Below are 57671 nucleotides of genomic sequence, written 5' to 3'. Positions count from 1 at the left end.
GTGGGCCTCGGTGGTGCCGGTCTTACCCGACATCGGCAGGTCCCAGCCGACCGAACCGGCCGCTCCCGCGGCGGTGCCCGCCCCCTCGTCGTCCTTGCTCATGGCGTTGGCCAGCGTGTTCGCCAGGCCCTCGGGCACCGCCTGCTCGCAGGTCTCTGTGGTGACCGAGACTTCCTCGCCGTGCCGGTCGATGACCTGGGCGATCGGATTCGGCGGGCACCACACGCCGCCGGAGGCCAACGTCGCTCCGACGTTGGAGAACTCGAGCGCGTTGATCTCGATCGGTCCCAGCACGAACGAGCCGAGGTTCTGCCGCTTGATGAAGTCGGCCAGGCTCTCGTTGCTGTCGGGGTCGTAGTCGCGCGCGGTGCCCGGCAGCGCGTAGGAGCGCAGTCCCAGCCGGACCGCCATGTCGACGCTGCGCTGCACGCCGACCTGCGAGATCAATTTCGCGAAAGCCGTGTTGGGTGAGGTGGCCAACGCGTCGGTGATGTTCATGGTGCCGCGGTAACCGCCCGCGTTCTTCACACACCACGTCGCGGCCGGGCAACCCGGGGTGTCGCTGCTGCCCAGGCCCTTGGCCTGGAACTGCGCGGGCACGTCGAGCTGGGCGTTGATGCCCATCCCCATCTCCAAGGCCGCCGCGGTGGTGAACAGCTTGAACGTCGACCCGGCACCGTCACCTACCAAGGAGAATGGTTGCGGCTGCATGGTCTCACCGGCATCGAGGTTGAGCCCGTAGGTGCGGCTGCTGGCCATCGCCAGCACCGGATGCGATTCCTTGCCGGGCTTGATCACGCTCATCACGCTGGCCACACCGTCGAGGTCAGGGGCGGCGAACTGGTTCACCGCCGCCTTCACCGGACCCTGGACGTCGGGGTCGAGGGTGGTCCTGATCAGGTATCCGCCCCTGGCGACCTGTTCTTTGCTGACACCCGCGCGCGCCAGATATTCGAGCACGTAGTCACAGAAGAACGCGCGGTCGCCGGCGGCGATGCAGCCGCGCGGCAGTTCCTTGGGCTGCGGGAGGACGCCCAGCGGCTCCTCCTTGGCGGCCCGCAGCGCGGCGGCTTCCTCGGGGATGTTCTGAATCATGGTGTCCAGCACCAGGTTTCGCCGCGCCAGCGCACCCTCGGGGTTTGTGTAGGGGTTCAGCGCGCTGGTCGACTGCACCATGCCCGCCAGCAGCGCGGCCTGCTGCCAGTTCAACTCGGAGGCGTTGATCCCGAAGTACGTCTGTGCGGCGTCCTGCACACCGAAGGCGCCGTTGCCGAACGACACCAGGTTCAGATAGCGGGTCAGAATCTCGGACTTGGTGAACGTCTTGTCCAACGTCAGGGCCATCCGGATCTCACGCAGCTTGCGGGCCGGGGTGGTCTCGATGGCGGCGCGCTTTTCGGCGTCGGTCTGGGCGATCACCAGCAGTTGGTAGTTCTTGACGTACTGCTGCTCGATCGTCGAACCGCCGCGGGTGTCCAGGTTGCCGGACAGGTACCCCGACAGGCCGGTCAGCGTGCCCTGCCAGTCGACGCCGTTGTGTTCGGCGAACCGCTTGTCCTCGATCGAGACGATCGCCAGTTTCATCGTGTTGGCGATCTGATCGCTGGGCACCTCGAAGCGGCGCTGGTTGTAGAGCCAGGCGATGACGTTGCCCTTGGCGTCGACCATCGTCGAGACCTGCGGGACCTCACCTTCGACGAGTTGCGCCGAGCCGTTGGCCACCACGTCGGAGGCGCGGTTGGAGACCAGGCCGAACCCACCGACCACCGGAAACAGCAACGCCGCGGTGATCACGCTGGCCAACAGAACGCACCAGGCGAGCTTGATCACCGTCACCGCCCGCGGAGGCGGGGTCGGCGGTGGACTGTCCGGCATGACCTACAGACTAACGACGTCGCAAAACGCGGGCTCGCCACGGGCGATCCCAGAACTGTGAAAACGCGACGACCGGCGCGGACGTCAATTCTGCCGACTGACGGCACGGTCGTCCCAAAAAAGTGGAGGCGTACGTATTGCGCAAGACGGCTTTGACCATCTAATTTGGTCGGACAGTGCGATACAGGTCACACTGACCCCTCGCAATGTGACGTAGATCGCATGAGCGCTCTACTACCAGGGATCGCGCCGTACCGGTGTTGACCGGGGGGCGGTTGGAACGGAGGGAACTCTGGTGTCAGCTACGAGGCCCGCGGCGCGCAGGACCGCGATGACATCGTCGGCTCACAGTGTCGTCCACGGTGCCGAGGCCGAAGCCCGCATCGCCTGGGTGTCGCAAGCCCGATGCCGCCAGACCGATCCTGATGAGCTGTTCGTCCGGGGGGCCGCACAGCGCAAAGCCGCAGTGATCTGCCGGCACTGTCCGGTGATCCTCGAGTGCGGCGCCGACGCGCTCGACAATCGGGTGGAGTTCGGGGTCTGGGGCGGAATGACCGAGCGGCAGCGCCGCGCTCTGCTCAAGCAGCACCCCGAGGTCGTCTCCTGGGCGGAGTTCTTCAACGCGCAGCGCAAGCATCGCAACGCGGTCTAGGCCGCGCCGGCGGCTTTCTCGCTACGCGGCGGTCTCGCCGGTGATCTGATCGGCGATCGCCCGCAGCGCTTCCAGGTCCGAGACGTCGAACGGCAGCGAGGGCACGCCCACGATCGACACGTGCGGGTTGGCCCCGGTGAAGCGCGACAGCAGCCGGATCTCACGCTTGGCGGTCATGGCCCGGTCGGCGTGGATTCTAAGCACCGCTGCCGTCACCGACTCCGGATCGCTCTTCTCGATCGTCTCGGCGGCTTCCTCGGCCTTCTCGGCGTGCAGATCGCACAGCATCGGGTGGGTGCGGTTGAGGATCAGACCGGCCAGCGGCATGTGCTCCTCGGAGAGTCGGTCGACGAAGAACGACGCCTCGCGAAGGGCGTCCGGTTCGGCCGCCGAGACCACCACGAACTGCGTCCCGCGCCGCTTGAGCAGCTCATAGGTGCGGTCGGCCTTCTCACGGAAGCCGCCGAACGTCGAGTCCAGCGACTGCACGAAAGCCGCTGCGTCCGAGAGCATTTGCGATCCCAGAACCGTGGACAGCGCCTTCATCGCCAGACCCATCGCCCCCGTGACCAACCGGCCGATACCCCGCCCGGGCCCCAGCAGCAGCTTCCACAGCCTGCTGTCCATGAAGCCGCCCAACCGCTTTGGCGCGTCGAGAAAGTCCAACGCGTTGCGTGACGGTGGGGTGTCGACGACGACCAGGTCCCACCGGTCCTCGGCCAGGAGTTGACCGAGCTTCTCCATGGCCATGTACTCCTGAGTGCCCGCCAGCGAGGTGGCCACCGTCTGATAGAACTGGTTGTCCAGAATCTCTTGTGCACGTTGGGTTCCCGAGTACTGGATGACCATCTCGTCGAACGTTCGGCGCATGTCGAGCATCATCGCGTGCAGTTCGCCCGACACCTCGGGGGCCAGCGGAACCCGCTGCGGAGTGTTGCCGAGCGTCTTGATGCCCAGCGCCTGGGCGAGCCGCTTGGCCGGGTCGATGGTCAGCACGACGACGGTCCTGCCGTACTCCGCCGCGCGCAGCGCCATCGCCGCAGCCGTGGTGGTCTTGCCGACGCCTCCTGCGCCGCAGCACACCACGACGCGGTTCGACGTGTCCCTGAGAATCGAGCCCAAGTCGAGGGCCGGTGGAGTCGTACTCATCAATTCCGACCCTTCTTCGCGCGAGCGCCCATCAGCGCACCCCTTGGCGTTCGAGTTCTTCGGCGAGTTCGTACAGGCTGCCCAGATCGACACCGTCGACGATCTGCGGCAGCTGCAGGCGCGCCACGTCCAGCGCGTCGAGTTGCTCCGCGCTTTCGGCGCGCGCCTGGATACGGGTCGCATGCTGGATCGCCTCGGTCAGCAGCCCGGCGAAATCGGAGTCCGACAACGAGATTCCGGCCTCGGCGAGGTCGGCGCGCACGGTGTCGGCGTCGATGTCGCCTTCGGCCGCCTTGGTCAACGCATCGGCGGGCAGGTACGCGGGGATGTCACGGTTGACGATCACGCTGCCGATGGGCAGCCCGAGTTCCTTGAGCTCGTCGATCGCCTCCAGCGTCTCCTGGATGGGCAGCGCCTCCAGCAGCGTGACCAGATGGACCGCGGTCATGTCGGAGTGCAGCACCTTGACCACACTTTCGGCCTGCCCGTGCACCGGGCCGCCCTTGGCCAGATCCGACACCGCCTTGGTGACGTCGAGGAACCGCGCGATGCGACCCGTCGGCGGGGAGTCGACCACGACCGCGTCGTAGACGGGCTGTTTGCCCTTCTCGGCGCGGGTCACGATCTCACGGATCTTGCCGGTCAGCAGCACGTCGCGCAGACCCGGCGCGATCGTGGTCGCGAATTCGACGGCCCCGATCCGGCGCATCGCACGCCCGGCCAGACCCAGGTTGTAGAACATGTCGAGGTACTCCAGGAACGCGGCCTCGGTGTCGATGGCCAGCGCGTTGACCTGACCGCCGCCCTCGGCGGTCGCGATCTTGACCTCCTGGTAGGGCAGCGGCGGCACGTCGAACAACTGCGCAATACCTTGGCGCCCTTCGACTTCCACCAACAGCACCTTGCGGCCGCCGGCCGCCAGCGCCAACGCCAGCGATGCGGCGATCGTGGATTTGCCGGTGCCACCCTTGCCGGTGACGAAGTGCAGTCGAGCCTTGCTCAGCCGAGAGGGCCAGCCGACGGATCTACCGCCATTGGTAGTGGAAGCCACCCGTGCATGCTAGCCAACGCGGTTGCGTGCTCCGCAGGTCCGCGGCCACATAGCGGTCACCGATAAGCTCGGGCGCATGACCGAATCGACCCGTTGGGAATACGCCACCGTCCCGCTGCTGACCCACGCCACCAAGCAGATCCTCGATCAGTGGGGCGAGGACGGTTGGGAGTTGGTGTCTGTGCTGCCGGGCCCCACGGGCGAACAGCACGTCGCCTACCTCAAGCGTCCCAAGTGACACCGTCCGCGCGGCTGGCGGAGCTGGGCATCGAGCTGCCTCCTTTGGTCGCGCCGTTGGCGGCCTACGTGCCCGCAGTGCGCACCGGCAACCTCGTCTACACCGCGGGCCAGCTGCCGATTCGCGACGGTGAATTGGTGCTCACGGGCAAGGTCGGCGCAGGGGTCACCCCCGAGCAGGCCCACGAGCTGGCCTGGGTGAGCGCGCTCAACGCGCTGGCCGCGGTGCACTCGCTGGTCGGCATCGACGCGGTGACCCGCGTGGTCAAGGTGGTCGGGTTCGTCGCCTCCGCGCCGGGATTCCACGGTCAGCCGGGTGTGATCAACGGCGCGTCGGAGCTCTTCGGGGAGGTGTTCGGGGAGGCAGGCGCGCATGCCCGCTCCGCGGTCGGGGTGTCCGAGCTGCCGAGGGACGCTCCTGTCGAGGTCGAAGTGATCGTGGAGGTCGGGTGACGCCGGAGCATCCGGCGTACGGACGGCTGCGTCGGGTCACCGACACCGCCTCGGTGCTGCTGTGCGACAACCCCGGCTTGTTGACGCTGGACGGCACCAACACCTGGGTGTTGCGCGGCCCCGGCAGCGACGAGATGGTCGTCGTCGACCCCGGACCTGACGACGACGAGCACATCGGGCGGATCGCGGAGCTGGGAACGATTCCGTTGGTGCTGATCAGCCACAAACACGAGGATCACACCGGGGCCATCGACAAGATCGTCGACCGCACGGGCGCGGTGGTGCGTTCCGTGGGCAGCGGATTCCTGCGAGGCCTCGGCGGCCCGCTCACCGATGGCGAGGTCATCGAAGCCGCGGGGCTGCGCATCACCGTGATGGCCACCCCGGGCCACACCGCCGACTCGGTGTCGTTCCTGCTCGACGATGCGGTCCTGACGGCCGACACCGTGCTGGGCCGCGGGACGACCGTCATCGACAAGGAGGACGGCAGCCTCGCCGACTACCTGGAGTCACTGCAGCGGCTGCGGGGCCTCGGACCGCGCACCGTGTTGCCCGGGCACGGGCCCGATCTGGAGAGCCTCGAAGCCGTGACCGACATGTACCTGGCGCACCGCGAGGAGCGGCTCGACCAGGTGCGCGCGGCGTTGCGGGTGCTCGGCGACGACGCCACCGTGCGTCAGGTCGTCGAGCACGTCTACACCGACGTCGACGAGAAGCTATGGGACGTAGCGGAATGGAGCGTCCAAGCGCAGCTCGACTATCTGCGCACCTGAGTGATTTGTGCACATTCTGGAGCGCTCACCGCTCCTCGATGTGCACAAATCGCTACCGGGCTCGGCGCGCGAGCCGTTCCGAGTCGGAGATCAGAACGCTCTTGCCTTCCAAGCGAATCCAGCCGCGATGGGCGAAATCGGCGAGCGCCTTGTTGACGGTCTCCCGCGATGCGCCGACGAGCTGGGCGATCTCCTCCTGAGTGAGGTCATGGGTCACCCGCAGCGCGCCGCCCTCCTGGGTGCCGAACCGCTGCGCCAGCTGAAGCAGCTGCTTGGCCACCCGGCCGGGAACGTCGGTGAAGATCAAATCGGCGAGGTTGTTGTTGGTGCGGCGCAACCGGCGGGCGAGCACCCGCAGCAACTGCTCGGCGATCTCGGGGCGGTCGGCGATCCACGCGCGCAGCGCGTCGCGGTCCATCGACACCGCGCGAACCTCGGTGATGGTGGTCGCGCTCGACGTCCGCGGGCCCGGGTCGAAGATCGAGAGTTCACCGAACATGTCCGAAGGGCCCATGATCGTGAGCAGGTTCTCGCGGCCGTCCGGCGAGCGGCGTCCGATCTTGACCTTGCCGGAAATGATGATGTAGAGCCGATCGCCGGGCTCACCCTCGGCGAACACGGTGTGTCCACGGGGGAAGTCGACTGGCTGCAATTGCTTGGTCAGCGCGGTGACGGCGCTGGGTTCGACCCCCTGGAAGATTCCGGCCCGCGCCAGGATCTCGTCCACGTTGCCCCTCTTAAGCTGTTAGGTGAAGCCGACCTCTATCGGTAAGCGAGATAAGTCTAGAGGTACCCGATTTCGTGACCAGCCCACGCTACACACGATCGGCATGTCGGGTCTGCTGAAATTCCGGATTCATCGCGTGCTGGGGATTTGGCCGTACCGGCAGATCCGCGTCCCGGAAATGCGCCGCTGACCCGCTGGTGAACGCGTGCGCGACGTGCTGGCGATGGCGCAGACCGTCCAGTGCGCGGCTCATTCCGTCCCGCGCCAGCGTGTCGACGTCCAACGGCTCGGCCTGCTCGAAGAAGTGCGCCACATCGGTGGCTGAGACCGTGTCTCGGTGCAGGCCGGCCTCCAGGCGTTGCAGCCCGAGCGTCGCAGCCATCAGCAACCCCGGAATCAGGCCAACGAGCAACCACGACACAAGGCAGAAGTAAACACGGCGAAAGTCTCAGCGGGATCACGAAACGTCACCGGTCCGCAGCAGTTCGGCAGCGCGGTTCGCGGTGGCTTTGCGGTGGCTTTGTCCGGGCGTCTCAGTACCCTGGCATGCGTGACCGTAAGTGAGGCGTCGGCAAAGAACGCGGGTAGGCCCAAGCGCGCCCGGAAACGGGACGGCGAGACGCGGATTGGGCTCGTCCGTCGTGCACGGCGAATGAATCGCACGCTGGCGCAGGCATTTCCGCACGTGTACTGCGAGCTGGACTTCACCGACCCGCTCGAGCTCACCGTCGCGACGATCCTGTCGGCCCAAAGCACCGACAAGCGGGTCAACCTCACGACGCCGGCGCTGTTCAAGAAATATCGCACCGCCCTGGACTACGCGCAGGCCGACCGCACCGAACTTGAAGAGCTCATCCGGCCCACCGGGTTCTATCGCAACAAGGCCAACTCGCTCATCCGGCTCGGCCAGGAACTCGTCGAGCGGTTCGACGGGGAGGTACCGGCCACCATGGAGGAGCTGGTCAGCCTGCCGGGGGTCGGCCGCAAGACCGCCAACGTCATCCTCGGCAACGCGTTCGGCGTCCCCGGCATCACGGTCGACACCCATTTCGGCAGGCTCGTGCGCCGCTGGGGGTGGACCACCGAAGAGGATCCGGTCAAGGTCGAGCATGCGGTCGGTGCGCTCATCGAGCGCAGCGAGTGGACCGACCTGAGCCATCGGGTGATCTTTCACGGCCGCCGCGTCTGCCACGCGCGCAAGCCGGCGTGTGGGGTCTGCGTGCTGGCCAACGACTGCCCCTCCTTCGGCATCGGGCCGACCGATCCCCTGATTGCCGCGCCGCTGGTCAAGGGACCCGAAACCGAGCATCTGCTGGCTATGGCCGGTCTGTAACCGACGCACCCCCGAACCACTGTGAGTACCTCGACCCGTTGGACCGTCGTGGTGCTCGTGGTCCTCATGGCTCTCGGGTGGGCGCTGTGGTCGCAGTTGGACCGCGACACCGACTCCACGGGGGCGCCGTCGCAGCACAGCGCGCGCGACCGCCGTGCCGCCGACACCGCCGAGGCGCTGGCCGGCCCGCGGGCCGAGGCCGACCTGCCGCCGTGCCCCGCGCCGGGAGCCGGAGCCGGATCCGAGGCACTGCGCGGAATCACGCTGGAGTGCGCGGGCGACGGGGCGATGGTCGACGTAGCCAAGGCGCTGGCCGGACGCGTCGTCGTGCTCAACCTGTGGGCGTACTGGTGCGCGCCGTGCGCGGCCGAACTCCCCGCGATGGCCGAATATCAGCAGCGCATGGGGTCGGCCGTGACCGTGCTGACCGTGCACCAGGACGAGAACGAGACGGCGGCGCTGCTGCGGCTGGCCGAACTCGGCGTGCGTCTGCCCACCTTGCAGGACGGCAGGCGGCTGATCGCCGCCGCGCTACGGGTGCCCAACGTCATGCCCGCAACCGTGGTGTTGCGCGCGGACGGTAGCGTTGGCGAGGTCCTGCCGCGCTCTTTCACCAGCGCCGATGAGATCGCCGCAGCGGTGGGGCCGCAGGTCGGCGCGAGGACGGGAGAGCCGGGGTGAGCTGGGTCAGCGAGGGCAGCGGTCTGATGCCCGATGCCGCCCCGGCCTGGCTCAAACCGTTGCTGGACAACGCAGGCGACATCAAGCGGGCCTACCGCAGGCGGGTGCCGCCCGAGCTGCTCGCGATGGTCACCAGCGAAGGAAAACCGGCGCAGGCCGACGCGCGGGAGGCGGCGGTGCTGGTGTTGTTCTCCGGGCCCGCCGACTCCCCGACCGGCGCCGCGCCCGACGAGGCCGACCTTCTGGTCACGGTGCGCGCGGGCACCCTGCGCCACCACGCAGGTCAGGCCGCGTTTCCCGGAGGCGCCGTCGAATCCGGCGACCACAGCCCGGTGCAGACGGCGCTGCGCGAGGCCAACGAGGAGACCGGGATCGACGGGCAGCGGTTACATCCGCTCACCACGATGGAGCGATTGTTCATCCCCCCGTCGGGGTTCCACGTCGTACCGGTGCTGGCCTACTCGCCGGACCCGGGCCCCGTGGGTGTCGTCGACGAGGCCGAGACCGCGCATGTCGCCCGGGTTCCGGTGCGCGCGTTCATCAACCCTGAGAACCGAATCATGGTGTACCGCAAGGCCAACACGCGACGCTACGCGGGTCCGGCGTTCCTGCTCAACGAGATGCTGGTGTGGGGTTTCACCGGTCAGGTGATCTCGGCGATGCTCGACGTCGCCGGATGGGCAAAGCCGTGGAATACCGACGACGTGCGCGAACTGGAGGACGCAATGGCGCTCGTCGGCCGCGGTGCCGGTTACGGTGATGCACAACCATGACATCGTCGCAGTGGGTGGACCTCATTGTCCTCGGCATCGCCTTCGTGGCGGGCATTTCGGGCTGGCGCTCAGGCGCACTGGGCTCGATGCTGTCGTTCCTCGGGGTGGTCCTCGGCGCTGTGGCCGGGGTGCTGCTGGCGCCCCATCTGGTCGCCAACATCGACGGGCCGCGCACGAAGCTGTTCGTGACGCTGTTCTTGATCCTGGCGTTGGTCGTCGTGGGCGAGATCGCCGGCGTGGTGCTCGGCCGGGCGGTGCGCAGCGCCATCCGCAACCGCTCGCTGCGGACGGTCGACTCGCTGATCGGGGTGGCAATACAAACCTTGGCGGTCCTGGTGGCCGCGTGGATGCTGACGTACCCGCTGCAGTCGTCGGATCAGCCGAACCTCGCCGCGGCCGTGCGTGGCTCGCAGGTGCTCAAGGAAGTCAACGACCTGGCGCCTGCGTGGCTGCGCGAGGTGCCCAAGCGGCTCTCGGCGTTGCTGGACACCTCCGGCCTGCCCGACGTGCTGCAACCGTTCGGGCGCACCCCGATCGTCGCCGTCGACGCGCCCGACGCCGCTCTGGCCGCCGACCCGGTCGTGGCGTCGGCGCGGCCCAGCGTCGTCAAGATCCGCGGGGTCGCCCCTGGCTGCCAGAAGGTCCTCGAAGGAACCGGTTTCGTCGCCGCCAGCAACCGCGTGATCTCCAACGCGCACGTCGTCGCCGGATCGGAGAGCGTCACCGTCGAGGCCGACGGGCAGACCTACGACGCGTTCGTCGTGTCCTACGACCCGCAGGCCGACATCTCGATCCTCGACGTGCCGGACCTGCCTTCGGCGCCTCTGTCGTTCGCCGACACCCCCGCCACCACCGGTACCGACGCCGTGGTGATGGGCTATCCCGGCGGCGGAAACTTCGTCGCCACGCCGGCGCGCGTCCGCGAGATCATCGAGCTGAGTGGCCCCGACATCTATCGCACCACCACTGTCGAGCGCGAGGTCTACACCATTAGAGGCACTGTGCGCCAGGGTAATTCGGGTGGGCCGATGATCGATCGAGAGGGCCGGGTGCTGGGCGTGGTGTTCGGTGCCGCGGTCGACGACGCCGACACCGGTTTCGTGCTCACCGCCAACGAGGTGTCGCAGCAACTGGCCAAGCTCGGCAACACCGATCGGGTGCCCACCGGCGCCTGCGTCGCCTAGCCGTAGACCTGGCCCACGAAGCGGGACAACTGGTCGTTCACCGTGTCCGGTGCCTCCTCGTGGCCGAAATGTGCTGCGCCATCGATGGATACGTACCTACCGTGCGGTGCGTAACGCTGCGTCCGGTACACGGGATCGGCGAGTACATACGGGTCGGCAACACCGCGCATATGCAGCACCGGAACGTTGATCGGTCGCTTCATCTCGCGTATGAAGCGCCTGCCCTCCCCGCGTAGCTGGCTGCGCACCGCCCACCGCTGATACTCGAGGGCCGAGTGCGCGGCGCCGGGGATCTGAATGGCGCGGCGCATGTGCGCGATGGTCTCGGAGAAGTCTTCGGTGGTAAGCCATTTGTCGCCGGCGCGGCTGCGCACCAGGCGTTCGAGTTCGGCACCGTCGTTGCGGGTCAATGCCCGCTCGGGCCACATCGGCACCTGGTAGCGCAGCATCCACGGCAGCAGCGCGCGGCCCTGGTCGCGACGGCGCAGCGCAGAAGCGCGCAACGCCGCCGGATGCGGTGAGCTGACCACGGCGATAGCGCGGACGGCGCGCGGATGCAGCACGGCGGTTGCCCAGCACACCAGGCCGCCGTCGGCATGCCCGACCAGCGTCGCGCTCTTGTGGCCCAGAGCCCGCACCAGGCCCGCGGTGTCACCGGCCAGCGTCCAGCCGTCGTAGCCTCGCGGGGGTTTGTCGCTGGCACCGTAACCGCGCAGGTCGACGGCGACCACGCGGGCACCGGACAAGCCGCGTAGTTGGTGGCGCCAGGACCACCAGAACGAGCCGAATCCGTGCAGCAGGATCACCAGCGGCCGCTCGGCGCCCCCAGCCGCGTCACCCTCCGCTTCGACCACGTGGAAGCGAATTCCGTTGGCGTGCACCTTCAGATGCCGCCACGGTCCGTCGATGCGGACGACCGACGGGGCGGGTGGGGGCACTTACCAGCCCGACGGGTCGGCCGTCGACGCCGGCTTTCCGTCGCCCGAGGCGATCTCCTTGGTCCTGTCGTGGCCCGGCGTCAGCGCCTCGGGGATCTCCTTGACCGATTCGATCGTCTTCTGCGGGCCGCGGATGCGTCGCACCTTGAGATAACCGAGGAAGGCGAAGATGGCGGTGACGACGACCATCAGGCCGAACACGATGAGGTAGGCCGCCCACTTGACCAGCCACAGGTCGAGCAGCTCACCGAGGAAGAAGAAGAAAAAGAACGTCGAGTAGAACAGCACGACCAGCGCGAGGACGAAGAAGACGCTGCCGGTCAGCCCCTTCTTGACGTCGCGCGTGATCTCGGCCTTGGCCAGCTCGACCTCGGCGCGCACCAGCGTGGAAACCTGCGCGGTCGCGTCCTTGACGAGGTCACCGATCGACGGGTCGGCCTTGGGTGCGTGCGGGTCGACCAGCGGTATCGACGTGACGGTGGTCGGCGCGCCATTCCTGCGATCGCTCACGACGGTTCCTCCCGCATAGGCCGGCGATGGTGTCGGTCGCGACTCATGTTGCCATGTGGCGTGCGCTCAAACGATCCCGGCCGACGATAGACTGGCCAGATCAGTGGCAGGGCAGGTCGGGGCGCGTCGATAGGGGAAACGTTCACGTGAAGACCAGCGGCCTCCGGCTGTGCCGTCTCGCCACGACCATCGTCGTCGCAGCAGCGGCATTCCTCTCGATGTCCGCGACAGTGCACGCTCAGGGACTGGTTTCGTTGGGTGGCGGCTCGGGCCTCGTCGTCAACGGCGAGACGCTGTGCACGCTCACCGCGATCGGAAACGACAACAGGGGACGGCTGGTGGGCTTCACGTCCGCGCACTGCGGCGGGCCCGGGGCCAAGGTCAGCGCCGAAGGCGTCGACGCCGCAGGCGTGGTGGGCACGATGGTCGCGGGCAACGACGCCCTGGACTACGCGGTCATTGAGTTCGATCCGCAGAAGGTGCGCCCGGTCAACAACGTCGACGGGTTCCAGATCGACGGCCTGGGCCCCGATCCGGTAGCCGGTGACATCGCCTGCAAGCTCGGCCGCACGACCGGCTACTCGTGCGGCGTGACGTGGGGCCCGGGCGAGGAGCCGGGCACCATCGTCAACCAGGTGTGCGGTCAGCCCGGCGATTCGGGCGCGCCGGTCACCGTCAACAATCGGCTGGTCGGCATGATCCACGGCGCCTTCTCCGAAGCCCTGCCGACGTGCGTCATCAAGTACATCCCGCTGCACACCCCCGCGGTGACGATGTCGTTCAACACGCAGTTGGCCGACATCACGGCCAAGAACCGGCCGGGGACGGGTTTCGTCCCCGTCGGCGCCGCCGCCTGATCCCCGCGGGTGCTTGTTCAGCTTTCGGTCTTGCTGGCGCGGATCGCTTCGAACACGTCCGGATCGACCAGTGTCGACGTGTCGCCGAGTTCACGGCCTTCGGCCACGTCCCGCAGAAGCCGGCGCATGATCTTGCCGCTGCGCGTCTTGGGCAGTTCGGGTACGACGTGAATCTCCCTGGGTCGCGCGATCTTTCCGATCTCCTTGGCGACCTGTGCGGAAAGCTCCTGCACCATGTCGTCGCTGTCGTTCGCGTTCGACTCGAGGATGACGAATGCGCAGATTCCCTGGCCGGTGGTCTCGTCGCTGGCGCCGACGACCGCAGCCTCGGCGACATGGGAGTGCCCGACCAACGCCGACTCGACCTCCGCGGTCGAAATGCGGTGTCCCGATACGTTCATCACGTCATCGATGCGGCCGAGCACCCAGATGTCGCCCTCGGCGTCGACCCTGGCGCCGTCGCCGGCGAAGTACCAACCCTGCTTCTCGAACCGCTTCCAGTAGGTTTCCTTGTATCGTTCCGGGTCCTTCCAGATACCGCGCAGCATGGCCGGCCACGGTTGATCGAGCACGAGGTAACCGGTGACATGCTCGGCGCCTTCGGCTTCGGGCTCCAGTTCCTTGCCCTCGTCATCGACGATCTTGGCGGTGATACCCGGAAGTGGCGCCATCGCCGCACCCGGCTTGGCTGCCGTCACACCGGGCAGCGGGGAGATCATGATCGCCCCGGTCTCGGTCTGCCACCAGGTATCAACCACCGGAGTTCGGTCGCCCCCGACCACCTTGCGGTACCACCGCCAGGCCTCCGGGTTGATCGGCTCGCCCACCGACCCCAGCAGGCGCAAGCTGGACAGGTCGTGGGCATCGGGAATCTCACGGCCCCACTTCATGAAGGTGCGGATCAGGGTCGGGGCCGTGTAATAAATTGTCACACCGTACTTTTCGATGATCTCGAAGTGGCGGTGCTCGCTGGGCGAATTCGGAGTGCCCTCGTAGACCACTTGTGTGCACCCGTTGGAAAGTGGGCCGAAGACGATGTAGCTGTGGCCGGTGACCCAGCCGATGTCAGCGGTGCACCAGTACACGTCGGTTTCGGGCTTGGCGTCGAACACGTAGTAGTGGGTGTAGGACGACTGGGTGAGAAAACCGCCGGAGGTGTGCACGATGCCCTTGGGCTTGCCGGTAGTGCCCGACGTGTACAGCAGGAACAGCGGATGTTCGGAGTCGAATGCCTCGGGAGTGTGTTCGGTGGAGGCGGCGTCGACGATGTCGTGCCACCAGATGTCGCGGCCCTCGGTCCACGGCACGTCGATGCCGGTGCGTTCCACCACCAGCACGTGTTCGACGGATGCCTGGCCCTGCACCGCTTCGTCGGCGCCGGGTTTCAACGGCACCGCCTGACCGCGGCGGTACTGCCCGTCGGTGGTGATGACCACCTTGGCCTCGGCGTCCTCGATGCGGGCCGCCAGCGCCGAAGACGAGAATCCGGCGAACACCACACTGTGCAGCACCCCCAGACGCGCGCACGCCAGCATCGCAACGATCGCCTCGGGGATCATCGGCATGTAGATGGCGGCCCGGTCCCCCGCACGGAGTCCGAGTTCGGTCAGCGCGTTGGCGGCCTTGCAGACCTCGTCTTTGAGTTGGGCGTAGGTCAGCGCGTGCGAGTCACCGACCGGTTCGCCCTCCCAGTACAGGGCCACCCTGTCGCCGTGGCCGGCTTCGACGTGCCGGTCCACGCAGTTGTAGGCGACGTTCAGCTTTCCGCCGACGAACCACTTCGCGAACGGCGCATCCGACCAGTCGAGCACCTCGTCGAACGGTGTCTCCCAATCGAGCCGGTTGGCCTGCTCCGCCCAGAACGCCAGCCGGTCCTTCTCGGCCTGACGGTAAAGCTCCTCGGTCGCGTTCGCCTGCTGGGCGAACTCCGGAGACGGGGGATAGACGGACGGACCGTGGGCGTGCTGCGCCGATGACTCTGCCATACCTGTGAGGGTAGTCACCCTGTCGGCGAAACACATTGGGATGTCACGGTCGGCTTGCCGCCGCAGACGGCGTGGTCGGCTCGTCCGCCGGTCGGCTAGCGTGTGCTGCCGTGACCGGTGGCTTCGCGAAGGACCCGTTGGCGCCGCTGGCTGACCTGCCCGGCGTCGCGGAGGCCGCCGAGGAGGCCCGTGAAGCGCTGGGCCGCGCACACCGCCACCGAACCAACCTGCGGGGCTGGCCGAAAAGCGCCGCCGAGGCCGCGCTGCGAGCCGCCCGAGCGTCGTCGGTGCTCGACGGCGGTGCGCTCGCGCTGTCCGACGACGGCACCCCGGACCCGGTTTTGGCCGGGGCGCTGCGGGTGTCCGAAGCCGTGGAAGGCGGGGCGACAACCTTGGTCGGCGTCTGGCAGCGCGCCCCGCTGCAGGCCATCGCCCGGCTGCACGCGCTGGCGGCGGCGGACATCGCCGACGACGAGCGGTTGGGCCGCCCGCGCCAGGAGGCGCACGTGGGCACGCGGCTGACCCTGCTGGCCGACATCCTCACGGGAGGGACCCGGGTGCCCGCGCCCGTGCTCGCCGCCGTCGTGCACGGCGAACTGCTCACGCTCGCCCCGTTCGGCGCCGCCGACGGTGTGGTGGCGCGGGCGGCGTCGCGGTTGGTGACGATCACCACCGGGCTCGATCCACACGGGCTCGGGGTGCCGGAGGTTCACTGGATGCGCCGGTCCGGCGACTACGACGCCGCGGCGCGAGGCTTCTCGTCCGGCACCCCCGACGGCCTGACCGCGTGGATCCTGTTGAGCTGCCGCGCATTGCGCGAGGGCGCCCGCGAAGCGCTGTCGATCGCCCAGGCGGCCTCGTCGTCCTGAGGCGTTGCTGAAAGGGGCGGCCATCACAGGTCGTCGCCTCGTCGCCAACGCGAAGCGGGCGACGCTCCGAACGTGGTTCGGCTCGTCGCCCGCTAACACGGAGACCGGTTACCAAGCGTGCTCTGATGGGTCGCGTGGGTGGCCTCGGCGTCTTGTCGATGCGCTTCGACTGCAACCCCACCCAAAGGGTCGCTCTAGCCGTCCGCTATTCGCAAATACGCAGGCCCGCAACACTTTTGCCTATTCCGCGGCATGTGCTCCGCGTGGGTGCCGGGTTCCGTGCTGGGGAGCCTGAAGCGGGAGATTCGAGCCTTCTCTTCCGACTCGATCTTGGCCTCTCCAAGCTTCCGTGACTCCTTTGTACCCCGTGACCGCGATCACATCAAGGGCCAAATCAGCCCTAGTCCGGATCGTTACGCGGAACCCGGGTTGGCGGGTGAGGAGTTGGCTAGAAGGCGAAGCGCCGCAACAGCGAATAGGTCAGCGCGCCGGCGGCCAAAGCGCTGATGCCGACCGCCGCGGTGGTGGCCATGGCCGCACCCGACGGGGCCGGAATCCGATCCCGCAGCGACACCGGTTTGGAGAAGTCGAGCACGGGCCAACCTCGGGCCGCGGCTTCCTTGCGCAACGTGCGGTCGGGATTGACCACGTTCGGATGGCCGACGGCCTCGAGCATCGGGAGATCGGTGATCGAGTCGGAGTAGGCATACGAATGCTCGAGCGCGTAACCCTCGCGTTCGGCCAGTTCCCGGATCGCGGCCACCTTGCCCTCGCCGTAGCAGTAGAAGGCGATCTCTCCGGTGTATTTGCCGTCTTCGACGACCATACGGGTGGCCATCGCGTGTGTGGCGCCGAGCGCACGAGCGATCGGCGCGACGATTTCCTCCCCGGAGGCCGACACCATGACCACGTCGCGGCCGCACAGTTTGTGGTCGGCGATCAGCTCGGCCGCCTCCGCGAAAACCAACGGCGTGACGACGTCATGCAGGGTTTCGCCCACGATCGACTTCACCTGCTCCACGTCCCAGCCGGCACACATGTTGGTGACGTACGCGCGCATGCGGTCCATCTGGTCGTGGTCCGCGCCGGACATGAGAAAGAGGAATTGGGCGTATGTGGACTTCAGCACGGCCCGCCGATTCATTAGTCCTTGCGCAAAAAAAGGTTTGCTGAAAGCCAGAGTGCTGCTTTTTGCGATGACCGTTTTATCGAGATCGAAGAAGGCGGCGGTTCGGACCGGACCGTCCGTCGGAGCGCCCGTCGCGGACGCGTCCGGCGCCTCGGCCGCCGAACCAGATGCGCTCACGACGCCAGCATAGGGGCCCGCGCGTGACAATCGCCGGGAGAGTGTACAAAGTGGCAGGTTATGACAGGTGTCGGAGACAGGACACTTCCGCAGATCGGGCTACTTTTCTCAGCGCGCAGCACTTGCGCCGAAGCCGACTGGCGTGTGTATAGTGAGCCTTACCCGGCTTATGTCGGGTGTGCATCAGCCCGACCCCCCGGGGCTGATACACGACGACCTCCGCCTCCTCCCCCCCTGGCGGGGGTCGTCCCTTTTTCAGGACTTTTCGCAATCCGGATATGTGCTGCCATTCACAGTGGTTGCGGAACGCCGTTTTCGTTTGCCGACTCTTACCTGGGTCATTCACAAGATCGCGTTGATCCACAGATGAGGCGTCAGCGGTAGCGTCGTCGCAAGCCCAGGCCACAGGGTTGGAGGGTGGCTTCATCGAGTGGATACCTCGCGTTGATCGCCGACCCGGCACTTCGCGAGGACGTGGACCGGGTGTGTGCGGCGGCGGGTGTACCGGTCGTCCACGCGTCGGAGCCCTCCAGCCGCAAGGTCTGGACCGAGGCGGCCGCCGTCGTGCTCGACATCACAGGCGCCCGCCGGTGCGTGGCCCGCGCGTTGCCGCGACGTACGCGCGTCGTCCTGGTGGGCCGCGTCGAACCCCGCGGAGCCGACTGGCAGGCGGCGATCGAGGTCGGTGCCCAGCGGGTCCTCACCCTGCCCGAGCAGGACGACGAGTTGATGGCGGAGTTGGCCGAGGCCGCTGAAGGGCTGCACGAGGCGGGCCGTCGCGGTGCGGTGGCGGCCGTCATCGCCGGCCGCGGTGGAGCAGGCGCATCGGTCTTCGCGACCGCGCTGGCGCTGGCCGCACCCGAGGCGTTGTTGATCGACGTCGACCCGTGGAGCGGCGGCATCGATCTCGTCGTGGGCGGTGAAGCCGAATCCGGGCTGCGCTGGCCGGATCTGCGGCTGCAGGGCGGGCGGTTGAGCTACGCGGCGCTGCGGGATGCGTTGCCGCGCGTACGGGGCGTGACCGTGCTGTCTGGCAGCCGGGTCGGCTGCGACGTCGACCCCGTACCGCTCGGTGCCGTGATCGACGCGGGCAGTCGCGGGGGTGCGACCGTCGTTTGCGACGTCCCGAGGCGGTCGACCGCGGCGGCCGAGACAGCTGTGGCCTCCGCCGATCTCGCCGTAGTCGTGACACCCGCCGACGTACGTTCGTGCGCGGCGGCCGACGCGGTCGCCCGGTGGGTGTCGACGCTCAATCCGAACTCGGGTGTGGTCGTGCGCGGTCCGGCACCGGGCGGGCTGCGGTCGGCGGAGGTCGCCGAAATCGTCGGGTTGCCGCTGCTGGCGGGGATGCGTCCGCAACCCGGTATGGCGGTCACCCTCGAGCGGGGCGGACTGCGGATCGGTCGTCGGTCGCCGCTGGGCCGCGCGGCGCGCAAGGTGTTGACGATTCTGCAACAACATCCTGCGATCGCCGCATGAGCGACTCGTTGATCGACCGAGTCCGCGAGCGGCTCGCGGCCGAATCGACACCGCTGCGGCCGACGGTGGTGGCCGCGGCAATCCGCGCGGAGTCCGGTGGTGTGCTCGGCGACAGCGAAGTGCTCAGCGGGCTACGCCTGTTGGAGACCGAGCTGACCGGGGCGGGCGTGCTCGAACCGTTGCTGTCGGCCGACGACACCACCGATGTTCTGGTCACGGCGCCGGACGCGGTGTGGGTGGATGACGGCAACGGGTTGCGCCGCACCGGAATTCGCTTTCCCGACGACAGTTCCGTGCGCAGGCTCGCGCAGCGGTTGGCGCTCGCCGCCGGACGTCGCCTCGACGAGGCGCAGCCATGGGTCGACGGCCAGTTGACCGGGCTCGGCACCGGCGCGTTCACGGTGCGTCTACACGCGGTCCTGCCGCCGATCGCTTCCGCGGGAACGTGTCTGTCGCTGCGGGTGCTGCGCCCCGCGACGCAGGACCTGGCGTCGCTGACCGCCGCCGGCGCGATCGAACCGGCCGCGGCCGTCCTCCTCCACGGCGTCGTGTGCGCACGGCTGGCCTTCCTGGTCTCGGGAGGCACCGGGGCGGGCAAGACCACCCTGTTGGCCGCCCTGCTCGGCGCGGTTCCCCCGATCGAACGCATCGTCTGCGTCGAGGACGCCTCGGAACTCGCGCCACCTCATCCGCATCTGGTGAAGCTGGTGGCGCGCTGCGCCAACGTCGAAGGCGCGGGCGAGGTGACGGTGCGGGACCTGGTGAGGCAGGCGTTACGGATGAGGCCCGACCGCATCGTCGTCGGTGAGGTACGCGGCGCTGAGGTCGTCGATCTGCTCGGCGCGCTCAATACCGGTCACGATGGTGGCGCCGGAACCGTGCACGCCAACAGCCCGACAGAGGTGCCCGCGCGCCTCGAGGCGCTGGCGGCGCTCGGTGGGCTCGACCGGGCGGCGTTGCACAGCCAACTCGGCGCCGCGGTCCAAGCGGTGATCCACGTCGGCCGCGACCGGACGGGCCTGCGCCGACTCGACGAGATCGCGGTGTTGACCGCCGGAGCCGACGGCCCGGTCCGTGCCTCCACGGCGTGGCGTCTCGGGCACGGTTTCGGCCCTGGCGCACAGCGGCTCGACGATCTGATCCGTGAGCGGGGTGGCTCGTGAGCGTCGCTGCGCTGGCCCTCGCGCTGGCGATTCTCACCGCACCAGGTCCGCGGCGGCGCACACCGCTGGCACGCTCACGCCGCCGGGCGATACGGCTCCCGTCGCCTCTATGGCTGGTGGCCGTCCTCGTCACCCTGATGATCGTTGCGCCGCTCGGTGTCGTAGTGGCGGCGGTGATCGCGGCCGCCACCGTCGAAGCCCGCCGCCGGCGCCGGCGCAGAGAGCGGCAGCGGACGAATGAGGCCGCCGCACTGGAGGGTGCGCTCGACGTCCTGGTCGGGGAGCTGCGGATCGGCGCCCATCCGGTGACCGCGTTCGACACGGCAGCCAACGAGGCCGACGGTGCCGTCGCGGCAGCACTGCGCACGGTGGCGGCCAGGGCGCGGATGGGAGGCGATGTCGCCGCCGGGATGCTCAGTGTGGCACGACGGTCGGCGCTGCCGACGTATTGGCAGCGGCTCGCGGTCTGCTGGAATCTGGCTCAGTCGCATGGCCTCGCCATCGCGACGCTCATGCATACCGCGCACCGCGATATCGTTGCGCGGGAACGGTTCTCGACTCAAGTGAGCGCGGGTATGGCCGGTGCGCGGACCACCGCCACCGTGCTCGCCGTCCTGCCGTTGCTGGGCATCGGACTCGGCGAGTTGATCGGCGCCCATCCGCTGCGCTTCCTGTTGTCGACGGGACAATGGCTCCTGGCCATCGGTGCGGCACTGACATGTCTGGGATTGGTGTGGTCGGACCGGATCACCGGCGGGGTGGTCCGATGACGCTTGCCGCGCTGCTTCTCGCGATCGCTGCGCTTCTCGCAGGCACCGATGGCCGAGCCCGTGTGCGGACCGCCCACAGACCAAATCCGAAGTCACACCACAAAATCCAGGCGAACGATCCTCTGGCGTTCGCCTCGGCGCTCGACGTGCTGGCGACCTGCCTTCATTCGGGTATGGCGGTGGCCGGCGCTGCGTCAGCCGCGGCGCCCTCGGCACCGCCGACGGTGGCCCGAGTATTGGTCCGTGCCGCGGATCTGCTTGCCCTGGGCGCTGATCCTGCGACCGCGTGGGCCCCTGCACCCGAGGGCGATCGCAGCGTCGACGCATTGTTGCGGCTGGCACGGCGGTCGGCATCCTCGGGAAGCGCCCTCGCCCAAGGGGTCAGCGCGCTGGCCAGCCGGTCGCGCGACCAAGCGGCGGACACTGCGCGCGCCGCGGCCGAACGCGCCTCGGTCTTGATCGCAGGCCCGTTGGGGGTGTGCTACCTGCCGGCGTTCTTCTGCCTGGGCATCATTCCGGTCGTCGCGGGGCTGGCCGCAGACGTGCTGCAGTCGGGGATTCTATGAAGGACAACGAGTGGGGAGAAAAGTTGAAGGGCAACAGGATTCGAGCGCTCCAGACGCGGCTGACGCTGCTGGTCGTCGCCGACGAGGGAATGTCGACCGTCGAGTATGCGATCGGCACCATCGCGGCCGCCGCGTTCGGCGCGATCCTCTACACGGTCGTCACCGGCGACTCGATCGTCAGTGCGTTGACCAACATCATCAGCCGCGCTCTCAACACGAACGTCTGACCGGTGAACGTGGCGGCGCCACGGTCGAAGCGGCGTTCGCGGTGGCAGCGCTGGTCGCCGTCCTCGTCGTGTGTCTGGGCGGACTCACGGCGGTGTCGATGCATATCCGGTGTGTCGACGCCGCGCGCGAGGCCGCACGCCTCGCCGCCCGCGGCCACGACAGCGCTACGACGGCCCGCGATTTGGCGCCAGAGGGAGCCTCCATCGCTACCCGCAGCGACGGACAGTTCGTCACCGCCACCGTCCGCGCGCGGTCACCGATACTGCCCGGGTTCGCCGTCGAGGCGCGAGCCACGGCCGCGGTGGAACCGGGTTCGGGCTGAGCAGGGTTCGGCCACCCTCATCGCCGCTGCGATGATCGCGATCGTGGTGGCGATCGCCATCGGTGCCGCTTACCTCGGTGTGGCGGTATCGGCGCGACACCGCGCACAGGCGGCCGCAGACCTGGGCGCGTTGGCCGCCGCCCACCGGATTGCGGCCGGTGGCGATCAAGCGTGCTCATGGGCGGCCGCGGTCACCGATGCCATGGATGCCGAGATGGCGCGGTGCGACGTCGAAGAAGTCGATATCGTTGTTGCCGTCGACGTTCCGGTCGCGTTGGGCCGCTTCGGTGTGGGCACTGCGCGTGCGGTGGCCCGCGCGGGCCCGGCCGATGTCAGCACCTAGGAAGTGCGTCGGCCTGCTTCGGCAAACTCGGTGTCATTGGGGCGGCGCAGCGTCGCGAGCGCGGCATACACGTCGTCGTCGAGTTCGACCCGGTTCACTGTCACGTGCACCGGTGCCCACTCCTGGCCACCAACGCCGGTCATCCGCAGTACACCGGACGCGATACCGGTCCTGAAATCCACGGCCATGCGCTCCATCTCGGCGCGGTCGTCGGGATGCACCGCGTGTTCGCCCGCCAGGCTGACCCGCCAGTCGAAGAACGGGGCCGGGTCGTCGAGCCACTTCAACAAGGTCCAGTTCGTCGGGTCGACCAAGGCGCGGTGCACACCAGGCTGGGCCAGTCCGTTGAGGATCCGCTGGGCGAGGTGATCCTGTTCCGGGCGCTCCTGCTCGCGTTCGCTGCGCCAGTTCATCGCTCGGCACAGCAGCCGATCCGGTCCGTCGCCGTCGGATTCCAGCACCGCCCGCGTCACGAACCCGACGCTGATCGCTTCGCCGCGGTGGTCGGTGACGTCCCAGGTGCTGCAGAACGCGGTGCCGGGCTCGCGCTTGATCGCCATGGTCAACACCTTGGCCTCGCTGGGGTTGAGTTCACGCATCGGCAGGTCGTCGGCGAAAGTTCGGTTATGCGTCGGTTCCTGAGGCGATTCCCACCCGCTGTTGGCCAGCGATTCGGGGGTGCCGGTGGCGATGCCGGTGTCGAGGTTCCATACCAGCGGCCCGGGCACCGGGCGCTCCGGGGGTTCCATGTCGGGCGGCCCGATCCACACGTGTACGCCATGTATCCGGCCGTCGGTCATCTGCACGACCTCCGTGCGGATGACACGGTCGTTCTTCGGGGTGATGCTGCTCAAGCCCTGATGCGCGCGCACCGTTTCGCCAATCGCCGTCTGGACCGCCATCAGATGCGGATTGCGCCGCAGGAAGGCACCGATCGGGATCAGATTCTGGGTTCGACGGCCCTGCGCGACCACCGTGGGCTCGCTGCCCAGCGTCTCCACGAGCAGCCAGTCGTGGGTCATAGGGCCACCCTACCGGCGCGCGTGCCCACGATTCGGTGTGCTGCACCAGCGGTTGCCACACCCTCAGCCGGACCGTTGGGATATCTCGCGCAACACCAACCGCAGCACCCGCACCGCGCCCTCCTTGTCCAGCGGATCGTTCCCGTTGCCGCACTTGGGCGACTGCACGCACGACGGGCAGCCCGCCGGACACTCACACGCCTCGATCGCATCGGCCGTCGCGGCCCACCAGGTGGTGAGCCGGTGATAACCGCGGTCGGCGAAACCCGCACCGCCGGGGTAGCCGTCGTACACGAAGATCGTCGGCAGCCCCTGCACGGGCCCGACCGCCGTCGACACACCGCCGATGTCGCCACGATCGCAACTGGCGACCAACGGCAGCAGCCCGATCGCGGCGTGCTCTGCGGCATGCAGCGCACCGGGCGCACGCAGCAATTCGATGCCGTTGTGCTGTAAGGCCTCTGGTGTGATCGTGCACATCACGGCCATGGTGTCCAGTGTGCGGGTGGGCATCTCGAGTTCGACGAAGTCGATCACCTCACCCGTCAGGTGTCGGCGCAGGTAACCGGTCACCGTGTTGCTCACCGAAACAGGGACAAGCCCAACAGTGACCGCGCCGAACGTCTTTCGCTCACCATGCCCGGTGACCGCGATGTCGGTGACCTCCCGCGCGGTGGTGGTGTAACCGGGGTCATCGGCGTGCACGAAGGCCACGCCGTCCTCGAAGTCGAGGGAGTCGACGACATAGGTCTCGCCCTGGTGCAGATACACCGCTCCGGGATGGACAGAAGCGGGCGCCTGGCCCGCCCCGGTACTGCCGAGCATGCGTCCCGTGCCGGCCTCCAGGATCGCGATCTGACCGCCGGACGACCCGCGGATGTCGACAGCCGGATGCGGGTCCATTCCGGGTGTGGGGAAGTAACCGTTGGCCCGTCGCCGCAGCAGGCCGTCGTCGACGAGCGCCGCAGCCACGTTCTCGGCCTTCCACATCCGCACCTCGGCATCGGTGAGCGGAAGTTCGGCAGCAGCGCAGAGCAGTTGTGGCCCAAGCACATACGGGTTGGTCGGATCGATGACGACGCGCTCGATCGGCTTGTCCAGCAGTGCCGACGGGTGGTGTACCAGGTAGGTGTCGAGCGGATCGTCGCGGGCGATCAGCACGATCAGCGCGCCCTGACCGCGCCGCCCCGAGCGGCCCGCCTGTTGCCAGAACGATGTCACGGTTCCCGGAAACCCGGCGAGGACAACGGCGTCCAGACCGGCGATGTCGACACCCAACTCCAACGCGTTCGTCGTCGCCAGTCCCCGCAGTTCGCCGTCGGTCAGCGCGCGCTCGAGCGCGCGGCGGTCTTCGGACAGATAACCGGCGCGATACGAAGCCACCCGGTCGGCGAGATCGGGCGCTCTTTCCTGTAATCGCGCCCGTGCCCCCAACGCGGTCAGTTCGGCACCGCGCCGCGACCGCACGAACGTCAGCATCCTGGCGCCCTCGGCGACCAGGTCGGCCATCACGCTGGCGGCTTCGGCTCCCGCCGAACGCCTTACCGGGGCCCCGTTTTCCCCCACCACGTCGTCGAGCAGCGGAGGCTCCCACAGCGCGACGGTGCGGGCACCCTGCGGTGACCCGTCCTCGGTGACCTCGGCGACCGTTTGACCGATCAGTTCGGAGGCGGTCTGGGCCGGCGAGGCCGTCGTGGCGCTGGCGAAGACCACGGTGGGCACCCCGCCGCTGGGCGAGTAGCGGGCGCACAGCCGCAGCAGCCGCCGCAGCACCATCGCCACGTTCGAACCAAAAATGCCGCGATAGTAATGGCATTCGTCGACGACGATGTAGCTCAGGTTGCGCAGGAACACCGCCCACCGGGCGTGGTTGCGCAGCAGTGACAGATGAATCATGTCGGGGTTGGAGAAGATCCAGCGCGACCGTTCCCGCGCGAACCGTCGCACGTCGCTGTGGCTGTCGCCGTCATAGGCGCACGGTGCGACGTCGGACAACCCCACCGCCTCGGTGAGCGCCACCGCCGACCGGAGTTGGTCGTGGCCGAGCGCTTTCGTCGGCGACAGATACAGCGCCCGCGACCGCGGATTCGCCTTCAGGTCTGTCAATATCGGCAACTGGTAGGCAAGCGACTTGCCCGACGCCGTGCCGGTGCACAGTACGACATGGCGCCCACCGTGAGCGAGCTCGGCGGCGGCCAGTTGATGTGACCACGGGGCCTCGATGCCCCGATCAACGAACGCCCGCACCACATCTGGGTCGGCCCAACATGGCCACCCCATCGGGCGACCCCGGCGCGGTGGGATATCTGCGACGTGGCGCAGCGGATTCGGGCCGCCTGCAACCGTGCCTTCGACCGCGCACGCGAGCAGCTCGCGGCCGAAATCAGCCATCGATCATCCTTCCCGATAGACCTCTTTAGGCGAATTGTTCCCCATTTGAAACGCCGAGACTGTCGCCGCAGCCACGAACGTGATTGACTTATCGCGGTCGCAGCTTCTGTGTTCGTGTATTAGCACTCGCAGGATCGACGTTGCGATCGCGGTTCCTGCGAGGGTTGTAGGTCGGGTTGAGTTCCGAGCTTCCACGAAGGAGAGCGGTCGGAACGGGCCCGGTGTACCGAAACACGGTGGACCGCACCCGGTGAATAAGAGAAGGAAACAACAGGAAATGCCACAGGGAACTGTGAAGTGGTTCAACGCGGAGAAGGGCTTCGGCTTCATCGCCCCGGAGGACGGCTCCGCTGACGTTTTTGTCCACTACACGGAGATTCAGGGCAGCGGCTTCCGCACCCTGGAGGAGAACCAGAAGGTCGAGTTCGAGGTTGGCCAGAGCCCCAAGGGGCCCCAGGCCACCGGTGTTCGGGCCGTCTAGCGCGACCAGCACGATCGAAAGGCAACACCCCGCGAGCGTCGAGAACCGACCGCCGCGGGGTGTTCGCTATTCCGGCGCGCTTCGGCACGGCCGCCACGGCTGAGGCCGGTACCTGGCTTACTGTCGATTTGTGAGCCAGCTGTCGTTCTTCTCGGCGGAGTCGGTGCCCCCCGCGGTAGCCGACCTCACCGGGCTGCTCGCCGGACCCGGCCAGGTTGTCCTGGTGGGTTCCGGCACCGAGCAGGGTGCGCGGCTGTCGGTCGTCGTCGACCGTCACTGGCGGGCCGAGGCGCTGGCCGAAATGATCGTCGAGGCCGGTCTGGAACCCGAGATCGCCCGCACCGACGAGAACACCCCGCTGGTGCGCACCGCGGTCGACAGCAGACTGGTGGAGATCGCGGCGGGCTGGACCCGGGGTGCGGTCAAGACCGTCCCGCCGAACTGGTTGCCTGGGCCGCGCGAGCTTCGGGCCTGGACCCTGGCCGCGGGCACACCCGAAGCCGACCGTTATCTGCTCGGGCTGGACCCGCACGCACCGGACACGCATTCGCCGCTCGCGTCGGCGATGATGCGGGTGGGAATCGCGCCGACGCTGATCGGTACCCGCGGGTCGCGCCCGGCCCTGCGGATCAGCGGTCGACGCCGGCTATCGCGCCTGGTAGAGAACGTGGGGGAACCTCCTGGCAGTGTGGAGGCGTTCGGAGAATGGCCGCGGGTCTGACCGCTGTTCGGAGGGGGGTCAGTTTGCGTCGGTTGGCGCGGGGTGCGAAATTGTCAGTTGCCGACAGGGTTGATTCTCCGCCGGACGCGGAATTCTGCGCTGTGGGTGACCAAAGAAGTGGAGCGTAAGTAAAAGGTGGCTGATGGGGACCGCGGCAGCGGCCGTAACGGAAGCGTCCGGCGGCTCGTCATAGTCGAGTCGCCTACCAAGGCGCGCAAGATAGCGGGCTACCTGGGCTCCAATTACATCGTCGAGTCGTCCCGTGGGCACATCCGAGACCTGCCCCGCAACGCCGCCGACGTGCCTGCGAAGTACAAATCCGAGCCGTGGGCCCGCCTCGGGGTGGACGTCGACCACAACTTCGAGCCGCTCTACATCATCAGCCCCGAGAAAAAGAGCACTGTCGCCGAGCTGAAAGACCTGCTCAAAAACGTCGACGAGCTGTATCTGGCCACGGACGGCGACCGCGAGGGCGAGGCGATCGCCTGGCATCTGCTCGAGACGCTCAAGCCCCGCATCCCCGTCAAGCGGATGGTGTTTCACGAGATCACCGAACCGGCCATCCGCGCAGCCGCCGAGGACCCCCGCGACCTGGACAACGACCTGGTCGACGCGCAGGAGACACGCCGCATTCTGGACCGGCTGTACGGCTACGAGGTCAGCCCGGTCCTGTGGAAGAAGGTCGCGCCGAAATTGTCGGCCGGCCGGGTGCAGTCGGTGGCAACGCGCATCATCGTGCAGCGCGAACGCGAACGGATGGCGTTCCGCAGCGCAGGGTACTGGGACGTCACCGCCGAACTCGACGCCAGTGTCTCCGACCCGCAGGCCTCGCCGCCGACGTTCACCGCCAAGCTGAACACGGTCGACGGGCGCCGCGTGGCCACCGGCCGCGACTTCGACTCGCTGGGCCAGGTGAAAAAGCCCGACGAGGTGCTGGTGCTGGACCAGGCCGCGGCGACGGCGTTGGCGGGCGGTTTGCGCGGGGCGCAGCTGGCGGTCAGCTCGGTCGAGCAGAAGCCCTACACCCGCAGGCCGTACGCGCCGTTCATGACCTCGACGCTGCAGCAGGAGGCGGGCCGCAAGCTGCGGTTCTCCTCGGAGCGCACGATGAGCATCGCGCAGCGGCTCTATGAGAACGGCTACATCACCTATATGCGCACCGACTCGACGACGTTGTCGGCGAGTGCGGTGGAAGCAGCCCGCAATCAGGCCCGTCAGCTCTACGGCGAGGAGTATCTGCATCCGTCGCCGCGGCAGTACACCCGCAAGGTGAAGAACGCCCAGGAGGCGCACGAGGCCATCCGGCCCGCCGGTGATGTGTTCTCCACGCCGGGCCAGCTGCACGGTGCGCTCGACACCGACGAGTTCCGGCTCTACGAGCTGATCTGGCAGCGCACCGTGGCCTCCCAGATGGCCGACGCGCGGGGCACGACGCTGAGCCTGCGGATCTCCGGAACCGCGAGCTCCCGCTCGATTGACGGCTCCGCCGTCGGTGGAGAGCAGGTCGTCTTCAACGCCAGCGGCCGCACCATCACCTTCGCGGGCTTCTTGAAGGCCTACGTGGAGAGCATCGACGAGCAGGCAGGCGGCGAGGCCGACGACGCCGAGAGCCGGCTGCCGAATCTCGAGCAGGGCCAGCGCGTCGACGCCAAGGAGCTCACCGCCGACGGGCACAACACCGCGCCGCCCGCCCGCTATACCGAGGCTTCGCTGATCAAGGCTCTCGAGGACCTCGGCATCGGCAGGCCGTCGACGTACTCGTCGATCATCAAGACGATTCAGGACCGCGGGTACGTCGTGAAGCGGGGCAGCGCGCTGGTGCCGTCGTGGGTGGCGTTCGCCGTCATCGGGCTGCTCGAACAGCACTTCGGCCGCCTCGTCGACTACGGGTTCACCGCGGCGATGGAAGACGAGCTCGACGAGATCGCCGCCGGCAACGAGCGACGGACCAATTGGCTCAACAACTTCTACTTCGGCGGCGATCACGGGGTCGAGGACTCGATCGCCCGCTCGGGCGGGCTCAAGAAGCTCGTCGGGGTGAACCTCGAGGAGATCGACGCCCGACAGATCAACTCCATCAAGCTGTTCGACGACGATCAGGGCCGACCCATCTACGTGCGGGTGGGCAAGAACGGTGCGTACCTGGAGCGGATGGTCCCCGACGAGGACGGTGAGTCCGGCGAGCTCAAACCGCAGCGGGCCAACCTCAAGGACGACCTCACCCCCGACGAGCTGACCCTCGAGCTTGCCGAAAAGCTTTTCGCCACACCGCAAGAAGGCCGATCGCTGGGCGTCGACCCCGAAACCGGGCACGAGATCGTCGCCAAGGACGGTCGTTACGGTCCGTACGTCACCGAGGTTCTGCCCGAACCGCCCGACGACGGCGAGGCCGGGTCGACGGCGAAGAAGGGCAAGAAGCCGACGGGTCCGAAGCCTCGCACCGGTTCGCTGTTGCGGTCGATGGATCTGGAGACGGTGACGCTGGAGGATGCGCTGCGGCTGTTGTCGCTGCCGCGCGTCGTCGGCGTCGACCCGAACACCGGCGAGGAGATCACCGCGCAGAACGGCCGCTACGGCCCATACCTCAAGCGCGGCACGGACTCTCGCTCGCTGGCCACCGAAGAGCAGATGTTCGACATCACGCTCGATGAGGCCTTGAAGATCTATGCCGAACCCAAGCGCCGTGGCGGTCAGCGGGCCGCGGCCCCGCCGTTGCGTGAACTCGGTGAGGATCCGGCGACCGGCAAGCCGATGGTGATCAAGGACGGCCGGTTCGGCCCGTATGTCACCGACGGGGAGACCAACGCCAGCCTGCGCAAGGGCGACGACGTCTTGTCGATCACCGACGAACGCGCCGCCGAACTGCTCGCCGACCGTCGCGCGCGCGGTCCGGTGAAGCGGACGAAGAAGGCGGGGGCGAAGAAGACGGCGAAGAAGGCAGGAGCCAAGAAAGCCGCCAAGAAGAGCTAGCCCGCGAATGTGAGCTTGTGCTCGAGATCAGCGTGATTCTTCGGAAACAACTTCACGTTCGGCGTTTTGCTCAGCGTCGCCGTCGGCCTGATCTGTTTCGGTCTGCTCGGGGCGGGCGCCGTCGGAGCCGAGCAGGTTCAGCGGCCGTGCCAACTGTGTCGGGGCCACACGGCCACGGAGTTCGACGATCTCGCCGACATCCCAACACAGCGCTTCGGCGTCCAGGGCGCCGCTGACCGCGATCGCCGAGGCCAGGACGTGGCCCTCCTCCAGCTTGGCCAACTCGGTCAGCCGCGCCGCTTCGTTGACCGGATCACCGATCACGGTGTACTCGAAGCGGGCCTGGGCACCGATGTGCCCGGCGATCGCGCGGCCTGCCGACACCCCGATGCCGAACTCCGTCTGGGCCAGCACCTCGATCAGCTCGTCGTGCAGTTCCCGTGAGGCCGCCAGCGCGCCGCCGCACGCGTCGGGATGCTCGATCGGCGCGCCGAAGATGGCCAGCGCCGCATCGCCCTGGAACTTGTTGACAAAGCCGCCGTGGCGGTTGACGGTGTCGACCACGACGCGGAAGAAATCGTTGAGCAGGTTGACGACCTCGGCGGCGGGGATGGTCGACGCCAGCTGTGTGGATCCGACCAGGTCGACGAACAGCACCGCGACGTCGCGTTCCTGACCACCGAGTTCGGTGCCGCGTTCCAGTGCGCGCCGGGCCACGTCCTCGCCCACGTAGCGGCCGAACAGGTCGCGCAAGCGTTGCCGTTCGGCGAGGTCGCGCACCATGTCGTTGAAGCCTGCCTGCAGCAGCCCCAGCTCGCTGGCGTCGTAGATCTGCATGTGGGCGTTGTAGTTACCGCGCTGCACCTCGCCGAGCGCCCAGCGCAACTGGCGCAGCGGATCGGCGATCGACATCGCCACCAGCACGGTGCCCGCCAGCCCGACCACCAGCGCCGAGATCGACAGGATCAGGATCGGGGTGGTCAGCCGGTCGGCGGGAGCGGTGAGGACCCCGAATCTGCTGGCCACCACGGCCAGCACGATCGCGATGATCGGGACCGCGGTGGACAGCACCCACGTCATCACCTGGCGCAGAATCACCCCGGGCGCGCGGAAGTTCTCCGGTACGCCGCCGCGCAACGCGGCCACCGCGACGGGCCGCAGCACCCGTTCGGACTGCAGGTAGCCGATGATTGCGGTCGCGGTGGCGCCCAGCCCCGTGGCGACGGCCACCACCGGCGCCGACTTGCTGGCCACCGGCCAGCTGGCGACGATGAACACCACCGAGCCCAGGAACCAGTTCGCGACGTTGATCACCGACCGGTAGAACGGCATCTTCAGCGCACGGGTGCGGGCCAGTTCGGTGTCGGCCGGGTCCCGGTCGCCCAGCAGCATGTCGCGGCGTTGCCAACGCATGACCGGGATCAGCAGCCGCAGGCTCCAGTACGCCGCGATCGTGAAGGACACGAACAGAAAGCCGAGGAAGACCGCCAGGTTGAAGGCGGGCAGGTCCTGCAGCTGGATGCGGTCCTCGGGCGGCAGGCCGAATCGCAGGAAGCTGAAGACCAGCAGGGCGCCGATGATGTCGGCCTGCACCATGCCCAGCGTGAACACCGGCCACGGGGTGCGCGCGGCCCACCGGACGAATGCGCTGATCCGCCCGATCGGTCGATCTTCCATGGCCACGCGTCAACCGTATCGGGCCTCGGCGACGGGTACGGGTGCTGTGAGACGGACGTGTCGGTTCGCAGCACTACTGTTATCTCCGATGGGCGGTGTCTTCTCGCGTCTCGTGGGTCAACAGGCTGTTGAGGCCGAGTTGGTGGCCGCGGCACGCGCCGCACGCGGTGAGGCGGCTCACAGCGGGGCGGCGGTCGGATCCATGACACATGCGTGGCTGATCACGGGCCCTCCCGGTTCGGGCCGGTCGGTGGCGGCGCTGTGCTTCGCCGCGGCGCTGCAGTGCACCTCCGACGGTGTGCCCGGGTGCGGCGAGTGCCGGGCCTGCACGACGACGATGGCCGGCACCCACGCCGACGTGCGGCGGATCATTCCCGAGGGGCTGTCGATCGGTGTCGACGACATGCGCACGATCGTGCAGATCGCCTCGCGGCGACCGGGCACCGGGCGCTGGCAGATCGTGCTGATCGAGGACGCCGACCGGCTGACCGAGGGAGCGGCGAACGCCCTGCTCAAGGTGGTCGAGGAGCCGCCGCCGTCGACGGTGTTCCTGCTGTGCGCGCCGTCGGTGGATCCCGAGGACATCGCGATCACGCTGCGCTCGCGCTGCAGGCACGTCGCGCTGGTCACCCCCACCGTGGACGCGATTGCGGGTGTGCTGATTGACAGCGACGGGCTTCCGGAGGCCGAGGCGCGGTGGGCGGCTTCGGTCAGCGGCGGCCATGTCGGGCGGGCCCGCCGGCTGGCCACCGACGAGTCGGCGCGGGAACGTCGGAAGCGGGCGCTGGGTCTGGCGCGCGACGCGGCGACGCCGTCACGCGCCTATGCCGCGGCCGAGGAGTTGGTCAAGACGGCTGAAGACGAGGCCCTGGCGCTGACGGTGGACCGCAACGAGGCCGAGACCGAGGAACTGCGCACCGCGCTCGGTGCGGGTGGCACCGGAAAGGGGACCGCCGGTTCGCTGCGCGGAGCGGCGGGCGCCCTGAGTGCCCTTGAGCGACGGCAGAAGTCGCGCAAGACGCGTGCCTCGCGTGATTCTCTGGACCGCGCGCTGATCGATTTGGCGACGTACTTCCGCGACGCGCTGCTGGTGGCCTCGGACGCCGGCGACGTTGCGCACAACCACCCCGATATGGCCGAGGAGATCGCCAGGCTGGCCGCGCATGCGCCGCCGGACAAACTGCTGCGCTGCATCGAAGCAGTCCTGGAGTGCCGCGAGGCGCTGACGGTCAACGTGAAGCCGAAGTTCGCGGTCGACGCGATGGTGGCGACGGTCGGGCGCGCACTGCGCGACTGAGTTGGGTCGGCGGCGGGCCCTGCCGTAGACTCGTCCCGCCTGTGGCTGACACACATGTGAGCCGGGCACGCCACCTTAGCTCAGTCGGCAGAGCGGCTCACTCGTAATGAGCAGGTCAGGAGTTCGATTCTCCTAGGTGGCTCCAGTTCGGTCCTCGGGTCTGGAAATCAGCGACCAACGGCACGACCTCGTCGAGGTGCGTTTCCAGCAGCCAGTGCCCGCCGCCGAGCAGGTGCAGGGGCGCTTCGGGCAGGTCGCGGTGGTAAGCCTGCGCCGACTCCTCGGGCATGTAGCCGTCATGCGGACCCCAGACAATCAATGTCGGCGGCTGATGCGTGCGCAGGTAGGCCTGCTCCTCAGCGAACCAGTCGAGTGTCGAGGGTTGGTCCTCAAGCAGGTGGATGAGGTTGGCCAGCCGGTCCGGGGTTGTCCCAAAGCTCGCGCAGGAACCCGTATTTCGGCCCGAACGCGTCGGCTTAGATGTCACCGTTCTGGATGACGAGGCCCGCGACGCGCTCGGGTTCGGCCAGGGCGAGACGGATCGGGCGGCCCGGCTTGGCGGTAGAAGGTGTCGACGCCGTCGACGGTGACGCGGTGGTGGTGGGTGACCGGTGCGATGCTCACGTCGGCTGCAACACCTCCTTGGCGATCTTCATTGCCGAGTTGGCGGCGGGGAAACCGGTGTAGCCGGTGCAGTGGTAGATGACCTCGGCGATCTCGTCGTCGGTGAGGCCGTTGGTGCGCGCGATCTGAACGTGGATCCGCAGTTCGTCTTCGGCGCGCAGGGCGATCAGGAGGCCCAGTGTCAGCAGGCTGCGGTCGCGACGGCCCAGGCCCTCCCGGGTCCACAGTCGCCCGAACACGTTGTCCATGGCCAGGGGAAGCATCTCGCCGCCGAAAGAGTCGGTGGGTAGTTCGACGTCCCCGTCGGGGAGGGCGCCGGGAAGAAGTTCGCGGAAGACCTGGAGGCCTTGGTCACGGATGTCGGTCATCCCGACAGCCTGGCACGCTGACCGCTATTTCGGTGCCACGAATCCGACGGGGCCCGACGCGATGCACACCGACAACGCGGCGGTATTCGCGCGGACGTCGATCGCGTCGCCCGCACCGGGTAGCCGGACGAACACCTGGTTCAGGCCGGGTCGCACCGGCACCTTGACCTCGCGCCCCTCCGACAGCGACATCGTCATCGAGCCGTCGCTGTTGGCCAGGTAGTTGATCTCGGCCGTCCAGTCGGCAGGTAGCAGCGGGCCGTCCAGCGGCATGTGGACCGGAATTTCGGGCTGCACCAGGTAGCCGCAGTCCGGGTGCGGTCCAGGCGCGATGGCGCGCACCCAGGTGACCTTCGCGTCGACCACGCGACCGGTGTGGTCGAGCATGCGCAATTCGTCTGTGGCTGCGGAGAATTCGGGACGTTCACGCACCAGCGCGAACATGTGGCTGGCCCGGTTCTCGGGTCCGACGACCCGCTGCAGGACCATCGGGTCGACCTCCTGGTCGAGCATCGGCGCGTCCGACATCCGGCTCGCGTCGGCCAGGCCCGACAACGCGTTGCGCAGATAGCCTTGCGCCGGATTGTCGCGCCACGTCGTCAAGAACGTCGCCGTCGAGTACACGCTGCTGGCCACGAACAGGGCTGTAAGCGAACAGATCACCACTGTTCGGGTGCGTGATGCGTCCAGCCACCGCGACCCCGCCCGGTTCGGGGCGCACAGCCCGACCGCCGCCAACAGCGCCAGCACGATGACGAGGTCGGGCAGATAGCGCAGCGTCTGCGCCAATTCCAGGGCGGTGAACTGCGATGACCGCATGAGGTAGATCGGGATCTGGCAGGCCATCGCGTATCCCGCGGCCACCAACCACACCGCGACGATCCGCCGCTTGCGCAGCAGCGTCACCGCGACCACGGCGGCCAAACCCACCCAGCCCAACACCATCACCGTCGCGGGTGGGGTCGCCCACGGCGAGGCAGGCGCCCACCGTTGCCAGTCCCACGGGCCGCCGACCAGCCCCGGCACGATCCCGTGCGTCACCGACCGCGCGAGCAGGTCCCACGTCATCGCCAGGTCGAAACTCCACCGCTTCTGGTCGACCACGACCAGGTACACGCCGACCCATCCCGCCGTGACCGCCAGCGACGGCACCCACAGGCGGATTCCGCTACGCCACACCGTTTTCACCGGTCCGGTGTCGGTTACGTAACACAGCAGAGCGGTCACCGCGAACGCGACGAACGGGATCACCGCAGCCTTCTCGAAGAACAGCAGACCGCCGATGTAGACCAGAAGAGCCGTCACCGCGTACCGCTTCTCACCCGTGCGCACCAATAGGATCGCGTCACCGCAGACCCACGCCAACGCCGCCAGCATCGGGAACGAGTTCAGTGCCGCCGCCCACCAGGCGAACCCGGGCACCGCAAGCGGCGTGAACAACGCGAATGTCAACGGCAGCAACAGGACTGGTCGCCACCCAAGAATGATGTGCAACGTCCGCAGCAGCGCCAGCGACACCAGCAACTGCAAGACGAGCAGGCTGATCGCCGGGCCGATCCAGTTCAGGGGTGCCAACAAGGTGATGCCACCGGCGACGAGGAACGCGGCGGGCATGACGTGACCGTCGTGGTCGTCGAACAGGTATGCCGGCGAGAGCAGCGGTTGGGTACCCGCGCGGCCGATCAAGATCAGGTCGTCCCAGTAGAAGTAGCCGCCGAACGCCAGCACCGCCCGGATCGCCAACTGCACGACGATCAGGACGATGGCGGTGCGCGCGACCCAGTTGCCCAGCGCGAAGTTACCGCGGATAGGCATCCCCTGCTTGCCGGCGAGCGATCCACGCCGAGCGCACCATCTCCTCCAGCGAATGCCGCATCCGCCAGTCGAGGTCGCGCGCGGCCAAGTCGCCCGACGCGACGATGCGGGCGGGGTCACCGGGCCGGCGCGGACCGACCACCGGCTCGAAATCGAATCCGGTCACATCGCGGATGGTGGTCATGATCTCTCGCACCGAGGTGCCGCTGCCGCTACCGAGGTTGTAGACGGGCTCGATTGCGTCGTCGGCTTCCAGCCGACTCGCCGCGGCGACATGCGCCAGCGCGAGGTCCGACACGTGGACGTAGTCCCGCACACAGGTGCCGTCGGCAGTGGGGTAGTCGGCGCCGTTGATCCGCGGTGTCTCGTCGCGGCACAACATGTCGAACACCAGCGGAAAAAGGTTGTGCGGGCTGACGTCGAACAGATCCGCCGAACCCGATCCCACAACATTGAAGTAGCGCAGGCTGGTGTGCCGTAACCCGGACGCGCGGGCGGCGTCGCGAATCATCCACTCGCCCACCAGCTTACTGACGCCGTACGGGGATTCCGGCGAAGTGGGCGTCTGCTCTGTGACGGTGTCGACGTCCGGGGTGCCGTACGTGGCGGCGCTGGAGGAGAACACCATTTTGTCGGTGCCTGCGGCCTCCATCGACTTGAGTAGCGTGACCATCGCCGAGACGTTCTGCTCGTAGGTGTGAAGTGGGCGTTGCACCGAGACACCGGCGTACTTGAACCCTGCGATGTGGATGACGCCGCTGACGTGATACTCGTCGAGCGTGCGTGCGACGACTTCACCGTCGAGCAGGGTGCCGCGCACGAACGGAACCGTCGGCGGAACGAATCGCTTCAGGCCGGTCGACAGATCGTCGATCACCACCACCGGCATGTCGGCGTCCGACAGGGCACGCACCACATGGGAACCGATGTACCCGGCGCCGCCGGTCACCAGCCAAGTCATTCGCTTTTCCTCACCCTAGAACGGGGCCAGCATACGGAGGGGCGACCTGCGCTCCGAACCGGTGTCATGCCGCACGCCTGCGAGACAGCGCGAACAGGTGCACGGCGATACCGACCACCGGACCGCACACCAGCGCGACCACTGTGCGCGTCTGCAGATCCAGCGGTAACAGCAGCAACAGCGTCGACGCGACGGTCGCCGAAACCCAGCCCAGTGAGTACGCGCGGTGCAGTGCGGCCGCCACCGCCGCGGCGCCGGTGAGCGTGAGCAGCGAAACGGCGATCGCACCGCCCGTCAACCAGGCCAGCAGGGCACCGTCGGCGCGGTATTCGGCACCGAATGCGCTGCGCAACAGCCACGGTCCGGCCGCCCAAGCCACCAGCACACCGAGCAGGCCCACACCGGTGACGATCACCGTGGGCGCGACGAGAGCGCGCATCCGGTGCGTGCGCTGGTCGACGAAGTGGGCAACCAGGTTCCCCTGCATCGCCGTGAGCGGGACGAGGAGTGGGGCCCGCGTCAGCGTGACGGCCAGGATCACGATGCCGCCGACCGCGCCGAGGTCGTCGGAGGTCGCCTGCAACAGCACCGGAAATCCCATGACCAGGATCGCGCTCGCGCCCGCCGCGGTGATCGAATGCGACGCGCCCCGTAGGAAATCCGCGGTGCTGACGGGGGTCGACAGACCCGCGGCGCGCCGGGTGGCGGGCGAGACGATCAGCATGATCAGCCACGCCACCGAACCGGCCACGGTGGCCCACAGATAGCCGGCCAGGCCCCAGCCGACCAGGAATGTCGCGACGGCCACGAGCAGCCGCAGGCTTGCGTCGGTCACCATCTGCGATCCGTACGCCGTCCACCTGTCCAGTCCGGCCGAGATGCCGAGAAGCGTGGAGTGCAGGCAGTATGCGGCGAGTCCGACGGACAGCAGCGTCACTGAAAGCCATCGGGACTCGACGAACACATACTCGGACCACAGCGGTGAACTGAGCGCGATCGCAGCGGCCGACACGACGCCCACGAGAGCGCCCACCCACATCGGACGGCTGCGCGGGCCCTCGGTCACCTCGATGTGCGCTGCGGACCGGACCTCCCTGGTGGCCTCCTGCAGTAGCCCGCCCGTCGCCCCCGAGACCAGGCCGAACGCCCCCCAGAACACCGCGAACAACGAGAACCCGGCGGGCTCGAGGTCGCGGGCGGCCAGGTAGAGCACCGCATAACCGCACAGCGCGATCGCGGCGGTGGCCACACCGACCCGGCCGACGCTGCCGCGCGCGGCGGGACCGGCCGGTGCCGCGCTGCTGGCGGTGACCGGATCGAAGGGCGCGCCCGCGTCGGTCACGGCGTGTCCAGGTCGCGTAACTGCGGGGAGTACAGCCAGGCATCCCACAGCGGTCGCAGCGACTCGTCGGCGTAATGCGATGCCAGCCCGGTGAAGTCGTCGGTCACCACGGTGCTGTGCCGGTAGCGCGCAGTCCAGTCGCGCAGCAGCGCGAAGAAGTTGCCGTCGCCCAGATGACGTCGCAGCACATGCAACGTCATCGCCCCACGCTTGTACACCCGGTCGTCGAACATGTCGCGCGGGCCCGGGTCGGCCAGAAGCAGGTCGCGCGGCGAGTTGGCAAGCCGCTGATGGTAGTGCCGCGCCCACTCGTCGGCGCTGCGGCCGCCCGAGTTCTCCGACCACAGCCACTCGGCGTAACAGGCGAACCCCTCGTGCAGCCAGATGTGGCGCCACCGCTTGGCGGTCACCGAGTTGCCGAACCACTGGTGGGCGAGTTCGTGCGCGATCAAGCGCTCAGCCCGACCCCTGCCGTCGCAGTGGTTGGCGCCGAATATCGAAATCCCCTGTGCCTCAAGCGGGATCTCGAGGTCGTCGTCGGTGACCACGACGGTGTAGCCCTCGCTGAGCGGATAGTCGCCGAACAACGTGACGAACAGTTTCATCATCTGCGGTTGCGCGGCGAAGTCGTGTTCGAAGTTATCCCGCAGCCGGTCCGGAAGCGCCGCGTGGATCGGAACCCCGTTGTCGGCCAGCCGCTGGCGTTCGTACATCCCGATCTGCAGCGTGACCAGATAGGTCGAGGTGGGCTCGGGCAAGTCGTATGTCCACGTGGTCATCCCGGCCCGTGCGCGGCGAGACACCAACTCGCCGTTCGCGATCACCCGGTACGGGCTCTCGGCGGCGATCTGCAGACGGAAGCTGGCCTTTGCGCTCGGGTGGTCGTCGCAGGGAAACCACGACTGCGCACCGTTCGGCTGACCCGCGACCAGGGCGCCGTCGTTGAGTTCTTCGAAACCGACATCGCCCCACAGTGAACGGATCGGCCTGGGGGCGCCGCCGTAGCGCACGACGATCGTCATCGCCGCGCCCGGAGCCAGCACATCGAGCAACGCGATGTGCAGCTTGCCCGAAGAGGTGCGGAACTGTTGTGGCCGTGCGCCGTTGACGGTCACCTTCGTCACCGACAGCGTGTCGGCGAGGTCGAGGGTGAAGGTGCGGAGCGAAGCGAGAGTCACCGCGGTGATTGTCGCGGTGCCCGTGAGCCGATTGATGGCGACCTTGTACTCGATGTCGAGTTCGTAGCGTGACACCCGGTAACCGAAGTTGCCGCTGGTGGGCAGGTACGGGTCGATGACCGGTGTCGACTTCTTCTTACCTCGCGTCACGCGGCGGTTTCTTCAGTCGATGGCGCCGACGTGCCGGCGCGTTTCTTGCGCGGCGCCTGCCACGGTGAGATCGGGTTGCCCTGCCACCGGGTCGACGCGGGTACCTCGTCACCACGCACGACCAGTGAGGCCGGGCCGACGGTCGCACCGGCGCCGATACGTGCGGCGGGCAGCGCGACGCTGTGCGCACCCAGGGTCGAACCCTGCTCCAGCGCAACGGTGTCCATTCGCATGATCCTGTCGTGGAACAGGTGCGTCTGCACCACGCAGCCGCGGTTGACGGTGGCGCCTTGCTCGAGGGTCACCAGGTCGGCCTCGGGTAACCAGTACGTCTCGCACCAGACGCCGCGCCCGATCCCGGCGCCGAGCGCCCGCAACCACAGGTTCATCACCGGTGTCCCGCTGGCCGCGCGGGCGAACCAGGGGGCCGCGACGGTCTCGACGAAGGTGTCGTAGACCTCGTTGCGCCAGACGAAAGGAGACCAAAGCGGGTGTTCGCCGGCCTCGATGCGGCCGACCACAAGCCATTTCGCGATCACCGCGGCTGCTCCGGCAACGCCTCCGGCGACCAACAGCACCGCGCCGGCACTCGACGCGGCCCACCCCCAGCCGGCTTCAACGGCCAACCATTGCAGGGTGAGCAGCACCGCCACCCCGATCGCGAACGTCATGATCAGCGGGATGATCCGGCACATCTCGACCAAACCCCGCAGCAGCTTCAGCCGCGCCGAGGGATGGAAGGTGCGCAGCGCGTCGGCCGCGGTCGGTTTGCGGCGCAATCGGACCGGCGGACTGCCCAGCCAGGAGGACCCAGCCTTGGCTTTGTGCGGGGCCGCCGACAACACCGCCACCAAGCCGTCGTCGGGTACCTTGCGACCCGGTTGGGTGATGCCGGAGTTACCGAGGAACGCCCTCTTGCCGATCGTCGCCTTCGCGACATGGATCCAGCCGCCACCCAACTCGTAGGACGCCACCATGGTGTCGTCGGCGAGGAAGGCGCCGTCCTCGACGACGGTGAACTTGGGTGTGAACAGTGCGGTCGAAATCTCGGTTCCGCGACCGACGTTGGCGCCGAGCACCCGCAGCCACGACGGGGTAAGCAGGCTTGCGTAGATCGGGAACAGGTAGGTGCGCGCGGCATCCATCAGCCGTTCGGTGGTCCAGATCTGCCACCCCGTGCGGCTGCGCACCGGGTGATACCCCTCGCGCAGCCCCAGCGAGAGCAGCCGCACCCCGACCACCGTCAGCGCCGCGTATATGAGTGCGGCGGCCAGTGTCGCGACCGGAGTCCACAGCGCCGCGGGGGCGATCGCGTCCACCACCGAATTCGTCTCGCGCACACCGTATCCGATCACGGCCAGCCCGGCCGCGATCGCGAGCAACGGCAGTCCTCCGAGAACGATCGAGGAGACGCCGTAGACCGCCACCCATACCGGCGCCCGCGGCGGGCGGTGTTCGGGCCAGGGGTGACGGGCCTTGCCGGACTTCACCGCGGGTGAACCCTTCCAGTACTGGCCGTTCTTCACCTTGCCGACGACGCCGGAACCGGGGGCCACATCGGCGTTCTTGCCGACGACGGCACCGGGCAGCAGTGTCGTACGTGCGCCGATCGTCGCGTCGTTGCCGACGGTGATCGGCCCGACGTGGAAGAGGTCGCCGTCGACCCAGTGGCCGGACAGGTCGACTTCGGGCTCGACCGAACTTCGGTGCCCGAGCTTGAGCATGCCGGTCACCGGGGGTGTGGAGTGCAGATCCACGCCCTTGCCGACCTTGTTGCCCAGTGCGCGGGCGTAGTACACCAACCATGGTGCGCCCGCGAGATTTTCGGCGCCGCTGGCCTCGGCGAGCCGTTCGGCGAGCCACACCCGCAGGTGCTCGGACCCGCCTCGCCGGTAGGTGCCCGGCGCCAACCCGTCGAGGAGAAGGCGGGCGCACAGCGCCGCGATGCCCATCCGGCCCAGCGGGGTGACGAACAGGACGAAACCCAAGCCGACCCACCACCAGTTCAGCGGTGCGGTCCAGGGGACGAACCCGGCAAGGACGTTGTTGGCCAACGCCAGCCACACCACCCACTGCAGTCCGGTCAGCGTGGCCAGCGGCAGTGACAACGCCACCTGCACGGCCTGCGTCATGCGCGACGTCGGCTTCACCGTGCGCGGATGCACCTGCGGCGGCGGATCGAGCTCGTCGAGGAAACCCGCGAGCGACCCGAGCCGCGGGTGGTCGTACAGGTCGGCAACCGTGACCTGCGGGTGGCGCCGACGCAGGGCGGCGACCAGTTGCGCTGCCGACAGCGAGCCGCCACCGAGCGCGAAGAAGTCGGCTTCGGGACCGTCGACCGGCGCGGCGAGCACGTCGCGCCACAGGCTGGCGAGCCAGCCCATCGTCCCCGTCAGCCCGGCGCCGTCGTCGTCGCCGACGTCGACCGGCCACGGCAGCGCGTCGCGATCGACCTTGCCCGAGGTGCGGGTCGGGAGTTCGTCGACCAGGACCAGCCGGGGGACCAGCGCCGCGGGCAACGTCTCGGCCAGCGACACCCGCGCCTTGGCCAGGTCGAACATAGGATCTGCGCTGGCGATGTAGCCGACCAACAGCGGTGTGCCACCGGCCGTGCGACGGACCGCTGCCGCGCCGCCGCTCACCCCGGGCAGGTTGACGAGCGCGGTGTCGACCTCGCCGAGTTCGATGCGCCGCCCGCCGACCTTGACCTGGTCGTCGGCGCGGCCCACGAAGTAGAGCCCGTCGGATTCCAGCCGCACCAGGTCCCCGCTGCGGTACGCGCGCTTCCACCCGAGGGTCGGCATCGCCGCGTACTTCTCCGCGTCCTTCTCCGGGTCGAGGTAGCGCGCCAGCCCCACGCCGCCGATGACCAGCTCGCCGACGGCGCCGTAGGGCACCGCCTCGCCTTCGGAGTCGACCACCGCCAGGTCCCACCCGAGCAGCGGCAAGCCGATGGCCACCGGGCCACCTCCCGACAGCCGGGCGGCGCACGCCACCACGGTCGCCTCCGTCGGCCCGTAGGTGTTCCAGACCTCCCGGCCCTCGACAGCGAGCCGGTCGGCCAACTCGGGTGGGCAGGCTTCGCCGCCGAAGATCAGCAGCCGCACCGCCTCGAGCGCCTCGGCGGGCCACAACGCGGCAAGCGTCGGCACCGTCGACACCACCGTGATGTCGCGGGCCACCAGCCACGGCCCGAGGTCCATACCGCTGCGCACCATCGACCGCGGCGCGGGCACCAGGCAGGCGCCGTGGCGCCACGCCAGCCACATCTCTTCGCACGACGCGTCGAAGGCCACCGACAAACCGGCCAGCACCCGGTCGCCCGGTCCGATCGGACTGTCCTGAACGAACAATTGCGCCTCAGCGTCGACGAACGCGGCCGCGCTGCGGTGGGTGACTGCCACGCCCTTCGGTGTGCCGGTGGAGCCGGACGTGAAAATGATCCACGCATCGTCGCGGCCCAGAGGCGACGCGGCCCGCCAACCCCGCGAAGACCCCGGCCCGCGCGACAGGCCGGCTTCGGTGATGACCGCCACCACGTTGGCCTCGGTGAACACCAGCTCAGCCCGTTCTTCGGGGTCGTCCGCGTCAACGGGTACATAAGCGGCGCCGGTGGCCAACACGGAGAGGATCGCGACGTAGAGCGCGTAGCTTCCCGACGGCATCCGGATGCCGATCCGGTCGCCGCGGCCGATGCCCCGCGCGGCGAGCCAAGCGACGCTGTCCTCGATGTCGGTGATCAGTTCGGCGTAGGTGAGCTGGACGTCGCCGTCGTCGATCGCGGGCGCCTCCGGGAAGCGCTTCGCGGTCTCATAGAGGATGTCGATGAGCGTTCGCGGCTCCGGCGCGAGCGGGGACAACAGATATTGAGGTGGGATCTCCTGCCGCAACTCCCCAGTCACGGCTACAAAGCTACTCAGCCCACCCCCGGTGCCGGCCGAGCCGCACGCGGCGTCGCGATCACGATTGCGACACTGGCCGCCGAGCACCGAAAAGGGCCGCGGCGGAGGTTTGACTTTCCCCGCTACCGGTCATTCGCCAGTACCTGGCAGAATCGCCTGCGGAGGGGAGTATTCCTTCGCCGCGGTGTCGTCATCACGTCGGCCGTCATCGGACGACCGGTGCTGCGGGCCGACACGTTTGATCGTGGCGGTGGAAGAGACCTCCGGCGTTTGACGACCGGAGGTTAAGTGAACGTTTCCACCCTCGAATGGATCATCACGCTGAGCGTGACGATGGCCATCCTGCTGTTCGACGTCATCGTGATCGGCCGCCGGCCACACGAACCGTCGAAGCGGGAGACCGGGACCGCGCTGACGATCTACGTCAGCCTGGCGATCGCCTTCGGGATCTGGACCTGGTTCTTCCACGGCAGCCAGTACGGCGTCGAGTTCTTCGCGGGCTGGCTCACCGAGTACAGCTTGTCGGTGGACAACCTGTTCGTCTTCCTGATCATCATGGCCAGCTTCAATGTGCCCCGGAAGTATCAGCAGCAGGCGCTTCTCGTCGGCATCATCCTGGCGCTGATCTTCCGCGGCATCTTCATCGCGCTCGGCGCCGTGGCCATCAACCAGTTCTCGTGGGTCTTCTACATCTTCGCCGCGTTCCTCATCTACACGGCGATCAATCTCGCCCGCGACACCGACCACGAAGACGACGGCGACAACATCGTGGTCAGGTTCGCCCGCAACCACCTGAGCATGACCGACAAGTGGGACGGCCTGAAGCTATGGGTGAAGGAGAACGGCAAGCGGCTGATGACGCCGATGTTCCTCGTCATCGTGGCGTTGGGCACCACGGACCTGATCTTCGCGCTCGACTCGATCCCGGCCATCTACGGGCTCACCCAGGAGCCGTACCTTGTCTTCACCGCCAACGTGTTCGCGTTGATGGGTTTGCGTCAGCTCTACTTCCTGCTGGGCGACCTGCTCAAACGGCTGGTGTACCTGTCGCAGGGCCTGGCCTTCATCCTGGGCTTCATCGGCGTCAAGCTGCTCCTGCACGCCTTGCACGAGAACGAGGTGCCGTTCATCAACGGCGGTGAGCACGTCCCGGTGCCCGAGATCCCGACCCTGCTGTCGCTGGGCGTGATCATCGTGACGTTGCTCATCACTACCGCGGCGAGCCTCTACAAGACCCGGGTGCACGATGTGAAGAACGCGGCCAACGACAGCTCGAAATTGGATTCGCGCTGAGCACAACGCTCGGCCCGCCGCGAGCGGTCTCCTAGCCTTGCCGGGTGCGACTCTTTGTGACCGAGACCCCGGACGGCTGGGATGAACTGACCGACGGTGGCCAACCGCCCGTCCGCGTTGCGGCCAAGGACCTGCAACACGCACGGCGGGTCCGCGCCCGGGTGCGGGCCGACGGCGACGTCGCGGTCATTCTTGACGTCACGGTCGCCGTCGCAGCCGACTTCCGGTCCGTGCGCGACGTCCTGGAACCGGCCAACGGCGTGCGCTACGCAGGCACCGTCGACGGTCTCGCCGGCCTGATCGCCGACATCGAATCGGCCGGCGTCGCCGACGGCGTCACGCTCGTGCCCCTGTCGCCGCGTGAGGACATGCACGCGCTGGGCCGCGCAGTGCTGCGAAACCTAGAATTACGCGGTCAGGCGCAGGCGTCGTAAGCCGGCGCTCAGCGGTGCCTGGCCGCCTCCTGTGCGAGCTGCACCCGAGAGGTCAGCCCGAGCTTGGTGTACACGTGGGTGAGGTGGGCCTGCACGGTCCGTGGTGAGACGAACAACCGCGCGGCGACCTCCTTGTTGCCCAGGCCCTCGCTGACCAGCTTGACGACGTCGAGTTCGGCCCGGGTCAACGACTCCCACCCGCTTCCTGCGCGCCTACGCTCACCGCGACCACGTTGCGCATAGGCGAGCGCTTCGTCGACGGACAGTGCCGCGCCTTCGGCCCGCGCGGTATCAAACCCCTTCTCGCCCAATGCTTCCCGAAGCATATCCGCCGCCTGTTCGACAACGGAGTCGAGGACCTTGAAGCGCACGACGCCCATGTGATCGAACGCGGCGTCCGCAGCGCCGAGCAACCGCGCACCCGCAAGATGATTGCCGCTCATGGCTGCGACGGAGGCGAGGCCCTCGAGTGCGAAGGGCACGACGAGGTGGCAGCCGAGGCGACCGGCCAGGTCGAGCGCCCCGTCGGCGTCGCGTTCTGCCGCCGCGAGTTCGCCTGCGGCGACCTTCACGTATGCCCGGGCGACCAACGCAAGCGATCGGCCAACGCCCGTCGTCTGCGCCACCACCTCTTCGGCACAACGATGCGCGGCATGGAGGTCGCCGCACGCCGCCGGGCCCAGCGGCGTCCAGGCATAGGTGGAGGCGACTCGGAGGTCGACACCTGTGAGGGCACGGGCCTTTTCGTGCTCCCGCCACGCCGCTGCCGCGTCGCCCGCAGCGAGGTGGACGTGAGCGAACGCGGTGTAGACCGCACCCTTGTAGTAGTCGAAGAGCTCGGAAGCGTGACGCAGGGCCTGCTGTGCGGTGGTCATGGCGCGGTCCACCTCGCCCGTGTATGCCAGGGCGTAGGTCTGCACCACCAACGTGTACATCGAGAACATCGCATCGCGGTTGACCGAGCATTCCTCGATCAGCTCGGTCAACCGCGGGATAGCCGCGCGCATGTCGCCAATCATGAGCTCCCTCCACGCCAGTGCGAGGCGACACTGCCGTGAGACGAAACCGTCGCCGATGTCGGTGGCGATTCGAAGACCCTCCTCGGCGGCGTGCTGCACCACCGTGGCCGAACGGGCACCGATGAAGGCGGCCAGCGCCTCCTGCGCCCGGATCTGGCCCAGAATCCACGAATCACCCAGGTCTTGGGCCAGTTCGGCCGCCTCCGTGAAGTACTGCCGGGCCGATTCGTCGCCGGCGGCGAACATTCCGCAGGCGGTCAAGGCTCGCGCCAGCTGTGCGGGATCGCCGAGCTCTCTGGCCAGTTCGAGGACTTGATGCACCTCGCGCACATTGTCGTTGGTGGCGAGAAACGCCAACAGCATGGCCTTGTTCGCCGACGCCCTCACTCGTGACGGCGAAGCGCCGCAGGACTCGACGTCCGCGTCGTCGAGCGCGGTGCTCAGCCAGCTGATCCCCTCCTGGATGCGGCCACGCGTCAACCACAACGGTTGCAGCGAGGACGCCAAGGTGAGCGCGCGCTCGGCATCGCCGCCCTCTCGACTCCACGCGAAAGCTGCCCGAAGATTGTCGATTTCGGCTTCGGCCCAGTCGACGCGCCGTTCGTGGTCGGTATCGGGCGGCCTGTCGAGAAGCGCGGCCGTCGCACTGTAATGATCGCGGTGCCGTGCGCGTATGACGTCACCCTCGCGGGATTCGTGCAGTTTCTCCTGGGCGTACTGGCGCACGGTCTCCAGCAGCCGGTAGCGGGTGCCCCAACCGGTGTCGTCGGCAACGACGAGAGATTTGTCCACCAGCAGGGTGAGTTGATCGAGCACCTGATAGCGCTCAGCGTCGTCATCGCCGGCGACGGCGTGCGCGGCGTCGAGGTCGAAACCGCCGAAAAACACTGCCAGCCTCCGGAACAACGTCTGCTCCGGCTCGCTTAGCAACGCGTGCGACCAGTCCACCGATGCCCGTAACGTCTGCTGGCGGCGCACAGAGGTACGCGCTCCACCCGTCAGGAGACGGAACTGGTCGTGCAGGCTGTCGAGGATCTCGTCGGGTGACAGCGCCCGCACCCGGGCCGCGGCGAGTTCGATCGCGAGCGGAAGCCCGTCAAGCCTGCGGCATATCTTGGTGACGGTTCCCGAGTTCTGCGCCGAGATTCGGAAATCGGGTTTGGTTCTGCGGGCGCGGTCGGAAAACAGCTCGAGCGCTTCGTCGGCCAGCGACAGCGAGGGGACCCGCCAGCTCACCTCGCCCGTTACACCGATCGGTTCGCGACTCGTGGTCAGCAGCGTCAAGGTCGAAGAGGCACCCAGCAGCGCGATGACCATTTCAGCGGTGGCGTCGAGCAGGTGTTCGCAGTTGTCGAGCACGATCAGCATTCGGCGGTCGCGAACGAACCGCAGCACCACGTCGGTGGTCGGCTGCCCGGGCTGGTCGGGCAGGCCCAAGGCGCGCGCGGTCGCCACGGGCACCACGTCGGGATCGGTGATCGGTGCCAGGTCGACGTACCAGACGCCGTCGGCGAAGTCGGTGGCGATTTCGACGGCGACCTGTATCGCGAGCCGGGTCTTACCCGCCCCGCCCGCACCGGTCAGCGTGACCAAGCGGTTGGTCTCGAGCGCCTCACGGATGCCACGGATCTCGGTCTTACGTCCGATGAAACTCGACAGCTGAACCGGAAGGTTCTCGGCAGCAGGGACATTCGACATGTGCGCCGTGCGCAGTGGTGGGAACTGATTGGGCAGATCGGGGTGGCAGAGTTGCACAACCCGTTCGGGGCGTGGCAGGTCACGCAGCGGGTGACTACCGAGATCGTAAAGCGTGATGTCGGCGGGCAGTTGGTCGACGACGAGCGGTTCGGTCGCACCCGAGAGCACGGTTTGGCCGCCGTGCGCGAGGTCACGCAACCGGGCGGCGCGGTTGATCGTCGGTCCGATGTAGTTGCCCTCATCTCGCAGACGAACGTCGCCGGTGTGGATCCCGATCCGCAGCTTGATCGGCGCCAGCGTCGCCCGCTGCAACGTCAAGGCGCAGGCCACCGCATCGGCGGCGCGGGCGAACGCGACGACGAAGCTGTCGCCTTCGCCCTGCTCGACGGGCCGTACGCCGCCATGAGCGGTGACCGCGTCGCCCAGTGTCCGGTCGAGACGCTCGACGGCAGTCCGCATCGCTTCCGGCTGGGTCTCCCACAGCCGAGTCGACCCTTCGACATCAGCCAGCAGCAGCGTGACCGTTCCAGTAGGAAGCTCGCCCATGCTCACGTCGCTCCAGCTAGTTTCGCTCATGCTAGCCAGCATGTGACCGGGGATATCGCGGAAACATCAGCGAAAATGCCAATAGTTCCGGCGCCGGAATGCGTACGCGCGCTTCCCCGGGGACGCGTGCAACGCGGCTCAGGGGTCCGGCGTCACCAGTTGTCGTAGCCGCCTTCGGGACCCAGCATGCGTTCGAGCCGGGTGCGATTGATGCGGGCCAACTCGTTGCGGACGACCTTGCGCTCGGTCTCGATGTCGTTGTGCATCCGGTCGAGCATCGCTGCTAGCACCCGCCCCGCGTCGAAGCCGTTGACGAACATCACGAACCCGAAGCCGAAGTGCTCGAGGTATTGCTTCGACGCCTGACTCAGGCGTTCCATCAACTCGGGTTGGTCGCACCAGATCGCGCACTGCTCAGCGGCCGACTTCTCGCTGCCCGGTCGCCGCCCGACGTCCGGGTAGGCCTGCAGGATGGTGTCGATGGAGTCCTCGCCGAGGCTGAACAGCAGCGCATCGGCTTCCCGGAACAGCGAGTCGTGGTCGGCGTACGGCCGTCCGCGCGCCAGATCGGCGGCCAGCGGCACGCTGTAGCAGCATTCGTACACGGCGTGTACGGCCCTGCGCATCGGCATGGCGTTGAACGCTTCGAGGCCGATCCCCTGATGCATCAACACGACAGCAATGATCGACCGCGGGGAGAACGTCCCGGTTACGTCGTGTTACGGCGAGGAAAAATCAGCGCGCCCGTAAATCGGGCTCAGTGGTCCTTCTGGAACCGCTCGACCGACGCCTGGACTTCGGCCTCGGCCTCGGCGCGACCGACCCAGTCGGCGGCCTTCACATACTTGCCCGGTTCGAGATCCTTGTAGTGCACGAAGAAGTGCTTGATCGCCTCGAGCTCATAGGAAGGCACGTCGCCGAGGTCCTGGATGTGCTCCCAGCGCGGGTCGTCGGCAGGCACACACAGAACCTTGTCGTCGCCGCCGGCCTCGTCGGTCATCCGGAACATCGCCACCGGACGGACATCGACGATGCAGCCGGGGAACACGGATTCGGGCAGCAGTACCAGGGCGTCCAGCGGGTCGCCGTCCTCACCGAGGGTGTCCTCGAAGAACCCGTAGTCGGTCGGGTAGGCCATCGACGTGTACAGGTAGCGGTCCAGCTTCACCCGGCCGCTCTCGTGGTCCACCTCGTACTTGTTGCGAGAACCCTTGGGGATCTCAATCACTACCTCGAACTGCACGGCCGCGGCTCCTTGCCCTGTGCTCTGGTCTGGGTCATCCGGTGATAACGCGGGTCAACATTAATCGAGGGATACGCTGCTGTACGGGGGCGGTCCAGGTTGAGCAGGAGGGTTATGCGGCCCAGTCAGTGGCGGCGATCCACGCACGTGGCGGTTTCGGTGGCGGTTTTGCTGCTGGTTGCCGTGGTCGTGGCGGTGGCCGCGATGCTCACCACAGGTCGGTCGACCGAAGCCTCGGCGGGGAAGCCGACGCCGCCGGCCGCGACCGCGAACCCCGGTGTCGTGCCGGTCGCCGACTCGGCGCCCAAGCCTGTCCCGGACCGGCTGGCCGCAAAGCTCGCGCCCGTACTGGCCGACCCGAACCTCGGCGACCTCACGGGCCGTGTCACCGACGCGCTGACCGGGGCCGAGTTGTGGGCGCAACGCGCCGACATGCCGATGCAGCCGGCGTCGACCAACAAGTCGCTGACGGCCGCGGCCGCGCTGCTGACGCTGGACGGCGACGCGCGGCTCACCACCCGCGTGCTGCGCGGCAGCCAGCCCGGGGTGGTGGTGCTCAAGGGTGGCGGAGATCCGACGCTGTCGGCGGCACCGCCCGGTGAGGACACCTGGTACCGCGACGCGGCACGCATCAGCGACCTGGCCGAGCAGGTCCGCGGCAGCGGTATGGAGGTCACCCGGGTGGCGGTCGACGTCAGCACCTACAGCGGACCGACGCTGGCGCCGGGCTGGGATCCGCTCGACATCGACTACGGCGACATCGCGCCGATGGAGTCGGTGATGCTCGACGGCGGCCGCACCCAGCCGGTGAGCTACGACTCGGTGCGTTCGCACACGCCGGCGCTGGATGCCGGGCGAGCGCTGGCGGTGGCGTTGAAGGTCGACCCGGCGACGGTGACCGTGCTGCCGGGCGCGGCCAGCGGTGAGGAGATCGCCGCTGTCGAGTCGCCGCCGCTGATCTCGCGGCTACGCGACATGATGTACGCCTCAGACAACGTGATGGCCGAGGCGATCGGCCGTGAGGTCGCCGCGCAGGCGAACCGGCCGCAGAGTTTCGACGGCGCGACGCGCGCGACGCTGAGCGCGCTCGCCGACGCCGGCATCGACACGGCCGGGGCGCGGCTGCTCGACTCCAGCGGGCTGTCGGTCGAGGACCGGCTCACCGCGAAGACGCTCGACGAGGTGGCCCAAGCCGCGGCCGGTGACGAGCATCCGGCGTTGCGACCGCTGGTCGACCTGCTGCCGGTGGCCGGCGGTAGCGGCACCCTGTCCAACCGTTATCTCGAAGGGGCGCACAAGGATTCGGCCGGCTTTCTGCGGGCCAAGACCGGCTCGCTGACCGGCACCAATTCGCTGTCGGGCATCGTCACCGACGAGGACGGACGGGTGCTCACGTTCGCGCTGATCTCCAACAACGCAGGCCCGACCGGACGCATCGCCCTCGACAACGTGGCCGCCACTCTGCGAGCCTGCGGGTGCAGCGCGTGAGCCCCTCGACCAAGTCCTCGCTGTCGGTCGGTCGCGCCGTCGACTGGGACTTCGCCGCCGCCGTGGGGGAAAAGCTCGCCCGGCCCGGCCCGGCGTCGACCGACTACACGCGCAAGCAGGTGATCGAGCAGTTGGCCGCGGCGTCGCGCTCCGCCGAACTGCCGGTGCGCGAGGTCACCGGTATGACCGAAGGCGGTGAGATCCCCGAGGCGCGAATCGTGGACCGCCCCCAGTGGATTCGCGCGGCCACCCGGTCCATGCGCGTGATGACGGGCGGATCGGACAAGCCGGCAGGTGCCATCAGCGGGCGCATCACGGGTGCGCAGACCGGAGCGGTGCTGGCGTTCATCTCCTCGGGCATCCTCGGCCAGTACGACCCGTTCGGCCCCGGCGGTGGCGAACTGCTGCTGATCTACCCGAACGTGATCGCCGTTGAGCGCCAGTTGCAGGTGCAGCCCTACGACTTCCGGCTGTGGGTCTGCCTGCACGAGGTCACCCACCGGGTGCAGTTCCGCGCCAACCCGTGGCTTGCCGAACACATGTCCGGTGCACTCGCCGTGCTCACCGAGGAAAGCTCCGAAGACATCACCGAGATGGTCTCCAGGCTCGCCTCGTTCGTGCGCAGCCGCCGCGACGAGGCGAACGGCGGTGTGGCAGATGTCAATTCGAATGGGATGATCGGGCTGTTGCGGGCGGTGCAGTCCGAACCTCAGCGTGAGGCCCTCGACAAACTGCTCGTGCTCGGCACGCTGCTGGAAGGCCACGCGGACCACGTGATGGACGCCGTCGGTTCCGCTGTGGTGCCGTCGGTCGCCACGATCCGCAAGCGGTTCGACGAGCGACGTCAGCGCAAACAGTCGCCGTTGCAGCGGGTGGTGCGGATGCTACTGGGCATCGACGCCAAGCTCAGCCAGTACACCCGCGGCAAGGCGTTCGTGGACCACGTGGTGTCCGCTGTCGGCATGGACCGGTTCAATGCCGTGTGGACGGGACCCGAAACATTGCCTCTGCCAACCGAAATCGACGAGCCTCAACGATGGATCGACAGGGTGCTGTAGCCGGGCTTCGGGCGGCGGTCGAGGCGTTCGACCGCGACTTCGGGGTCGGCGACCGCTGGTGCGTCGCACTGTCTGGAGGCCCCGACTCGCTGGCATTGACCGCGGTCGCGGCGCGGCTCAAACCGACCACCGCCCTGATCGTCGACCATCAGTTGCAGCCGGACTCCGCCGCCGTGGCGGAGAACGCGCGGAAACACGGTCTGTCAGTGGGATGCGTTGCAGCGCAGGTGATCACCGTCGACATCGGTACGGTGGGGGGTCCCGAAGCCGCCGCGCGAACCGCGCGATACCGCGCGTTGGACGCGGCGAGGGACGGGATGCCCGTGCTACTGGGCCACACGCTGGACGACCAGGCCGAGACGGTGCTGCTGGGTTTGGGCCGCGGTTCCGGGCCGCGGTCGATCGCAGGCATGCGGCCGTGGGACCCGCCGTGGGGCAGGCCCCTGCTCGGTGTGCGGCGGGCGGCGACGGAGGCGGCGTGCGACGAGCTCGGTCTGTCGCCGTGGCAGGACCCGCACAACGCGGACCGCAGGTTCACCAGGGTTCGCCTGCGTGAGGAGGTGCTACCTCTGCTCGAAGACGTTCTCGGCGGAGGCGTCGCCGAGGCGTTGGCCCGCACCGCAGGCGCGTTGCGCGCCGACACCGACACCCTCGACGAGCTGGCCGACCGCGCACTGACCGGGCTGCGCCGCGACGATGCGCTCGACGGCGCCGAGCTCGCCCTTCTTCCAGAAGCACTGCGGCGCAGGGTGATTCGTCGATGGCTCCTGGATGGCGGTGCCGCCGGACTGACCGACAAGCAGATCCGCGCCGTCGACGCCCTCGTCACGGCGTGGCGAGGCCAGGGCGGGGTCGCGGTCGGATCCCCCCTGCGCGAGCGACGGCTGATCGCGGGCCGCCGCGACGGCATGCTGACCCTGCACACGGAGCCGGTGCGAACCATGAAAAACTGTGCCCGTGCCTGAGCGATCCGCCGATTTGTATACCGGTGACATCAAGTCGGTGCTGCTGTCGTCCGACGAGATCCAGGCGAAGATCGCCGAGCTCGGCACCCTGATCGGCGAGGAGTACCGCGACACCGTCGCCGAAAACGGCCAAGATCTCCTGCTGGTGACCGTGCTCAAGGGCGCGGTCTTCTTCGTCACGGACCTGGCACGCGCGATCCCGCTGCCGACGCAGCTGGAGTTCATGGCGGTCAGCTCCTACGGTTCGTCGACGTCGTCGTCCGGTGTGGTGCGCATCCTCAAAGACCTCGACCGCGACATCAACGGCCGCGACGTGCTGATCGTCGAGGACATCGTCGACTCCGGGCTGACCCTGTCGTGGTTGCTGCGCAACCTCGCCACCCGCCACCCCCGCTCGCTGCGGGTGTGCGCGCTGCTGCGCAAACCCGACGCGGTGCGCGCCGACGTCGAGATCGCGCACGTCGGATTCGACATCCCCAACGAGTTCGTCGTCGGCTACGGCCTGGACTACGCCGAGCGCTATCGCGACCTTGACTACATCGGCACGCTGGACCCGAAGGTGTACGAGCAGCACTGACGCCTCCGCGAAATTGCGTTCCAGCAGCGAAAGTGCGAGTAGAGACCTGCCGGAATGCAATTTCGGCGCAAGATGGGGGCATGACGACGACGGCGCTGAGGATCTGCCCCCTGTGTGAGGCCACCTGCGGCCTGGTCCTCACCATTGACGACGGTCGCGTTGTCGGTGCCCGCGGCGACCGCGACGACGTGTTCAGCCACGGCTTCATCTGCCCGAAGGGCGCCAGCTTCGGCGAACTCGACAACGATCCCGACCGGTTGGCCCGGCCGATGATCCGGCGTGACGGTGTGCTGACCGAGACGACCTGGGAGGAGGCGTTCGCCGCGGCCGCGGAGGGGCTCGGGGGTGTCATCGCCGAGCACGGCGGTGCGGCCGTCGGCGTCTACCTGGGCAATCCGAACGCCCACACCATCGCCGGCGGGTTGTACACCCCGCTGGTCGTGAAGGCGCTGGGCACCCGACAGGTGTACTCCGCGAGCACCCTCGACCAGATGCCCAAGCACGTCGCGCTGGGCCTGATGTTCGGCAGCCCCGTCGCGTTCACCGTGCCCGACCTCGACCGCACCGACTACCTCGTGATCATCGGTGCGAACCCCCTTGTCTCCAACGGCAGCCTCGCGACCGCCGCCGACTTTCCCGGCAAGCTGCGCGCGCTGCGCAGGCGCGGCGGCCGCCTCGTGGTCATCGACCCCGCCCGCACGCGTACCGCCGAACTCGCCGACCGCCACCTGGCGCCGCGACCCGGCACCGACGCGGCGCTGCTCCTGGGCGTCGTCCACGTGCTCTTCGATGAGGACCTCGCGGACCTGAAGGGCCTCGACGGGCACGTCGACGGTGTCGACCTGGTGCGTGCGCTCGCCGCCGACTTCTCACCGGACACGGTCGAGGCGTACTGCGGGGTGCCCGCCGACGACATCCGCACGCTGGCACGCGAACTCGCGGCGGCGCCGTCGGCCGCCGTGTACGGCCGGATCGGCACGTCCACCGTGGAATTCGGCACCTTGGGCAGCTGGCTCGTCGATGTCGTGAACATCCTGACCGGCAACCTGGATCACCCCGGCGGCGCGATGTTCCCGCAATCGCCGATCGCGTCCGCGGCGCGGCCGCCCAAGCGAGGCCGGGGCTTTTCCACCGGGCGTTGGCACAGCCGCGTATCGGGTTATCCCGAAGTGCTGTCGGAGTTTCCGGCCGCAGCGTTGGCCGAGGAGATCGACACCCCCGGCGACGGGCAGATCAAGGCCATGATCACGATCGCGGGCAACCCGGTGCTGTCGGCGCCCGACGGCGATCGACTCGACAAGGCGCTGGAGCGCGTCGAGTTCATGCTGAGCATCGACCCGTACCTGAACGAGACCACCCGGCACGCCGACGTCATCCTGCCGCCGCCTCCGCCGTCGCGCAGCGCGCACTTCGACGTCGCGCTCAACGGCCTGGCGGTGCGCAACAACGCGCGGTACTCACCGCCTGCGCTCCCGTTGACCGACCGACCGGACGAAGCCGAGATCCTCGCGCGCATCGCCCTGATTCTCTACGGTCTGGGCCCCGGCGCCGATCCGATGCTGGTCGACGATCAGGTGATCGCGGCGACGCTGGCCAAGGAGACCGCCGACCCCGACTCGCCGGTCGCCGGGCGATCCGTCGACGAGATGACCGCGATGCTGCCGACGGCTGCCGGCTACGAACGGCGCCTCGACATGATGCTGCGCCTCGGCGCCTACGGAGACGCGTTCGGCGCCAACCCCGACGGTCTTACGCTGGCCAAGCTCAAGGCCGCACCGCACGGCATCGACCTCGGTCCGCTGCGTCCGCGCCTCGCCGAGGTGCTGCGAACGCCGTCCGGACGGATCGAACTGGCACCGCCCGAGTTGACCGCCGACGTCGCGCGACTGCGGAATGCGCTCGGTGTGCGGGCCGACGGGTTCGTGCTCATCGGGCGACGGCACCTGCGTTCCAACAACAGCTGGATGCACAACCTGCCCGCGCTTTCGGGCGGCTCCAACCAGTGCACGCTGCGGATCCACCCCGACGACGCCGCCGAGCTCGGCCTGACCGACACCGCCGTCGTCAAGGGGCCGGGAGGTGAGCTGCTGGCGCCGGTCGAGATCACGCCGGATATGCGGCGAGGCGTGGTGTCGTTACCGCACGGCTGGGGCCACGACCGCGACGGCACGGGTCAACGGGTGGCGGCCGGTGCGCCGGGCGTGAACGTCAACCAGCTCAACGACGGCAACCATCTGGATCCGCTGTCGGGGACCGCGGTGCTCAACGGGATCCCAGTAGATATCGCGCCAGCCGGCTGAGCCGGCAATTCAACTAGAGCGGGTTAGGTCAGCTCGTAGACCACGGTGACGTTGAAGCCGACGGCCTGCTGGCCCGGCTCGATCGGCACCGTCGCCATATCCGCGGCCTGGCCGCGTGGACCCTGATACGGCGTCGGGGGTGACGAAGAAGGCACCTCGGATATCGAGATGACCTTGCCGAGGTCCAATTCGGCGAGCAGCGCGTACTGTTCGGCGCGGCTCTTGGCATCGTTGAAGGCCCGGGCGCGCGCTTCGCGCACCAGCTGTGAGTCGTCCTCGATGGCGAGGGTGACGTTGTTGATCCTCGTCGCGTTGCCGCCCCTGCTCGCGATGATCCCGAACACCTGTGGCGCCGTGTTGAGCGCGCGGACCTTGACGTCGATCGTGTTCGTCGCCCGGTAGCCGTTGATGGTGGTGTTGTCGCCGCCGGCGTACTGCGGCTGCACGCTCACCTCGGAGGTGTTGATGTCCTTGCGGTCGATGCCCGAGTCGACCAGCGCGTCGATGACGCCACGCTGCAGTTGGCTGGTCTGGTTCAGCGCGCCGGCGGCGTCGGCGGCGACGACCTCCATCCCCGCGTTGATCATCAGTGTGTCGGGCGTGCCGAGCACCTCACCGGTGCCGACGACCGTCACCTGGCGCTGTGCGCTGTCGTCGTCGTTGGTGAGGACGGGGGCGGCCGTCGCGTCACAGCCCGAGAGCAGGGCGATGAACCCCACCGCCGCGGCCGCGAGGATTCGGGTGGGCGTATTCGCCCGGGCAGCGATTGGCATGGCTGGCACCCTACCGTCAGGGGGTCACCATGATCTTGCAGTGCGTGTCGGGGTCGGCGAGTTCGTCGAACGCGGCGCCGACGCCTTCGAGTCCCACCTCGCCGGTGATCAGCGGCGAGACATCGATGCGCCCGTCGGCGATGGCGCGCAACGTCTCCGCGAACTCGTTGTGGTCGTAGGAGTTGACGAACTGGACGCTGATCTCCTTGGCGATGCCGAACAACGGCGTGACCGTGTCGGGCTGCATGCACACTCCGGCCACCACCAGGCGGCTGCCCAACGGAGCCCTGCGCATCACGTCGTCGATGATCCCGGGGACGCCGACGGCCTCGAAGATCACCGCGGGTGTCGCGCCGTCGAACGGAGAACCCTGCGCGGGATCGAGCGTCACGTGCGCGCCCATAGTCGCGGCGAGTTCCCGCCGGCGCACCGAGAAGTCCGCCGCCGCAATGTGTTCGACGCCCTTGAGCCGCAGGGCGGCGATGATCGCGATGCCGATCGGACCGCAGCCGATGACCAGCGCGGCCTCGCCGGCGGTGATGGCGGACTTGTTGACGGCGTGCAACCCGACGGCCATCGGTTCGGTCAATGCGGCGTGCCGGGGGTCGACGTCGTCCGGCACGCTCAGCAGTAGCGGCACCGACAGCAGCATCCTCTCTGCGTATCCACCGAGTACGGTGTTGCTGGACATGATCGGCTCGAAGCCCTTGGGCGACAACAACACCGGTAGCGACGTGACTAGAGTTCCCGGCGGGGGTGCGTCGGTGCCGGGACCGGCCTCGAGGATCTCAGCGCTGAATTCGTGGCCCATGAACACGTCATCGCCGAGGTCGACCGGCAGGCCTCCTTGCACCGGCATACCGGTGATCTCGCGGGTCAGCCGCACCATCTGGTCGCCGTGCTTGGCGAAGTGCAGATCTGAACCGCAGATCCCGCAAGCCTTGACCGCGACCAGGACCTGACCCTCTTGGGGAACCGGTTCGGGCACGTCGTCGCGGACCACCATCTGTCCGCCTCGCAGTACGGCAGCGCGCATTCACCAATCCAATCGGTTCAAGAACTCCAGCAGCGCGGCGTTGACCGCCGCGGGCCGCTCCTGCGGCAACCAGTGCCCGCCGTCGATCATCACCTCGCGATAGTCGCCGGTAACCACC

Annotated in this window: 53 protein-coding genes, 1 tRNA gene and 1 pseudogene (2 of these 55 only partly in view); 29 read left to right on the top strand and 26 right to left on the bottom strand. The window is 68.2% G+C overall.

The annotated features are described in order from the left end of the window. Positions 1 to 1875: the 5' portion of a transglycosylase/D,D-transpeptidase PonA2 gene (gene ponA2, locus AU192_RS20495; RefSeq protein WP_064399336.1), read on the bottom strand. Its footprint begins 579 nt before the window's first position; only the first 1875 of its 2454 coding nucleotides appear in the window; it begins with the start codon at positions 1873 to 1875; the stop codon falls past the left edge of the window. Positions 1876 to 2170: 295 nt separating this feature from the next. On the opposite strand from ponA2, the gene AU192_RS20490 reads away from it, so the two are divergent. Then, positions 2171 to 2527 (top strand): WhiB family transcriptional regulator, encoded by a 357-nt coding sequence (locus AU192_RS20490; protein ID WP_064399335.1) that lies wholly within the window; start codon positions 2171 to 2173, stop codon positions 2525 to 2527. Between the two features lie 21 nt (positions 2528 to 2548). On the opposite strand, the gene bagB is transcribed toward AU192_RS20490, so the two are convergent. After that, complete coding sequence (gene bagB, locus AU192_RS20485; protein ID WP_064399334.1) at positions 2549 to 3676, bottom strand: ATPase BagB; 1128 nt, start codon at positions 3674 to 3676, stop codon at positions 2549 to 2551. Between the two features lie 31 nt (positions 3677 to 3707). Further along, on the bottom strand, positions 3708 to 4727 hold the full coding sequence (bagA, locus tag AU192_RS20480; protein WP_064399333.1) for an ATPase BagA: 1020 nt from the start codon (positions 4725 to 4727) through the stop codon (positions 3708 to 3710). Between the two features lie 76 nt (positions 4728 to 4803). Here bagA and sp36 point away from each other — a divergent pair, with 76 nt between their 5' ends. Genes sp36 through AU192_RS20470 form a run of 3 tightly spaced genes read left to right on the top strand, consistent with a single transcriptional unit; the run spans position 4804 to position 6190 of the window. Next, entirely contained in the window at positions 4804 to 4965 is a 162-nt protein-coding gene (gene sp36, locus AU192_RS25230; protein WP_094288127.1) for a Sp36 family protein, read from the top strand. Further along, the gene (locus AU192_RS20475) at positions 4962 to 5417 is read left to right on the top strand and encodes a RidA family protein (RefSeq protein WP_064399332.1); all 456 of its coding nucleotides are present in this window, start codon (positions 4962 to 4964) and stop codon (positions 5415 to 5417) included. Before sp36 ends, AU192_RS20475 begins: the two co-directional genes overlap by 4 nt. Further along, positions 5414 to 6190 carry an MBL fold metallo-hydrolase gene (locus AU192_RS20470; protein WP_064399331.1) on the top strand — a complete coding sequence of 259 codons (777 nt, stop codon included), beginning with the start codon at positions 5414 to 5416 and terminating at the stop codon, positions 6188 to 6190. Before AU192_RS20475 ends, AU192_RS20470 begins: the two co-directional genes overlap by 4 nt. 52 nt (positions 6191 to 6242) lie before the next feature. Here the strand turns inward: AU192_RS20470 and crp are convergent, their stop codons facing one another. Both crp and AU192_RS20460 read right to left on the bottom strand, forming a co-directional pair. Continuing rightward, positions 6243 to 6917, bottom strand: a complete 675-nt coding sequence (crp, locus tag AU192_RS20465) for a cAMP-activated global transcriptional regulator CRP (protein WP_064347819.1) — start codon at positions 6915 to 6917, stop codon at positions 6243 to 6245. 88 nt (positions 6918 to 7005) lie between these two features. Beyond that, entirely contained in the window at positions 7006 to 7299 is a 294-nt protein-coding gene (locus tag AU192_RS20460) for a hypothetical protein (RefSeq protein ID WP_064399388.1), read from the bottom strand. Positions 7300 to 7569: 270 nt separating this feature from the next. Here AU192_RS20460 and nth point away from each other — a divergent pair, with 270 nt between their 5' ends. The 4 genes from nth to marP are packed head-to-tail and all read left to right on the top strand — an operon-like array spanning position 7570 to position 10888. Then, complete coding sequence (gene nth / locus AU192_RS20455; protein ID WP_064399330.1) at positions 7570 to 8250, top strand: endonuclease III; 681 nt, start codon at positions 7570 to 7572, stop codon at positions 8248 to 8250. A 21-nt stretch (positions 8251 to 8271) separates the two neighbouring features. Then, positions 8272 to 8931, top strand: a complete 660-nt coding sequence (locus tag AU192_RS20450; protein ID WP_064399329.1) for a TlpA family protein disulfide reductase — start codon at positions 8272 to 8274, stop codon at positions 8929 to 8931. Continuing rightward, positions 8928 to 9704: an NUDIX hydrolase gene (locus AU192_RS20445; protein ID WP_064399328.1), complete on the top strand. Its 777-nt coding sequence runs from the start codon at positions 8928 to 8930 to the stop codon at positions 9702 to 9704. Before AU192_RS20450 ends, AU192_RS20445 begins: the two co-directional genes overlap by 4 nt. Continuing rightward, entirely contained in the window at positions 9701 to 10888 is a 1188-nt protein-coding gene (gene marP, locus AU192_RS20440) for an acid resistance serine protease MarP (RefSeq protein ID WP_064399327.1), read from the top strand. Before AU192_RS20445 ends, marP begins: the two co-directional genes overlap by 4 nt. On the opposite strand, the gene AU192_RS20435 is transcribed toward marP, so the two are convergent. Both AU192_RS20435 and AU192_RS20430 read right to left on the bottom strand, forming a co-directional pair. Next, positions 10885 to 11826, bottom strand: a complete 942-nt coding sequence (locus AU192_RS20435) for an alpha/beta fold hydrolase (RefSeq protein ID WP_064399326.1) — start codon at positions 11824 to 11826, stop codon at positions 10885 to 10887. The genes marP and AU192_RS20435 overlap by 4 nt on opposite strands. Then, positions 11827 to 12336 carry a phage holin family protein gene (locus AU192_RS20430; protein ID WP_064399325.1) on the bottom strand — a complete coding sequence of 170 codons (510 nt, stop codon included), beginning with the start codon at positions 12334 to 12336 and terminating at the stop codon, positions 11827 to 11829. Between the two features lie 188 nt (positions 12337 to 12524). On the opposite strand from AU192_RS20430, the gene AU192_RS20425 reads away from it, so the two are divergent. Continuing rightward, positions 12525 to 13193 carry a chymotrypsin family serine protease gene (locus AU192_RS20425; RefSeq protein WP_094288184.1) on the top strand — a complete coding sequence of 223 codons (669 nt, stop codon included), beginning with the start codon at positions 12525 to 12527 and terminating at the stop codon, positions 13191 to 13193. A 17-nt stretch (positions 13194 to 13210) separates the two neighbouring features. Here the strand turns inward: AU192_RS20425 and acs are convergent, their stop codons facing one another. Next, complete coding sequence (gene acs, locus AU192_RS20420; protein WP_064399324.1) at positions 13211 to 15178, bottom strand: acetate--CoA ligase; 1968 nt, start codon at positions 15176 to 15178, stop codon at positions 13211 to 13213. A gap of 110 nt (positions 15179 to 15288) precedes the next feature. Here acs and AU192_RS20415 point away from each other — a divergent pair, with 110 nt between their 5' ends. Further along, positions 15289 to 16047, top strand: coding sequence for a Fic family protein (locus tag AU192_RS20415; RefSeq protein WP_064399323.1), 759 nt, complete (start codon positions 15289 to 15291; stop codon positions 16045 to 16047). 448 nt (positions 16048 to 16495) lie between these two features. On the opposite strand, the gene AU192_RS20410 is transcribed toward AU192_RS20415, so the two are convergent. Continuing rightward, the gene (locus AU192_RS20410; protein WP_064399322.1) at positions 16496 to 17353 is read right to left on the bottom strand and encodes an HAD-IB family hydrolase; all 858 of its coding nucleotides are present in this window, start codon (positions 17351 to 17353) and stop codon (positions 16496 to 16498) included. Positions 17354 to 17770: 417 nt separating this feature from the next. Between AU192_RS20410 and ssd the strand changes: the two genes are divergently transcribed. From ssd to AU192_RS20375, 7 genes and pseudogenes are all read left to right on the top strand, one after another. Then, on the top strand, positions 17771 to 18832 hold the full coding sequence (gene ssd / locus AU192_RS20405; protein WP_064399321.1) for a septum site-determining protein Ssd: 1062 nt from the start codon (positions 17771 to 17773) through the stop codon (positions 18830 to 18832). Beyond that, positions 18829 to 19995 (top strand): TadA family conjugal transfer-associated ATPase, encoded by a 1167-nt coding sequence (locus AU192_RS20400; RefSeq protein WP_064399320.1) that lies wholly within the window; start codon positions 18829 to 18831, stop codon positions 19993 to 19995. The genes ssd and AU192_RS20400 overlap by 4 nt, the downstream gene beginning before the upstream one ends. Then, the gene (locus AU192_RS20395) at positions 19992 to 20765 is read left to right on the top strand and encodes a type II secretion system F family protein (protein WP_064399319.1); all 774 of its coding nucleotides are present in this window, start codon (positions 19992 to 19994) and stop codon (positions 20763 to 20765) included. The genes AU192_RS20400 and AU192_RS20395 overlap by 4 nt, the downstream gene beginning before the upstream one ends. Continuing rightward, entirely contained in the window at positions 20762 to 21331 is a 570-nt protein-coding gene (locus AU192_RS20390; protein WP_064399386.1) for a type II secretion system F family protein, read from the top strand. The genes AU192_RS20395 and AU192_RS20390 overlap by 4 nt, the downstream gene beginning before the upstream one ends. Beyond that, entirely contained in the window at positions 21328 to 21558 is a 231-nt protein-coding gene (locus AU192_RS20385) for a DUF4244 domain-containing protein (RefSeq protein WP_064399318.1), read from the top strand. Before AU192_RS20390 ends, AU192_RS20385 begins: the two co-directional genes overlap by 4 nt. A 41-nt stretch (positions 21559 to 21599) precedes the next feature. Beyond that, positions 21600 to 21881: a TadE family type IV pilus minor pilin gene (locus AU192_RS20380; protein ID WP_242656983.1), complete on the top strand. Its 282-nt coding sequence runs from the start codon at positions 21600 to 21602 to the stop codon at positions 21879 to 21881. A 10-nt stretch (positions 21882 to 21891) separates the two neighbouring features. Then, a pseudogene (locus tag AU192_RS20375) lies at positions 21892 to 22224 on the top strand (Rv3654c family TadE-like protein); the annotation flags it as partial. On the opposite strand, the gene AU192_RS20370 reads toward AU192_RS20375, so the two are convergent. Both AU192_RS20370 and AU192_RS20365 read right to left on the bottom strand, forming a co-directional pair. Beyond that, a complete protein-coding gene (locus AU192_RS20370; protein WP_064399316.1) occupies positions 22221 to 23246 on the bottom strand; it encodes a PAS domain-containing protein in 1026 nt (341 codons plus the stop codon). The pseudogene AU192_RS20375 and the gene AU192_RS20370 overlap by 4 nt on opposite strands. 63 nt (positions 23247 to 23309) lie before the next feature. Next, a complete protein-coding gene (locus AU192_RS20365; protein ID WP_064399315.1) occupies positions 23310 to 25637 on the bottom strand; it encodes a DEAD/DEAH box helicase in 2328 nt (775 codons plus the stop codon). Between the two features lie 277 nt (positions 25638 to 25914). Here AU192_RS20365 and AU192_RS20360 point away from each other — a divergent pair, with 277 nt between their 5' ends. From AU192_RS20360 to topA, 3 genes are all read left to right on the top strand, one after another. Beyond that, positions 25915 to 26118, top strand: coding sequence for a cold-shock protein (locus AU192_RS20360; RefSeq protein WP_006243848.1), 204 nt, complete (start codon positions 25915 to 25917; stop codon positions 26116 to 26118). A 130-nt stretch (positions 26119 to 26248) separates the two neighbouring features. Then, complete coding sequence (locus AU192_RS20355; protein ID WP_064399314.1) at positions 26249 to 26839, top strand: hypothetical protein; 591 nt, start codon at positions 26249 to 26251, stop codon at positions 26837 to 26839. 135 nt (positions 26840 to 26974) lie between these two features. Continuing rightward, on the top strand, positions 26975 to 29809 hold the full coding sequence (topA, locus tag AU192_RS20350) for a type I DNA topoisomerase (RefSeq protein WP_064399313.1): 2835 nt from the start codon (positions 26975 to 26977) through the stop codon (positions 29807 to 29809). A 27-nt stretch (positions 29810 to 29836) separates the two neighbouring features. Here topA and AU192_RS20345 read toward each other — a convergent pair whose 3' ends face one another. Further along, a complete protein-coding gene (locus tag AU192_RS20345; protein ID WP_064399312.1) occupies positions 29837 to 31486 on the bottom strand; it encodes an adenylate/guanylate cyclase domain-containing protein in 1650 nt (549 codons plus the stop codon). Positions 31487 to 31574: 88 nt separating this feature from the next. Here AU192_RS20345 and AU192_RS20340 point away from each other — a divergent pair, with 88 nt between their 5' ends. After that, on the top strand, positions 31575 to 32783 hold the full coding sequence (locus AU192_RS20340) for a DNA polymerase III subunit delta' (RefSeq protein WP_064399311.1): 1209 nt from the start codon (positions 31575 to 31577) through the stop codon (positions 32781 to 32783). A 69-nt stretch (positions 32784 to 32852) separates the two neighbouring features. Then, positions 32853 to 32928 (top strand) — tRNA-Thr (locus AU192_RS20335). Here AU192_RS20335 and AU192_RS25215 read toward each other — a convergent pair. The 8 genes from AU192_RS25215 to AU192_RS20305 form a co-directional block, all read right to left on the bottom strand. Further along, entirely contained in the window at positions 32899 to 33270 is a 372-nt protein-coding gene (locus tag AU192_RS25215; RefSeq protein ID WP_242656982.1) for an alpha/beta fold hydrolase, read from the bottom strand. The genes AU192_RS20335 and AU192_RS25215 overlap by 30 nt on opposite strands. Then, entirely contained in the window at positions 33267 to 33407 is a 141-nt protein-coding gene (locus tag AU192_RS26015; RefSeq protein WP_233151406.1) for a hypothetical protein, read from the bottom strand. The genes AU192_RS25215 and AU192_RS26015 overlap by 4 nt, the downstream gene beginning before the upstream one ends. Next, positions 33404 to 33775, bottom strand: a complete 372-nt coding sequence (locus AU192_RS20330; RefSeq protein WP_064399310.1) for a carboxymuconolactone decarboxylase family protein — start codon at positions 33773 to 33775, stop codon at positions 33404 to 33406. The genes AU192_RS26015 and AU192_RS20330 overlap by 4 nt, the downstream gene beginning before the upstream one ends. A 24-nt stretch (positions 33776 to 33799) precedes the next feature. Beyond that, positions 33800 to 35590: a hypothetical protein gene (locus AU192_RS20325; RefSeq protein WP_207544961.1), complete on the bottom strand. Its 1791-nt coding sequence runs from the start codon at positions 35588 to 35590 to the stop codon at positions 33800 to 33802. After that, positions 35574 to 36551 (bottom strand): UDP-glucose 4-epimerase GalE, encoded by a 978-nt coding sequence (gene galE, locus AU192_RS20320; protein WP_064399309.1) that lies wholly within the window; start codon positions 36549 to 36551, stop codon positions 35574 to 35576. The genes AU192_RS20325 and galE overlap by 17 nt, the downstream gene beginning before the upstream one ends. A gap of 64 nt (positions 36552 to 36615) precedes the next feature. Continuing rightward, positions 36616 to 37893: a lipopolysaccharide biosynthesis protein gene (locus AU192_RS20315; RefSeq protein WP_064399308.1), complete on the bottom strand. Its 1278-nt coding sequence runs from the start codon at positions 37891 to 37893 to the stop codon at positions 36616 to 36618. Next, positions 37890 to 39221, bottom strand: a complete 1332-nt coding sequence (locus AU192_RS20310) for a M1 family metallopeptidase (RefSeq protein WP_064399307.1) — start codon at positions 39219 to 39221, stop codon at positions 37890 to 37892. The genes AU192_RS20315 and AU192_RS20310 overlap by 4 nt, the downstream gene beginning before the upstream one ends. Beyond that, positions 39218 to 43123 (bottom strand): Pls/PosA family non-ribosomal peptide synthetase, encoded by a 3906-nt coding sequence (locus tag AU192_RS20305; protein WP_064399306.1) that lies wholly within the window; start codon positions 43121 to 43123, stop codon positions 39218 to 39220. Before AU192_RS20305 ends, AU192_RS20310 begins: the two co-directional genes overlap by 4 nt. Positions 43124 to 43411: 288 nt before the next feature. On the opposite strand from AU192_RS20305, the gene AU192_RS20300 reads away from it, so the two are divergent. After that, the gene (locus tag AU192_RS20300) at positions 43412 to 44416 is read left to right on the top strand and encodes a TerC family protein (RefSeq protein ID WP_064399305.1); all 1005 of its coding nucleotides are present in this window, start codon (positions 43412 to 43414) and stop codon (positions 44414 to 44416) included. A gap of 44 nt (positions 44417 to 44460) precedes the next feature. Next, positions 44461 to 44850: a hypothetical protein gene (locus tag AU192_RS20295; protein WP_064399304.1), complete on the top strand. Its 390-nt coding sequence runs from the start codon at positions 44461 to 44463 to the stop codon at positions 44848 to 44850. 8 nt (positions 44851 to 44858) lie between these two features. Here AU192_RS20295 and AU192_RS20290 read toward each other — a convergent pair whose 3' ends face one another. The 3 genes from AU192_RS20290 to AU192_RS20280 all read right to left on the bottom strand — a co-directional run bounded on the left by AU192_RS20290 (position 44859) and on the right by AU192_RS20280 (position 49356). Continuing rightward, a complete protein-coding gene (locus AU192_RS20290) occupies positions 44859 to 48143 on the bottom strand; it encodes a LuxR family transcriptional regulator (RefSeq protein WP_235629721.1) in 3285 nt (1094 codons plus the stop codon). Between the two features lie 122 nt (positions 48144 to 48265). Next, the gene (locus AU192_RS20285; RefSeq protein WP_235629722.1) at positions 48266 to 48787 is read right to left on the bottom strand and encodes a 2-oxo-4-hydroxy-4-carboxy-5-ureidoimidazoline decarboxylase; all 522 of its coding nucleotides are present in this window, start codon (positions 48785 to 48787) and stop codon (positions 48266 to 48268) included. 83 nt (positions 48788 to 48870) lie between these two features. Next, entirely contained in the window at positions 48871 to 49356 is a 486-nt protein-coding gene (locus AU192_RS20280) for an inorganic diphosphatase (protein ID WP_064399302.1), read from the bottom strand. Positions 49357 to 49470: 114 nt separating this feature from the next. On the opposite strand from AU192_RS20280, the gene dacB reads away from it, so the two are divergent. The 5 genes from dacB to AU192_RS20255 all read left to right on the top strand — a co-directional run bounded on the left by dacB (position 49471) and on the right by AU192_RS20255 (position 55744). Next, positions 49471 to 50844 (top strand): D-alanyl-D-alanine carboxypeptidase/D-alanyl-D-alanine endopeptidase, encoded by a 1374-nt coding sequence (dacB, locus tag AU192_RS20275; protein ID WP_064399301.1) that lies wholly within the window; start codon positions 49471 to 49473, stop codon positions 50842 to 50844. After that, positions 50841 to 51902: a zinc-dependent metalloprotease gene (locus tag AU192_RS20270; protein ID WP_099048075.1), complete on the top strand. Its 1062-nt coding sequence runs from the start codon at positions 50841 to 50843 to the stop codon at positions 51900 to 51902. The genes dacB and AU192_RS20270 overlap by 4 nt, the downstream gene beginning before the upstream one ends. Beyond that, complete coding sequence (gene tilS / locus AU192_RS20265) at positions 51881 to 52867, top strand: tRNA lysidine(34) synthetase TilS (protein ID WP_064399299.1); 987 nt, start codon at positions 51881 to 51883, stop codon at positions 52865 to 52867. The genes AU192_RS20270 and tilS overlap by 22 nt, the downstream gene beginning before the upstream one ends. Beyond that, complete coding sequence (gene hpt / locus AU192_RS20260; RefSeq protein WP_064399298.1) at positions 52854 to 53444, top strand: hypoxanthine phosphoribosyltransferase; 591 nt, start codon at positions 52854 to 52856, stop codon at positions 53442 to 53444. Before tilS ends, hpt begins: the two co-directional genes overlap by 14 nt. An 80-nt stretch (positions 53445 to 53524) precedes the next feature. Next, entirely contained in the window at positions 53525 to 55744 is a 2220-nt protein-coding gene (locus AU192_RS20255) for a molybdopterin-dependent oxidoreductase (protein WP_064399297.1), read from the top strand. Positions 55745 to 55767: 23 nt separating this feature from the next. Here AU192_RS20255 and AU192_RS20250 read toward each other — a convergent pair whose 3' ends face one another. The 3 genes in view from AU192_RS20250 to AU192_RS20240 are tightly spaced (at most 16 nt apart) and all read right to left on the bottom strand, a layout consistent with a single transcriptional unit that may run on beyond the window. Then, entirely contained in the window at positions 55768 to 56517 is a 750-nt protein-coding gene (locus AU192_RS20250) for an SIMPL domain-containing protein (protein ID WP_064399296.1), read from the bottom strand. A gap of 16 nt (positions 56518 to 56533) precedes the next feature. Beyond that, entirely contained in the window at positions 56534 to 57553 is a 1020-nt protein-coding gene (locus AU192_RS20245; RefSeq protein ID WP_064399295.1) for a zinc-binding dehydrogenase, read from the bottom strand. Further along, positions 57554 to 57671, bottom strand: partial view of an alpha/beta fold hydrolase gene (locus tag AU192_RS20240; protein WP_207544960.1) — the 3' end only. It continues 845 nt past the right edge of the window; only the last 118 of its 963 coding nucleotides appear in the window; its start codon lies off the right edge, out of view; it ends in the stop codon at positions 57554 to 57556.

Source organism: Mycobacterium lehmannii (assembly GCF_001499925.1).
In the GTDB taxonomy this organism is placed as follows: Bacteria; Actinomycetota; Actinomycetes; order Mycobacteriales; family Mycobacteriaceae; genus Mycobacterium; species Mycobacterium lehmannii.
This window is presented reverse-complemented; position numbering and strand designations above follow the sequence as displayed.

Excerpts from the sequence above, each read along its gene's own strand:
- bagB (WP_064399334.1), bottom strand. The coding sequence starts at position 3,676 with ATGAGTACGACTCCACCGGCCCTCGACTTGGGCTCGATTCTCAGGGAC.
- sp36 (WP_094288127.1), top strand. The coding sequence starts at position 4,804 with ATGACCGAATCGACCCGTTGGGAATACGCCACCGTCCCGCTGCTGACC.
- AU192_RS20460 (WP_064399388.1), bottom strand. The coding sequence starts at position 7,299 with ATGGCTGCGACGCTCGGGCTGCAACGCCTGGAGGCCGGCCTGCACCGA.
- nth (WP_064399330.1), top strand. The coding sequence starts at position 7,570 with ATGAATCGCACGCTGGCGCAGGCATTTCCGCACGTGTACTGCGAGCTG.
- marP (WP_064399327.1), top strand. The coding sequence starts at position 9,701 with ATGACATCGTCGCAGTGGGTGGACCTCATTGTCCTCGGCATCGCCTTC.
- acs (WP_064399324.1), bottom strand. The coding sequence starts at position 15,178 with ATGGCAGAGTCATCGGCGCAGCACGCCCACGGTCCGTCCGTCTATCCC.
- AU192_RS20400 (WP_064399320.1), top strand. The coding sequence starts at position 18,829 with ATGAGCGACTCGTTGATCGACCGAGTCCGCGAGCGGCTCGCGGCCGAA.
- AU192_RS20390 (WP_064399386.1), top strand. The coding sequence starts at position 20,762 with ATGACGCTTGCCGCGCTGCTTCTCGCGATCGCTGCGCTTCTCGCAGGC.
- AU192_RS20385 (WP_064399318.1), top strand. The coding sequence starts at position 21,328 with ATGAAGGACAACGAGTGGGGAGAAAAGTTGAAGGGCAACAGGATTCGA.
- AU192_RS20370 (WP_064399316.1), bottom strand. The coding sequence starts at position 23,246 with ATGACCCACGACTGGCTGCTCGTGGAGACGCTGGGCAGCGAGCCCACG.
- AU192_RS20365 (WP_064399315.1), bottom strand. The coding sequence starts at position 25,637 with ATGGCTGATTTCGGCCGCGAGCTGCTCGCGTGCGCGGTCGAAGGCACG.
- AU192_RS20360 (WP_006243848.1), top strand. The coding sequence starts at position 25,915 with ATGCCACAGGGAACTGTGAAGTGGTTCAACGCGGAGAAGGGCTTCGGC.
- AU192_RS20345 (WP_064399312.1), bottom strand. The coding sequence starts at position 31,486 with ATGGAAGATCGACCGATCGGGCGGATCAGCGCATTCGTCCGGTGGGCC.
- AU192_RS20340 (WP_064399311.1), top strand. The coding sequence starts at position 31,575 with ATGGGCGGTGTCTTCTCGCGTCTCGTGGGTCAACAGGCTGTTGAGGCC.
- AU192_RS20330 (WP_064399310.1), bottom strand. The coding sequence starts at position 33,775 with ATGACCGACATCCGTGACCAAGGCCTCCAGGTCTTCCGCGAACTTCTT.
- AU192_RS20325 (WP_207544961.1), bottom strand. The coding sequence starts at position 35,590 with ATGCCTATCCGCGGTAACTTCGCGCTGGGCAACTGGGTCGCGCGCACC.
- galE (WP_064399309.1), bottom strand. The coding sequence starts at position 36,551 with ATGACTTGGCTGGTGACCGGCGGCGCCGGGTACATCGGTTCCCATGTG.
- AU192_RS20290 (WP_235629721.1), bottom strand. The coding sequence starts at position 48,143 with ATGAGCGAAACTAGCTGGAGCGACGTGAGCATGGGCGAGCTTCCTACT.
- dacB (WP_064399301.1), top strand. The coding sequence starts at position 49,471 with ATGCGGCCCAGTCAGTGGCGGCGATCCACGCACGTGGCGGTTTCGGTG.
- tilS (WP_064399299.1), top strand. The coding sequence starts at position 51,881 with ATGGATCGACAGGGTGCTGTAGCCGGGCTTCGGGCGGCGGTCGAGGCG.
- AU192_RS20255 (WP_064399297.1), top strand. The coding sequence starts at position 53,525 with ATGACGACGACGGCGCTGAGGATCTGCCCCCTGTGTGAGGCCACCTGC.
- AU192_RS20250 (WP_064399296.1), bottom strand. The coding sequence starts at position 56,517 with ATGCCAATCGCTGCCCGGGCGAATACGCCCACCCGAATCCTCGCGGCC.
- AU192_RS20245 (WP_064399295.1), bottom strand. The coding sequence starts at position 57,553 with ATGCGCGCTGCCGTACTGCGAGGCGGACAGATGGTGGTCCGCGACGAC.